Origin of the sequence: Micromonospora pallida (assembly GCF_900090325.1) — a bacterium.
Lineage (GTDB): Bacteria > Actinomycetota > Actinomycetes > Mycobacteriales > Micromonosporaceae > Micromonospora > Micromonospora pallida.
In genome coordinates this window covers 3,535,001-3,592,213 of record NZ_FMHW01000002.1, presented here as the reverse complement: position 1 = coordinate 3,592,213, position 57,213 = coordinate 3,535,001, and the positions used below count along the sequence as shown (strand labels likewise).

Sequence of the window (57,213 nt, the reverse complement as noted above, 5' to 3'; positions counted from 1 at the left end):
TGCCGAGGAACCCCGGCTCACCGAGGGCGCGCAGATGCACGAGGGCGAGGTCTCCACCCGGCTCGGGCTGACCGGCTGGCCGGCGGTCGCCGAGGAGGCGATCATCGCCCGCGACGTGCTGCTGACCGAGCACGTCGGCGGTCGCCTGCACGTCTGCCACGTCTCCACCGCCGGCAGCGTCGAGGTGCTGCGCCAGGCCAAGGCCCGGGGGGTACGGGTCACCGCCGAGGTCACCCCGCACCACCTGCTGCTCACCGACGCCAAGGCCGAGTCGTACGACCCGGTCTACAAGGTGAACCCGCCGCTGCGGACCGCCACCGACATCGCCGCGCTGCGCGCCGCCCTGGTCGAGGGCGTGATCGACATCATCGCCACCGACCACGCCCCGCACGCGGTGGAGGACAAGGAGTGCGAGTGGGCGTACGCCCGGCCCGGCATGCTGGGTCTGGAGACGGCGCTGTCGATCGCCCTCGACGTGCTCGGTCCGGAGTGGGACCTGATCGCCGAGCGGATGTCCCGCACCCCGGCCCGGATCGCCGGCCTGGACGGGCACGGCCTCGACCCGGCCCCCGGCGTCCCGGCGAACCTCACCCTGGTCGACCCGGCCGCCCGACGCGTGATCGAGCCGGCCGAACTGGCCAGTCGTAGTCGCAACACCCCGTACGCCCGCATGACGCTGCCGGGTCGCATCGTAGCGACCTTCCTGCGCGGCGAGCCGACGGTCCTGGACGGAAAGGCGCTCAAATAATGGCGAAGCGTAGGCCCGCGATCCTCGTTCTGGAGGACGGGCGCACGTTCCACGGCGAGGCGTACGGCAGCGTCGGCGAGACCTTCGGCGAGGCGGTCTTCAACACCGGCATGACCGGCTACCAGGAGACCCTGACCGACCCCTCGTACCACCGGCAGGTGGTGGTGCAGACCGCCCCGCACATTGGCAACACCGGGGTCAACGGCGAGGACGACGAGTCGTCCCGGATCTGGGTCGCCGGGTACGTGGTGCGCGACCCGGCCCGGATCGGCTCGAACTGGCGGGCCACCGGCGGGCTGGCGGAGCGGCTGGACGCCGAGGGCGTGGTCGGCATCAGCGGGGTGGACACCCGGGCGCTCACCCGGCACCTGCGCGAACGTGGCGCGATGCGGGTCGGCGTCTCCAGCGTCGAGGACGACCCACGTGCCCTGCTGGCCCGGGTCCGGCAGGCCCCGCCGATGGTCGGCGCGGACCTCTCCGCCGAGGTGACCACCGCCGAGCCGTACGTGGTGCGGGCGGAGGGCGAGCACCGGTTCACCGTCGCCGCGCTCGACCTGGGCATCAAGCGCAACGTGCCGCGCCGGCTCGCCGCGCGGGGCGTCACCACGCACGTGCTCCCCGCCGGCTCGACCATCGACGACGTGCTGGCCACCGGCGCGGACGCGGTCTTCTTCTCGCCCGGACCCGGTGACCCGGCGACCGCCGACGTTCCGGTCGCCCTGGCCCGCGAGGTGCTGCGCCGTCGGGTGCCGCTGTTCGGGATCTGCTTCGGCAGCCAGATCCTCGGCCGGGCCCTCGGTTTCGGCACCTACAAGCTCGGGTACGGCCACCGGGGCATCAACCAGCCGGTGCTGGACCGGGCCACCGGCAAGGTCGAGGTGACCAGCCACAACCACGGCTTCGCCGTCCAGTTCCCGGGCGCCGAGCCGGGGGCGCTGGTGCCCGACCGGATCATCGACACCGAGTTCGGCGGGGTCGAGGTCAGTCATGTCTGCCTGAACGACAACGTGGTCGAGGGCCTGCGGGCGAAGGACGTGCCCGCGTTCACCGTCCAGTACCACCCCGAGGCGGCGGCCGGCCCGCACGACGCGGACTACCTCTTCGACCGCTTCGCCGAGCTGATCGAGGGTCGCGGCCTCGACCGGAACCACAGTGAAGGCGGAAAGAATGCCTAAGCGGACCGATCTCAAGCACATCATGGTGATCGGCTCCGGGCCGATCGTCATCGGCCAGGCCTGCGAGTTCGACTACTCCGGCACCCAGGCGTGCCAGGTGCTGCGCGGCGAGGGGATCCGGGTCAGCCTGGTCAACTCCAACCCCGCGACGATCATGACCGACCCGGAGTTCGCCGACGCCACCTACGTCGAGCCGATCACGCCGGAGTTCGTGGAGCTGGTCATCGCCAAGGAGCGTCCGGACGCCCTGCTGCCCACCCTCGGTGGGCAGACCGCGCTGAACACCGCGGTCGCCCTGCACGAGGCGGGCGTGCTGGACAAGTACGGCGTCGAGCTGATCGGCGCGGACATCGAGGCGATCCGGCGCGGCGAGGACCGGCAGCTCTTCAAGGACATCGTCGCCAAGGCCGGGGTACGCCTCGGCTTCGACGACCCGGCCAGCCTGGTGCCCCGTTCCCGGGTCTGCCACTCGATGGACGAGGTCCACGACACCGTCGCTGAGCTGGGCCTGCCGGTGGTGATCCGGCCGTCGTTCACCATGGGCGGCCTCGGCTCCGGCATGGCGCACACCCCGGCGGACCTGGACCGCATCGCCGGGGCCGGGCTGGCCGCCAGCCCGGTGCACGAGGTGCTCATCGAGGAGAGCGTGCTCGGCTGGAAGGAGTACGAACTCGAGCTGATGCGGGACCGGCACGACAACGTCGTGGTGGTCTGCTCGATCGAGAACGTCGACCCGATGGGCGTGCACACCGGCGACAGCGTCACCGTCGCCCCGGCCATGACGCTGACCGACCGGGAGTACCAGCGCCTGCGTGACCTGGGCATCGCGGTGCTGCGCGAGGTCGGCGTGGACACCGGCGGCTGCAACATCCAGTTCGCGGTGAACCCGGCCGACGGTCGGATCGTGGTCATCGAGATGAACCCCCGGGTGTCCCGGTCGTCGGCGCTCGCGTCGAAGGCGACCGGCTTCCCGATCGCGAAGATCGCCGCGAAGCTGGCCATCGGCTACACGCTGGACGAGATCCCCAACGACATCACGCTGAAGACCCCGGCCGCGTTCGAGCCGACGCTCGACTACGTGGTGGTGAAGATCCCCCGGTTCGCGTTCGAGAAGTTCCCCGGCGCGGACCGGGAGCTGACCACCACGATGAAGTCGGTGGGCGAGGCGATGAGCCTGGGCCGGAACTTCACCGAGGCGCTGAACAAGGCGATGCGCTCGATGGAGACCGGGCACGGCGGCTTCTGGACCGCCCCGGACTCGGTCATCGCCGCCGCGACCGGCGCGGGGCCGGCCGACGTGACCCGGGAGAACACCCTCGAGGCGCTGCGGGTGCCGCACGACGGGCGGCTCTACACCGTCGAAAGGGCGTTGCGGCTCGGCGCGTCGGTCGCCGAGGTCGCCGCGGCCTCCGGCGGAATCGACCCCTGGTTCCTCGACCAGATCGCCGCCCTGGTCGAGCTGCGCGACGAGATCGTCGCCGCCCCGGTGCTCGACGTCGACCTGCTGCGTCGGGCCAAGCGGGCCGGGCTGTCCGACCGGCAGCTCGCCGCGCTCCGGCCCGAGCTGGCCGGCGAGGACGGCGTACGCACCCTGCGGCAGCGCCTCGACGTCCGGCCGGTCTACAAGACCGTGGACACCTGCGCGGCCGAGTTCGCCGCCACCACCCCGTACCACTACTCCTCGTACGACGCGGAGACCGAGGTGGTCGGCTCGGACCGGCCCAAGGTGATGATCCTGGGGTCCGGGCCGAACCGGATCGGGCAGGGCATCGAGTTCGACTACTCCTGCGTGCACGCGGTCATGGCGCTGCGCAGCGCGCCGACCGGTGGCCTCGCGGCGTCGGGTTCCGGCTACGAGACGGTCATGGTCAACTGCAACCCGGAGACCGTCTCCACCGACTACGACACCGCCGACCGGCTCTACTTCGAGCCGCTCACCTTCGAGGACGTGCTGGAGGTCTGGCACGCCGAGGACTCCTCCGGCCGGGCGGCCGGCGGGCCGGGTGTGGTCGGCGTGATCGTCCAGCTCGGCGGACAGACCCCGCTCGGGCTGGCGCAGCGGCTCAAGGACGCCGGGGTGCCGGTGGTCGGCACCTCCCCGGAGTCGATCCACCTGGCCGAGGAGCGGGGCGCGTTCGGCGCGCTGCTGGACCGGGCCGGCCTGCGGTCGCCCGCGCACGGCACCGCCACCTCGTACGACGAGGCGAAGGCGATCGCCGACGAGATCGGCTACCCGGTGCTGGTCCGCCCCTCGTACGTGCTGGGCGGGCGGGGCATGGAGATCGTCTACGACGACCCGACGCTGCGTGACTACATCGGCCGGGCCACCGACATCTCCCCGGACCACCCGGTCCTGGTCGACCGCTTCCTTGACGACGCGATCGAGATCGACGTGGACGCGCTCTGCGACGCCGACGGCGAGGTCTACCTCGGCGGCGTGATGGAACACATCGAGGAGGCCGGTATCCACTCCGGTGACTCGTCCTGCGCGCTGCCGCCGATCACCCTGGCCGGCTCGCACGTGGCGCAGGTGCGCCGGTACACCGAGGCGATCGCCCGGGGTATCGGGGTGCGGGGCCTGCTCAACGTCCAGTACGCGCTCCAGGGCGACATGCTCTACGTCCTGGAGGCGAATCCGCGTGCGTCGCGGACCGTGCCGTTCGTCTCGAAGGCCACGGCGGTGCCGTTGGCCAAGGCGGCGGCCCGGATCGCGCTCGGCGCGACCATCGCGGAGTTGCGCGCCGAGGGCCTGCTGCCGGCCACCGGGGACGGGGGCACGATGCCGCCGGACGCCCCGATCGCGGTGAAGGAGGCGGTGCTGCCGTTCAAGCGGTTCCGCACCCCCACCGGCAAGGGGGTGGACTCGCTGCTCGGTCCGGAGATGAAGTCGACCGGTGAGGTGATGGGCATCGACACCTCGTTCGGGCACGCGTTCGCCAAGAGCCAGTCCGCCGCGTACGGGTCGCTGCCCACCGCCGGTCGGATCTTCGTCTCGGTGGCGAACCGGGACAAGCGCGGCATGATCTTCCCGGTGAAGCGCCTGGCCGACCTGGGCTTCGAGATCCTGGCCACCACGGGCACGGCCGAGGTGCTGCGGCGGCACGGCATCGCCTGCGAGCAGATCCGCAAGCACTATGAGGCCGGTCAGGACGACGACGCGGTGTCGCTGATCCTCGGCGGCGAGGTCGCCCTGGTGATCAACACCCCGCAGGGCTCCGGGGCGAGTGCCCGTTCCGACGGGTACGAGATCCGCAGCGCGGCGGTGACGGCGGACATCCCCTGCATCACCACCGTCCCCGGCGCGGCGGCGGCGGTGATGGGCATCGAGGCCAGGATCCGGGGCGACATGCGTGTCCGTCCCCTCCAGGAGCTCCACGCCACCCTCCGCGCCGCCCAGGCCGCCCAGTGACCCCGCCCACCACGTTGATCGAGAAGTTCGCGTCCGGTCCGGGCCGGTTCCGCGACGCGAACCTCTTGATCGACCCCGGAACTCCGGGGCCGGGGGAGGTGGCGTGGTGATGTTCCAGCGGATTGTCAGGGCGGGCCTGTTCCGGATCGGGGGCGGGGACGCCGAGGCGGCGCACGAGTGGACGTTGCGGCGGCTCGCCGGGCTGTCCGGGCGGCCGGTCGCCCTGGCGGCACTGCGGGCGCGGTACGCGGCTTCCGCGCCGCGTACGGTCTTCGGCGTCACCTTTCCCAACCCGGTCGGGTTGGCCGCCGGGATGGACAAGAACGGCGTCGCGTTGCCGGCCTGGCCGGCGCTGGGCTTCGGGTTCGTCGAGGTCGGCACGGTGACCGCGCGCCCGCAGCCGGGCAACCCCCGGCCCCGGCTGTTCCGGCTGCCCGACAGCGAGGCCGTGGTCAACCGGATGGGCTTCAACAACGCCGGAGCCGAGGCGCTCGCCGCCCGGCTCGCCGCGCTGCCCCGCCCACTCGGCGTGCCGCTGGGCATCTCGCTCGGCAAGTCCAAGGTGACGCCCATCGAGGAGGCGGTGGAGGACTATCTCGCCTCCTACCGGGCCCTGCGCGGGCACGGCGACTACTTCGCGGTCAACGTCTCCTCGCCGAACACCCCGGGCCTGCGCGCCCTCCAGGACCGGGAACACCTCGACGCGCTGCTCGCCGCCCTGGTGGGGGAGAAGCCGGTGCTGGTGAAGATCGCCCCGGACCTGACCGAGCCGGCCATCGCCGAACTGCTGGAGGTCTGCCTGGCCCGGGGCGCGGCCGGCGTGATCGCCACCAACACCACCCTGGCCCGGGACGGACTCGCCCCGGGCGACCGCGCACGGGGCGCGGAGGCCGGCGGTCTCTCCGGTCGGCCGCTCGCCGTCCGGGCCCGGGAGACGGTGGCCTTCGTGCACCGGGAGACCGGCGGGCGACTGCCGGTGATCGGCGTCGGCGGGATCGTCGACCCGGACGACGCGGCCCGGATGGTCGACGCCGGGGCGAGCCTGGTGCAGCTCTACACCGGCTTCGTCTACCGCGGTCCCGCCCTGGTGCGTGCCGCCGCCCGGGCGATCGGCCGCGCCGGGAGCGCGACCACCGCCGGGTCGGCCGGCCGGTGACCCCTGAGGAGATCCTGGCAGGGGACCGGGAACACGTGTGGCACCCGTACGCGCCACTGCCCCCGGCCGTGTCGCCGTACGTGGTGGAGAGCGCGCGGGGCGTACGGCTGCGGCTGGCCGACGGGCGCGAGCTGGTGGACGGGATGTCGTCCTGGTGGGCGGCCATCCACGGCTACCGGCACCCGGTGCTCGACGCGGCGGTGGTCGACCAACTCGGCCGGATGAGCCACGTGATGTTCGGCGGGCTGACCCACGAGCCGGCGGTCCGGCTGGCCGACACCCTGGTCGAGCTGGCCCCGCCCGGCCTGGAGAAGGTCTTCCTCTGCGACTCCGGGTCGGTCGCCGTCGAGGTCGCGATCAAGATGTGCCTCCAGTACCAGCGCGCCACCGGCCGGCCGGGCCGGCACCGGCTGGGCACCTGGCGGGGCGGCTACCACGGCGACACCTTCCATCCGATGAGCGTCTGCGACCCGGAGGGGGGCATGCACCACCTCTGGACCGACGTGCTGCCCCGCCAGGTCTTCGCTCCCGCGCCGCCGGGCGACTTCGACACCCCGGTCGACCCGGCGTACGAGGCGGCGCTGGTCGACGCGGTCGAACGGCACGCGGACGAGCTGGCGGCGGTGATCGTCGAGCCGGTGGTGCAGGGGGCCGGCGGGATGCGTTTCCACAACCCGCACTACCTGCGGGTGCTGCGTGAGGTGACCCGCGCCCACGGGGTGCTGCTCGTCTTCGACGAGATCGCCACCGGCTTCGGCCGGACCGGGACGATGTTCGCCGCCGAGCACGCCGGGGTCAGCCCGGACGTGCTCTGCGTCGGCAAGGCGCTCACCGGCGGCTACCTGACCCTGGCCGCCACGCTCTGCACGGCGGAGATCGCCCGGGGCATCTCCGCCGACGGGGTGCTGGCGCACGGTCCGACGTTCATGGGCAACCCGCTCGCCTGTGCCGTCGCGAACGCCTCCATCGGGCTGCTGCGGGCCGGGGACTGGGCCGCCGAGGTGTCCAGGGTGGACCGAGCGTTACGGGCCGGCCTGGCGCCCTTGCGGGGCACCGCCGGGGTGCGGGACGTCCGGGTACTCGGCGCGATCGGCGTGGTGCAGCTCGACCACGACGTGGACCTGCCGGCGGCGACCGCCGCCGCGGTCGCCGAGGGGGTCTGGCTGCGTCCGTTCCGGGACCTGGTGTACACGATGCCGCCCTACCTGACCGACGACGCGGACCTGGCCCGGATCACCGCCGGGGTCGCCGCGGCCGTGGCGGCGGGCTGAGGGCCGGGACACGAGAGGAAGAGACCAGATGGAGAGCTTCGGAGCCCGGCTGCACCGGGCGATGCGGGAACGCGGGCCGCTCTGCGTGGGCATCGACCCGCATCCCGGACTGCTGGCCCGCTGGGGCCTGCCGGACGACGTGTCGGGCCTCGAGCGGTTCAGCCGGACCGTCGCGGAGGCCATCGGCGACCGGATTGCGGTGGTCAAGCCCCAGTCGGCCTTCTTCGAGCGGTACGGGTCCCGAGGGGTCGCCGTGCTTGAGTCAACTATCCGACAGTTGCGTGAAGCGGGTTCGCTCGTTCTCCTCGACGTCAAGCGCGGTGACATCGGATCGACCGTCGCCGCGTACGCCGACGCGTACCTCGATCCATCCAGTCCGCTGTATGTCGACGCGGTTACGGCGAGCCCCTACCTGGGAGTAGGTTCACTGGCTCCGATGTTCGACACGGCGGCCCGGCACGGTGGCGGCGTCTTCGTGCTGGCGCTGACCTCCAACCCCGAGGGCGGTGCGGTGCAACGCGCGCGCGGCGCGGACGGGCGGACCGTCGCCCAGACGGTCATCGACGAGATTTCGCAGCTCAACGCCGATGCGGAGCCGCTCGGGAGCATCGGTCTGGTGGTCGGCGCGACGGTCGGTGACACCGGTCACGACCTCTCCCGGGTCAACGGCCCGTTGCTCGCTCCGGGGCTCGGCGCGCAGGGCGGCACGGCGGCGGATCTCCGGACCGTCTTCGGTTCCGCCCTCGCCGCCGCCCTTCCGTCGTACTCCCGGCAGGTGCTCTCCGCCGGGCCCGATCCGGCCGCGCTGAGGGCGGCAGCCGAGCAGGCGTTGACCGACTGCCGACGGGTTCTGGGCCCGGAGAAACTGACTGACGGGTCGGTCACCACGCAGTGACGAGCGCGCGTCCACGTTGCCGAAAGTTCCGTTGACCGCTAGTTTTCCCGGCGCTGGGAACCACGGACCCCTTTGGTTCCCAGTGACATCACGTTTCACAGCGGCGGCGCGTCCCGCCCGCCGCGATAGGGATCTGAGGAGAACTGGTGCCGCTCCCGTCACTTACCCCTGAGCAGCGCGCGGCCGCGCTGGAGAAGGCCGCGGAGATCCGCAAGGCCCGTGCCGAGCTGAAGGAACAGCTCAAGCAGGGCAAGACCACCCTCGCCTCCGTTCTCGAGCGGGCCGAGGCCGACGACGTCGTGGGCAAGCTGAAGGTCTCGGCGGTCCTCCAGGCCATGCCGGGCATCGGCAAGATCAGGGCAACCCAGATCATGGAGAAGCTCAAGATCGCCGACAGTCGCCGGCTGCGTGGCCTCGGTGACCAGCAGCGCAAGGCACTGCTGGGAGAGTTCGCCGGGAACTGACCCGTAGCGGGTACGAACAAGCGGTGAGTACCGCTGACGAGACGCGCCCGGCGGCCCGGCTCGCTGGCCTCGCCAGCCCCTCCGGGGCTGGCCGGGCCAGTGTGGTCGGCGCGGTCCGGGCGCGTTTTGCGGCGATGTGGCCGCCGCCGGCGCGTGGCGTGTCCGTCAGACCCGGCCGGACGCCCGACTGGAGCTGCTCGCCCCGCCCGGCTTCCGTCCCGACACGCGGACCGGCGCCGCGTTCGACGTGACCCTCCGACATGACCTGCTCGAACGGGTCACGAACGAGCTGGTAGGATTGCTCGGTTCGTCCCTTCCGGCACCGGTCCAGCCGCGACCGCGCGGTTGACCGCCCGCCGAGCTGCGGCCGGTCCACTCGGCCGCGGTCGGCCACTCAGACGCAGAGGTTTAATTCGTGGGATCCATCGCCAACCCCGAAGGCATCACCAACCCGCCGATCGACGAGCTGCTGGAGAAGACCACCTCGAAGTACGCCCTGGTCATCTTCGCCGCCAAGCGCGCCCGCCAGGTCAACGCCTACTACAGCCAGCTCGGTGAGGGCCTGCTGGAGTACGTCGGCCCGCTCGTGGAGACCACCCCCCAGGAGAAGCCGCTCTCGATCGCGATGCGCGAGATCAACGCCGGTCTGCTCACCGCCGAGCCGACCGACCAGCCGTAGTCCGTTCCGTGCCGATGTCCGCCGGGATCGTCCTCGGGGTCGGTGGCGGCATCGCCGCCTACAAGGCATGTGAGCTGCTGAGGCTCTTCACCGAGTCGGGCCACCGGGTCCGGGTCGTGCCGACCGCGTCAGCGCTCCGCTTCGTCGGAGCGCCGACCTGGGCGGCGCTCTCCGGCCAACCGGTGGCCGACGACGTCTGGACGGACGTGCACGAGGTGCCCCACGTCCGGCTCGGTCAACAGGCCGACCTGGTCGTGGTCGCGCCGACCACCGCCGACCTGCTGGCCAAGGCGGCTCACGGGCTCGCCGACGACCTGCTCACCAACACCCTGCTGACCGCGCGCTGCCCGGTGGTGCTCGCCCCGGCGATGCACACCGAGATGTGGGAGCACCCGGCCACCGTGGCGAACGTCGCCACCCTGCGCGGCCGGGGCGTTCTGGTGATCGAGCCGGCGGTTGGCCGGTTGACCGGCGCCGACAGCGGCAAGGGCCGCCTCCCCGACCCGGCGGAGATCTTCGCCGTGGCGCGGCGCGCGCTGCGCCGGGGTGCCGGTGCCCCCGCCGATCTGGCCGGCCGCCGGGTGGTGGTCACCGCCGGCGGCACCCGTGAACCACTCGACCCGGTACGGTTCCTCGGCAACCGCTCCTCCGGCAAACAGGGGTACGCCTTCGCGCGCTCCGCGGTCGCCCGGGGCGCCCGGGTGACCCTGATCTCCGCCAATGTCTCGCTGCCCGATCCCGCCGGGGTGGACCTGGTTCGGGTCGGCACCACCGAGGAGCTGCGTACGGCCACCCTGGCGGCGGCCGACACGGCCGATGTGGTGGTGATGGCGGCCGCTCCGGCCGATTTCCGTCCGGCGACCTACGCGACTGGCAAAATCAAGAAAGCGGAGGACGGCCGCGCGCCCACCATCGAGCTGGTGACCAACCCGGACATCGCCGCCGAGTTGGGCGAGCGCCGTCGACCGGGACAGGTGCTGGTGGTGTTCGCCGCCGAGACCGGCGACGCGGAGGCCAACGGCCGGGCCAAGCTCGCCCGCAAGCGGGCGGACCTCATCGTGATCAACGAGGTCGGCGCGGACAAGGTCTTCGGCGCCGAGACGAACGCGGCGACCGTCATCGGCGCGGACGGTTCGATCCGGGCGATACCGGAACGAAACAAGGAAGATCTCGCCGACGACGTCTGGGACCTCGTGGTACCCCGGCTGACATCCCCGACGTAGAGCACCCCGCAACCGGGCGGCAATGACTACACTGCCGCGGAACGACCCTTCACAGCTTTAGGAGTGCCGTGACACGCCGCCTTTTCACGTCCGAGTCGGTCACGGAGGGCCACCCGGACAAGATCGCTGATCAGATCAGTGATGGGATTTTGGATGCTCTGTTGAGTGAGGATCCGCGTTCGCGGGTCGCGGTGGAGACCTTGATCACGACGGGTCAGGTGCATGTCGCGGGTGAGGTGACGACGAAGGCGTACGCGGATATTCCGGCGATCGTGCGGGAGACGATCCTGGGGATCGGCTATGACTCGTCGCGTAAGGGGTTCGACGGGGCGTCGTGTGGGGTGAGTGTGTCGATCGGGGCGCAGTCCCCGGACATCGCTCAGGGTGTGGACAACGCGTTCGAGTTGCGGACCGGGTCGTCGGAGTCGGCGTTGGATGCGCAGGGCGCCGGGGACCAGGGCATGATGTTCGGGTTCGCGTGTTCGGAAACCCCGGAGTTGATGCCTCTGCCGATCGCTTTGGCGCACCGGTTGGCGCGGCGGTTGTCGGCGGTGCGGAAGGACGGGACGATCCCGTACCTGCGTCCGGATGGTAAGACGCAGGTGACCATCGAGTACGACGGTTTGCGGCCGGTCCGTCTGAACACGGTGGTCGTGTCCTCCCAGCATGCGGCGGACATCAGTCTGGAGTCGTTGCTGACTCCGGACGTGCGGGACCATGTGATCACCCCGGAGGTGGATGGGCTGGGGTTGGACACGGACGGGTACCGGTTGTTGGTGAACCCGACGGGCCGGTTCGAGATCGGTGGCCCGATGGGTGACGCGGGTCTGACGGGTCGGAAGATCATCGTGGACACCTACGGTGGGTACGCCCGGCATGGTGGTGGGGCGTTCTCCGGTAAGGACCCGTCGAAGGTCGACCGGTCCGCCGCGTATGCGACGCGGTGGGTCGCGAAGAACGTCGTCGCCGCAGGGTTGGCGGAGCGGTGTGAGGTGCAGGTCGCGTACGCGATCGGTAAGGCACACCCGGTGAGTTTGTTCATCGAGACGTTCGGCACGGAGAACGTGCCGGTCGAGCGGATCGAGAAGGCCGTGGGTGAGGTGTTCGACCTGCGCCCCGCGGCGATCATCCGCGATTTGAACCTGCTCCGGCCGATCTACCGGCAGACCGCCGCCTACGGCCACTTCGGCCGCGAACTCCCCGAACTGACCTGGGAGAACACCGACCGAGCCGCCGACCTCAAGTCAGCCGCAGGAGCCTGACCAGCACCAGACACCACGACCGGCGGCCCGCTGACGGGTCGCCGGTCGCTCGTGTCTGCGTCGACGTACCACTGGCCCATCTCGACCGGCCCTTCGACTACCTCGTCCCCGCCGACCTGGCCGAGTCGGCGGTGCCCGGCACCCGGGTCAAGGTCCGTTTCGCCGGCCAACTCGTCAACGGCTGGCTGCTGGAACGCACCGAGCGGTCCGGGCACACCGGCCGGCTGGCGTACCTGGAGAAGGTCGTTTCGCCCGAACCGGTGCTCGCCCCGGAGATCGCCCGCCTGGCCCGGGCGGTCGCCGACCGGTACGCCGGCAGCCTCGCCGACGTGCTCCGCCTGGCGGTACCGCCCCGCCACGCCCGCGTGGAGAAGGAAACCCCCACCGACGAGACCTCAGCCGCCGACGAGGGTCCGGCCGACGAGGGGCCAGCTGGCGGGGACCCCGCCGAGCCCGCTCCGCCCGGGCAGAATCCGTCTGCGGCATCCGTCCCGCCGGTGGGTTCGGGCGGCTGGGAGGCGTACCCGGCCGGGCCGGGGTTCCTGCGGGCCCTCGCCGACGGCCGCGCTCCGCGCGCGGTCTGGTCCGCGCTGCCGGGGGAGGACTGGCCGACCCGCGTCGCCGAGGCCGCGGCGGCCACGGTACGCGGCGGACGGGGCGTGGTCGCCGTGGTCGCCGATGCCCGGGACCTGGATCGGCTCGACACCGCGCTGACCCGGGTGCTCGGTGCCGGGCGGCACGTCCGGCTCTCCGCCGCGCTCGGTCCGGCCCGGCGCTACCGGGCCTTCCTCGCCGCCCGCCGGGGTCGGGTGCCGGTGGTCATCGGCACCCGCGCGGCGATGTTCGCCCCGGTGGAACGGCTCGGTCTGGTGGCGATCTGGGACGACGGCGACGACCTGCACGCCGAGCCACGGGCACCGTACCCGCACGCCCGCGAGGTGCTGCTCACCCGCGCCCAGCTGGCCGGGGCCGCCGCCCTGGTGGGCGGGTACCCCCGTACCGCCGAGGCGCAACTGCTGGTGGAGACCGGCTGGGCGCGGGAGGTGGTCGCGGAGCGAGCGACGGTGCGGGCGCGTACCCCCGCCGTCGAGCCGACCGGCGACGACCCGCAACTGGCCCGCGACCCGGGCGCCGCCACCGCCCGGCTGCCCAGCCTGGCCTGGACCACCGCCCGGGACGCGTTGCGCGCCGACACGCCGGTGCTGGTCCAGGTGCCCCGCCGCGGCTACCTGCCCGCCATCTCCTGCGCCACCTGCCGGGCGCCGGCCCGCTGCCCGCACTGCGCGGGACCGCTCGCCCTGCCGTCCGCCCGGGGCACGCCCGTCTGCCGCTGGTGCGGCCGGGTCAGCGCCGCGTACGCCTGTCCCGAGTGCGGCGGACGCCGGCTGCGCGCCGCCGTGGTCGGGGCCCGACGGACCGCCGAGGAACTGGGCCGGGCCTTCCCCGGGGTGCCGGTGCGCACCTCCGGGCGGGAGGAGGTGCTCGCCCGGGTACCCGCCGGAGCGGGCCTGGTGGTGGCGACCCCGGGGGCCGAGCCGGTCGCCGACAACGGGTTCGGCGCGGTGCTGCTGCTGGACTCCTGGGCCCTGCTCACCCGGGCCGACCTGCGGGCCGGGGAGGAGGCGCTGCGTCGCTGGCTGACCGCGGCGGCGCTGGCCCGGCCGGCGGCGGCCGGCGGCCGGGTGGTGGTGGTCGCCGACGGCGGCCTCGCCCCGGTGCAGGCGCTGCTGCGCTGGGACCCGGCCTGGTTCGCCGCCCGGGAACTGGCCGAACGCCGGGAGCTGGGGTTTCCGCCGGCGGTGCGGATGGCCAGCGTGACCGGCCTGGCGCCGGCCGTGGCCGAGCTGCTCGCCGAGGCCCGGCTCCCCGAGCGGGCCGAGGTGCTCGGTCCGGTCCCGGCCGAGGACGACCGGGAACGGATGCTGGTCCGGGTGCCCCGGGCCCGGGCCGCCGCGCTCGCGGCGGCGTTGCACGCCGCCGCCGGGGTCCGGGCCGCCCGCAAGGCCGCCGACCCGGTCCGGGTGCAGGTGGACCCGTTGGAGCTGTTCTGAGTGGTCCGGTGCGGGGTGTTCGCCGGGAAAGTCCTGGCAGGCCCGTGGTAGCATCGCCCCTCACTGCCTGCGCCGGTGCGGCGCGACGAGGCCGGAGCGCGTCGACGCGTCGCCAGAACGACACGCGACGCCAGAACGACAACGCGTCGACGCGACGCCGAATCGATGATGTCAACCAGCCGGTGATCAGGGGTGGATCAGTCGTGACCGTTCGTCAATCGATCGTCTTCAACGGTGACCTCGGTAGCGGCAAGAGCACCGTCTCCGTCGAGATCGCCAAGCTGCTCGGCATGCGGCGGGTCAGCGTCGGCGACCTCTACCGGCAGATGGCCCAGGAGCGGCAGATGACCGCGCTCCAGCTCAACCTGCACGCCGAACTCGACCAGGCCGTCGACGGCTACGTCGACCAGCTCCAGCGGGACATCGCCGCCTCCGGCGAGGCGCTGGTGATGGACTCCCGCCTGGCCTGGCACTTCTTCACCGACGCGGTCAAGGTGCACATGATCACCGAGCCGGGGGAGGCGGCCCGGCGGGTGCTGCTGCGTCCCTCCGGCCCGGCGGAGAGCTACATCTCGCTGGAGGAGGCGAAGGCCAAGCTCAAGGAGCGCAGCGACAGCGAGCGGAACCGGTTCATCCTCCGGTACGGCGTGGACAAGGCCAAGCTGCGCAACTACGACCTGGTCTGCGACACCACCCGGGCCACCCCGGCCGAGGTGATCACGCACATCGTCGACGCGTACGAGGGGCGGCTCGCCGCCGACGTGCTCCGCGACGCCCCGCCGCTGCTGCTGCTCGACCCGGCCCGGGTCTACCCCACCGAGGACGTGCACAACCTGCGCGGGCTTTGGGAGAGCGACTTCGTCGGCACGGTCGGTGCCGCCGGTGACCGGGGGCTGGAGCCACTGAGCATCGGCTACTCCGGGGAGTACTTCTTCGTCGTGGACGGCCACCGGCGACTCAGCGCCGCTCTCCAGAACGGCTTCCCGCTGGTGCCCGGCCGCCTGGTCGCCGAGGTCGACGAGCCCGTCGCCGGCGGACTCAGCGCGGCCGAGTACTTCACCCACCACGTCCGGGCCGGCAACGTGCGCGACTGGGAGGCCGCGCACAAGATCCAGCTTCCGTTGCCGGAGCACGCCCTGCGGGCCCCCGACGCGGTGCTGGCCGGCGACCCGGCCGCGGGGCGCTGACCGCCCACGCCGACCAGCACCACGGCCGGCGGGTGACCAGGCCAACCGGGGAACGCGGTACGCCGCCCGGAGCCGGTCCGCGCGCTCCGTAGACTGGTACGGCACGAGTTCCGCCCCGTCGACGAAGGAGCCACCCCGCGTGACCGTCCAGCCCATCCGTCTGTTCGGGGATCCGGTGCTGCGCACGCCGGCCGATCCGGTGGTCGACTTCGACGTCGAGCTGCGCAAGCTCGTCGCCGACCTGACCGACACGATGCGGGAGCAGAACGGGGCCGGTCTGGCCGCCCCGCAGCTCGGTGTGGGCCTGCGGGTGTTCACCTTCGAGGTCGACGACGTGCTCGGGCACCTGGTCAACCCGGTGCTCGAGTTCCCGGACGAGGAGGAGCAGGACGGCCCGGAGGGCTGCCTGTCCATCCCCGGGCTCTACTTCGACACCAAGCGCCGGCAGAACGTGATCGCCAAGGGGTTCAACGCCTACGGCGACCCGATGCAGATCGTCGGCACCGGCCTGATGGCCCGCTGCGTGCAGCACGAGACCGACCACCTCGACGGGGTGCTCTTCATCGACCGGCTGGACACGGCCGGTCGCAAGGAGGCGATGAAGGCGATCCGCCAGGCCGAGTGGTACGACGTCGCCGCGCCGCCGGTGGTCAAGGTCAACCCGCACGGCGCCGGCAGCCCCTTCGGTCTGGGGCGGTGACCGTGCGTCTCGTCTTCGCCGGCACCCCGGCTGTCGCGGTCCCCGCCCTCGAGGCGGTCGCCGCCTCCCGGCACGAACTGGTCGCCGTGGTCACCCGCCCGGACGCGCCGGCCGGTCGCGGACGCGGACTGTCCCGCTCCCCGGTCGGCGCGTGGGCCGACGCGCACGGCGTCGAGGTGCTCACCCCGGCCCGGCCACGCGAGCCGGAGTTCCTCGACCGGCTCCGCGAACTGGCCCCGGACTGCGTCCCGGTGGTCGCGTACGGCGCGCTGGTGCCCCCGGTCGCGCTGGAGATCCCGGCGCACGGCTGGATCAACCTGCATTTCTCGCTGCTGCCCGCCTGGCGGGGCGCCGCCCCCGTGCAGCACGCCGTGCTGCACGGCGACGAACTGACCGGGGCGAGCGTCTTCCAGTTGGAGGAGGGGCTGGACACCGGCCCGGTCTACGGCACCCTGACCGACCGGATCGGGCCGCAGGACACCTCGGGTGACCTGCTCGACCGGCTCGCCGCCTCGGGCGCGGGCCTGCTGGTGGCGGTCCTCGACGCGATCGCCGACGGCACCGCCCGCGCCGTCGCGCAGCCGGCCGACGGGGTGTCCCTGGCGCCGAAGCTGACCGTCGAGGACGCCCAGGTCCGCTGGGCGGAGCCGGCGTTCGCGGTGGACCGGCGGATCCGGGCCTGCACCCCGGCCCCCGGCGCGTGGACGACCTTCCGGGGCGACCGGGTCAAGCTCGGCCCGGTGCGGCCGGTGGCCGACGGGCCCGAACTGAAGCCGGGCGAACTGCTCGTGGAGCGGAAGCGGGTGCTGGCCGGTACGGCCACCACACCGGTGACGTTGGGTGAGGTGCGTGCCGCCGGCAAGAAGCCGATGCCGGCCACCGACTGGGCGCGCGGCGTCCGGGTCGACACCGGCGAGGAGTTCGCGTGACCGCGCCGGGGGAGTGGGCCGGGCAGCCACGGCCGCGCCGGTCCGGACCGGGCGCGGAGCCCGGGCGCGGCGGCGACCGTCGGCGGGACGGCCGGGTCGGAGACCGCCCGGGTGGAGGCGACCGGCGGGGCGGCGGCCGCACGGCCCGTCCCGCCGTGGTGGATCGGCCACGCCATGCCGCGTATGAGGCGGTCGCGGCCGTGCACCGGGACGACGCCTACGCCAACCTGGTACTGCCGGCGATCCTGCGGGAGGCGGGACTGTACGGCCGGGACGCGGCCTTCGCCACCGAGCTGACCTACGGCACCCTGCGCGCGGTGGGCACCCTGGACGCCATCCTCACCCAGGCCGCCGGCCGGGACGTCGGGCGGATCGACCCGCCGGTGCGGGACGCGCTGCGGCTCGGCGCGTACCAACTCCTGCACACCCGGGTGCCGGCCCACGCGGCGGTCTCCGCCACGGTGGACCTGGTCCGGGCGGTCGGCTCGGGCGCGACCGGGTTCGCCAACGCGGTGCTGCGCGAGGTCGCCAGCCGGGACGTCGACGCCTGGATCGACCAGATCGCCCCGTCGATGGCGGACGACCCGATCGGGCACCTCGCCCTGGCGCACAGCCACCCGCAGTGGATCGTCCGGGCCTTCGCCGAGGCGCTCGGCGGTGACCTCGGCGAGACGACCCGACTGCTGATCGAGGACAACCAGCCCCCGTCGGTGCACCTCTGCGCCCGGCCGGGGCTGGCCGATGCGGTGGACCTGGCCGACGAGGTCGGCGGCGCGCCGGGGGCCTTCTCGCCGTACGCGGTCTACCTCTCCGGCGGCGCGCCCGGCGACCTGCCGGCGCTGGCGCAGGGGCGGGCGCACGTGCAGGACGAGGGCTCCCAACTCGTGGCGGCGGCGCTGACCGCCGCGTCGCTGGACGGACCGGACGGCCACTGGCTGGACCTGTGCGCCGGCCCTGGCGGCAAGACCGGCCTGCTCGGCGCGCTCGCCGCGCAGCGGGGGCCCGGGTCACCGCCGTCGAGGTCGCCGAACACCGGGCCCGCCTGGTCGAGCAGGCCACCCGGGGGCTGCCGGTGGAGGTGCTGCACACCGACGGCCGGACGGTCGGCGCCGACTCGAGCCTGCCGGTGGAGCACTTCGACCGGGTGCTGGTGGACGCGCCGTGCACCGGCCTCGGGTCGCTGCGTCGCCGGCCGGAGTCGCGCTGGCGTCGCCAGCCGTCGGACCTGCCGCCGCTGACCCGGCTCCAGCGGGAACTGCTCACCGCCGGCCTGCGCGCGACGCGTCCCGGTGGGCTGGTCGCCTACGTGACCTGCTCGCCGCACGTGGTGGAGACGCACGTGACGGTCACCGAGGCGGCCCGCCGCTGCGGGGCGCCGGTGGACTTCGTCGACGCGCGGACGCTGCTGCCGGCGGGGATGCCGGGCCTGGGGGCCGGACCGACGGTGCAGCTCTGGCCGCACCGGCACGGCACGGACGCGATGTTCCTCGCCGTGCTGCGCCGGGGGTAGCCACCGGGCGACGACATCGGCGGGTCGGCACGGCCCTGTCGCGGTCCGGGGCCGCGAGGTCAGCGGACCGGCAGGGCCCTCGGCCCACCGCCCTTGAGCGAGCGGGTCAGGTCGCGCGAGGGGAACCAGAGAAAGCACTGCACGGTGCGGGTGCCGTCCTGCCAGAGTTCCTCGGTCGGGTAGTAGGTGATGAACCCGCTCTGGACCGCGACGGTGGCATTGTTCGGCACCCCGATGTACTTCGCGATCAGGGGGCGGCACCGCCGTCGCGCCCGCTGGTTGTCGTCCAGGTCGGCGTGGTCCTTGACGGTCTCCCGGTAGAGGCCGACGAACTCGGCGTGGTGCCGGCTGTCGCAGGACACCGCCTCCATGGCCGTGATGTCGTCACCGGTCTTCTGCGGATTGAAGCACCGGTGGGCGAGCGGCGCGTCCCCGGCCAGCGCGCCCCGGATACTGCTGGTCCGAGGCTTGGCGTACGGGTTGTGGAGCGTCGCGATCTCGCCGACGTCGCAGCGGAACCAGCGGGCCCCGCCCCGCCAGCCGTACTCGGACGGGAACACCGCGTCCACGAACGTCCGCCCCGTGCGCCAGTCGCCGCCGAGTGCCCGGTTGGCGGCCTTCTCGCACTCGGCGTGTGCCGCCCGCCGGGCCGGGGAGCCGGCCGGCGGCGGGGTGGCCCGGTCGCGGTGCTCGGCGGGCAGCGTGCCCACGTGCACCGTCTCCGCCTCGTGCCACTGGTCGCAGGGCACCGGCCCGTACGAGGACAGGTAACCGACCTTGGCCTTCGCCCTGACCTGGTGGCAGACGCCGTTCTCGGGTTGGAAGATCACCGGTTCGGTGACAGCCGGCCAGTCGTCGGTGAGGTCACCATCGGTGCCCTCCGGCGCGCCACAGCCGGTCACGGCCAGGGCCGCCACCACTCCCAGGGCGCACGCCCGCAGCCACCGTCGCACCGACCCGTCCCCCCGACCATCGCCCCACCGTCCGGGCGGCCCTCGGCGCAGGAGCATACGGCACCGCCGCCCGGCGACGGCATTCTCCAGGACGGTGATCCGGGCCGGAACCGTCGCGGGACGGTGGTCTGGGCCAGAGCCGTCGCCGGATGGGCGGCGGGACGGGACCGGTCAGGCGTAGCGGATCGGCAGGGCCTTGGTGCCGCCGCCCTTGACGGAGCGGGTCAGGCTGCGGCTGCTGAGCCAGAGGAAGCACTGGACCCCGCGGTTGCCGTCCTGCCACTCGTCGGCCGACGGGTGGAAGTAGATCGTGCCGGTCCGGTACTTGAGGTTGCCGTCGTCGGGCACCTTCGCGTACTTGGCGACCATGGCCTGGCACCGGCGGTGGATCCGTGAGCTGCCCTTGACCAGTTCGTCGTGGTTTCCGACGGTGTCCCGGTAGACGCCGACGAACTCGGCGTCGTGCTTGGTCGTGCAGGACACCTCGGCCATGTCGTCGACCTTGTCGTTGGCCAGCTTGACGTTGAAGCAGCGGTGGGCGAGCGGCGCGTCGTCGGACAGCGCGCCCTTGAGGCTGCCCGTCCGGCCCTTCACGGTCGGGCCGTCGAGGCGGTTGACCTCGGCGACGTCACAGCGGAACCACCGGGCGCCACCCCGCCAGCCGGCATCGGACGGGAGGATGGTGTGCAGGGCGATCCGACCCGAGCGCCAGTCCGCGCCGAGCGTCCGGTTGGCGGCCTTCTCGCACTCGCCGTAGGCGGCCAGTCGGGCCGGGGAGCCGGCCGGCGGTGGCGTGGCCCGGTCGGAGTGCTCGGCGGGCAGCGTGCCCACGAGCACCGTCTCCGCCTCGTGCAACTTCTCGCAGGGGACCGGGTTGTACGAGGTGAGGTGACCGACCGACCCCGCCGTCGGGTGGCAGGTGTCGGCCGCCGGTTGGAAGATCGTCGGCGCGGCGAGGTCCGCCCACTCGTCGAACAGGTCGCCGTCCGTGCCATCCGGTACGCCACAGCCGGCCAGTGCCAGCGCCGCCACCCCGCTCAGGGCGCACGCCCTCAACCATCGTCGCATCGACCCGTCCTCCCGTGCCGGCCGTCGACCACCCTCCCGTGTGCGGGCGGACCACGGCGCAGGAGCATACGCCACCGGCACCAGCCACGCGGGCACCGACCGTCCGGGTGGGACGGTCGGCGACCTGGATTTCGGGACGTGGGACGAGCGGTCACCACGCGACGCGGCCGGGTGACGGGGGCGGCTCAGTCGAGGTCCCGGCGCGGGAGCCCACGGCACCGGTACCAGCCGGCCGCGCGTGCCGGCCGTCCCGGTTGGACGGTGGAGGCCGGCCGGTACCGGCGGTCCGGTGACGTGGACGGCGGGCAGGGTGGCCGTTCTGCCGGTGCCGGCGGTCCCGCGACGTGGGCGGTGGCGGCGCGGTGCCGGGGGGTGTCGGCCGCGTTCGTACACTGGCCGGGTGACCGTACCGCCGCCGATCGTCGCCCCCAGCATCCTCGCCGCCGACTTCGCCCGCCTCGCCGACGAGGTGCGTGCCGTGGAAGGCGCCGCGGACTGGCTGCACGTGGACGTGATGGACAACCACTTCGTGCCCAACCTGACCATCGGGCTGCCCGTGGTGCAGAGCCTGCGGGCCGTCACCGCGCTGCCCTTCGACGTGCACCTGATGATCGAGGATCCCCGTCGCTGGGCCCCCGGGTACGCCGACGCCGGCGCGTACAACGTGACCTTCCATGCCGAGGCCTGCGACAACCCGGTGGCGCTCGCCCGGGACCTGCGCTCGGCCGGGGCGAAGGCCGGACTGGCGATCGACCGGGACACCCCGATCGAGCCGTACCTGGAGATCCTGCCCAGCTTCGACACCCTGCTGATCATGACGATCAAGGCCGGCTTCGGCGGCCAGCGGTTCATCCCGCAGTTGCTGGACAAGGTCCGCACCGCGCGCCGGCACGTCGCCGCCGGCCACCTGGAGTTGCGCATCGAGGTGGACGGGGGGATCGCCGCCGACACCATCGCGCAGGCCGCCGAGGCCGGCGCGGACGCGTTCGTCGCCGGTACGGCGGTGTACGGCGCCGACGATCCGGCCGAGGCGGTGAACCGGCTGCGCGCCCTGGCCGAACGCGCGGCAGCCGGGGTCTGAGCCGTGGAGCCCACCGGCGAGCATCCCGACGTCATCCTCGTCGTCGACGACGACGAGGACATCGCCCGGTTCGTCGAGTTCAACCTCCGGCTGCACGGCTTCGACGTGATCCACGCGGCCGACGGGCAGGAGGCGCTCGAGGTGATCGAGCGACAGCGCCCGGACCTGGCCGTGGTCGACCTGATGATGCCCCGGATCGACGGTCTGGAGCTGACCCGCCGGCTGCGCGCCAACCCGTTGACCTCCGCCCTGCCGGTGATCATGCTGACCGCCAAGAGCATGACCGTCGACAAGGTGCACGGGCTCAGTGCCGGGGCCGACGACTACCTGGTCAAGCCCTTCGACACCGCCGAACTGGTGGCCCGGGTCAGCTCGACGCTGCGCCGCAACAAGGAGTTCCGGGAGGTCTCCCCGCTGACCGGGCTGCCCGGCAACAGCCGGATCCGCCGGGAGATCAGCGACCGGGTCCGCAGCGGCACCGACTACGCCGTCGGCTACATCGACATCGACCGCTTCAAGAGCGTCAACGACCGGTACGGCTTCGTCCGGGGCGACGACTTCATCTCCGCCCTGGCCCGCAGTCTGCACCGGGCGGTGGTGTCGATCGGACTACCGCCGGCCTTCCTCGGCCACGTCGGCGGCGACGACTTCGTGATCGTCTGCACCCCCGGGCAGGTGCGCCCGCTGACCTCCCGGGCGGTGGTCGACTTCGAGACCTCCGCCGACAAGCTCTACGACCCCGGCGACGCCGAACGCGGGTACGTCGAACTGAAGGACCGGCGCGGCAACATCCGCAAGGCCGCCCTGGTCACCCTCTCCATCGGGGTCTCCCTCTCCGACAGCCGGAAACGCTTCACCGACCCGCTGGAGGCGATCGCGGTCGCGTCCGAGATGAAGACGGTCGCCAAGAGCCAACCCGGCTCGTACGTGGCCGTGGACCGGCGTCGCGGGATCCCCTGACCCCGCCGGCCGTAAACCCCTCCGGATCTGTGAGGTAGCTCGCCGGGGTGGCGGATCCCCCCGGTCGGCGTGTAAGACTTCCCACGTACCCACCACGCGCTGGCGGGACTCGGTGTAATTCCGAACCGGCGGTGATCCACGGCCTCGACCGTGGTCAGCCCGCGACCCGGTCGGCCTCGGCCGCCCGGTGGACCTGGTGAAATTCCGGGGCCGACGGTTGGGGACGGGGCGACCCGTGCCCAGACAGTCCGGATGGGAGACAGCGCGCGGGACGGACAGGCCCGGTGCCGGCCATCGTTGTCGGCTGCCCTCCGGGCCCGCCGGGTCGGCTCCGCCGTTCCCGGCCTCCGCCGCCGCATGCCCACCTCCCGCCCCGCCCGCGCGTACACCGCGCGAGAGAGCAGGGGCAGGCGATGGCCGGCGTCTCCACCGACGAGGCGATGCGACGCGCGATCACGCTCGCCGCCCGGGGCCTGGGCACCACCAGCCCCAACCCGGTGGTCGGCTGCGTGCTGCTCGACCCGGACGGCGAGATCGTCGGGGAGGGCTTCCACGCCTACGCCGGCGGGCCGCACGCCGAGATCGTCGCGCTGGCGCAGGCCGGCAGCCGGGCGAAGGGCGGCACCGCCGTGGTCACCCTGGAACCCTGCGACCACACCGGCCGCACCGGCCCCTGCACCCACGCGCTGATCCAGGCCGGCATCGCCCGGGTGGTGGTCGCCGTACCGGACCCCAACCCGGTCGCCTCCGGTGGCGCGGGCACGTTGCGCGCCGCCGGCGTCGACGTCGAGCTGGGGGTACGCGCCGACGAGGCCGAGGCCGGCAACATCGCCTGGCTCACCTCGGTCCGCCGAGGGCGGCCGTACGTGATCTGGAAGTACGCCGCCACGCTCGACGGCCGGTCGGCGGCCGAGGACGGCACCAGCATGTGGATCACCTCCGAGGCGGCCCGGATGGACGTGCACGCGCTGCGCGGCACGGTGGACGCGATCGTCGTCGGGGTCGGCACCGTGCTGGCCGACGACCCCCGGCTGACCGTGCGCAACCTGCGCGACGGCAGCCTCGCCATCCGGCAGCCACTGCGGGTGGTGGTGGACGGCGCGGGGCGTACCCCCGGTGACGCCCGGGTCCGCGACGCCGCCGCCGACACCTGGATCGCCACCACCGCGGAGGTCGGCGCCGGCCCGGACGGCCGGGTCGACCTGTCGGCGCTGCTCACCGCGCTCTACCGGCGCGGCGTCCGGGCGGTCCTGCTGGAAGGTGGCCCCCGGCTGGCCGGTGGGTTCCTCGCCGCCGGTCTGGTCGACCGGGTCGTCGGCTACCTCGCCCCCCGGCTGCTCGGCGCGGGACCGACCGCCCTGCGTGACGCCGGCGTGCGCACCATCGGCGAGGCCATCGACCTGGAGGTCGTCGACGTCACGCAGGTCGGCCCCGACCTGCGCATCACCGCGCTGCCCCGAAAGAGGGAGGGCTGACATGTTCACCGGCATCGTCGAGGAGCTGGGCGAGGTCGTCCGGGTGACCGAGACGGGGGACGACTCGGCGCTGGTCGCCGTCCGTGGCCCGCTGGTCGTCTCCGACGCCCGGCACGGCGACTCCATCGCGGTCAACGGGGTCTGCCTGACCGTGGTCGAGGCCGACCGGGAGGTCTTCACCGCCGACGTGATGGGGGAGACCCTGCGCCGCACCGCGCTGGGCGCGCTGCGTCCCGGCGACCGGGTCAACCTGGAACGGGCCACCGCGCTCGGCGGCCGGCTCGGCGGGCACCTGGTGCAGGGGCACGTCGACGGGGTGGGCGAACTGCTCGACCGGACCCCGGCCGAGAAGTGGGAGACGGTCCGCTTCCGCCTCCCCGCCCACCTGTCCCGCTACGTGGTGGAGAAGGGCTCGATCACCGTGGACGGGGTGTCGCTGACCGTCGCCGCGGTCGGCGACGACTGGTTCGCCGTCGGGCTGATCCCGACCACCCTCGCGCTGACCACCCTCGGCGCCCGCCGCACCGGCGACCCGGTCAACCTGGAGGTCGACGTGCTCGCCAAGTACGTCGAGCGGCTGCTCGGCGACCGGCTGACCGGCGGAGCCCGCTGATGGGCCCGCTGGCGTGGCTGCTCACCGCCCAAGTCGAGGTCGCCGGCTCCCCGGTGCTGGTCCGGGAGATCGTCGGCAACGTGTTCGGCCTGGCCTCGGCCCTGCTCGGACTGCGTCGGCTGGTCTGGGCCTGGCCGGTCGGCATGGTGGGCAACGCCCTGCTGCTGACCGTCTTCCTCGGCGGGGTCTTCACCACCCCGCAGGCGCACGACCTGTACGGGCAGGCCGGTCGGCAGGTCTTCTTCTTCGTGGTGAGCTGCTACGGCTGGTGGCGCTGGTCGCGGACCCGCCGGCTCGGCAGCGCCCCCGACCGCGCGGCGGTCACCCCGCGCTGGGCCACCGGCCGGGAGCGGCTGGGGCTGCTCGCGGTCGCCGTGCTCGGTACCGCCGCGGCGTATCCGGTGCTCGCCGCGCTCGGCTCCTGGGGACCGCTGCCGGACGCCTGGATCCTGGTCGGCAGCCTGCTCGCCACGTACGGCATGGCGCGCGGCTGGGTCGACTTCTGGCTGCTCTGGATCGCGGTGGACGCGGTCGGTGTCCCGCTGCTGCTGCGCGGCGGCTTCTACCCCTCCGCCGCGATGTACCTGTTCTACGGACTCTTCTGCGCCTGGGGCTTCGCCAGCTGGTGGCGTACGTCGGCGCGGACCGCGCGGGCGGCTGGCAGTTCCGTCCCGCACAGCTACCTGGAGGCTGCGGCATGACCGCGTTCGGAACCATCGAGCAGGCGGTGGCGGACATCGCCGCCGGCCGACCGGTCGTCGTGGTCGACGACGCCGACCGGGAGAACGAGGGCGACCTGATCTTCGCGGCCGAGAAGGCCACCCCGGAACTGGTCGCGTTCACGGTCCGCCACACGTCCGGCTACATCTGTGTGCCGCTGACCGAGAGCGAGTGCGACCGGCTGGACCTGCCGCCGATGCACCACACCAACCAGGACCGACGCGGCACCGCGTACACGGTGACCGTGGACGCCCGGGAGGGGGTCAGCACCGGCATCTCCGCCGCCGACCGCGCGCACACCATCCGGCTGCTCGCCGACGCCGCGACCAGCCCGGCCGACCTGGCCCGCCCCGGGCACGTGGTACCGCTGCGCGCCCGGGAGGGCGGGGTGCTGCGCCGGCCCGGGCACACCGAGGCCGCCGTCGACCTGACCCGACTGGCCGGACTGCGCCAGGCCGGAGTGCTCTGCGAGTTGGTCAACGACGACGGCACCATGATGCGCCTGCCGGACCTGGAGCGGTTCTGCGCCGAGCACTCCCTCACGCTGATCACCATCGCCGACCTGATCGCCCACCGGCGCCGGACGGAGAAGCAGGTCGAGCGGGTCGCCGAGGCCCGGATGCCGACCGCGCACGGGGTGTTCCAGGCGATGGGCTACCGCAGCGAGCACGACGGAGCCGAGCACGTCGCCCTGGTCATGGGCGAACTCGGCGACGGTCGGGACGTGCTGGTGCGGGTGCACTCCGAGTGCCTGACCGGGGACGTCTTCGGCTCGCTGCGCTGCGACTGCGGACCGCAGCTCGACGCCGCCCTGGCCCGGGTCGCGCAGGAGGGGCGGGGCGTGGTGCTCTATGTCCGTGGGCACGAGGGACGCGGTATCGGCCTGCTGCACAAGCTCCAGGCGTACCAGCTCCAGGACCTGGGGCGGGACACCGTCGACGCCAACCTCGACCTGGGGCTGCCGGCGGACGCCCGCGACTACGGCACCGGCGCGCAGGTCCTCTACGACCTCGGGGTCCGCTCGATGCGGCTGCTCACCAACAACCCGGCCAAGCGGGCCGGCCTGGAGGGCTACGGCCTGACCATCTCCGGCCGGGAGGGACTGCCGGTCCGCCCGCACCCGGAGAACGTGCGCTACCTGCGGACCAAGCGGGACCGGATGGGGCACCTGCTCGACGAACTGGACGAGGTCACCGAGACGCCGCTGAGCCGGGTGGCCGCGGCCGACGAGATCGGAGCGTGACGAGATGGCGGGATTCGGCGAACCCGGAACGAGCGCGGTGGACGCGACCGGCCTGACCGTGGGCGTGGTCGCCGCCCGCTGGCACGGCGACCTCACCGACCACATGCTCGACCGGGCGGTCGCGGCGGCCGAGGCGTGCGGAGCCCGGGCGGTGGTCGCCCGGGTCGCCGGCTCGGTCGAGCTGCCCGTGGTGGCGCAGGCCCTGGCCCGTCGCTGTGACGTGGTGGTGGCCCTCGGCGTGGTGGTGCGCGGGGCCACCGCCCACTTCGACTACGTCTGCCGCTCGGTCACCGACGGGCTGACCCGGGTGGCCCTGGACGAGGGGAAGCCGGTCGCCCACGGCGTACTCACCGTCGACACCCTCGATCAGGCCCGCGACCGGGCCGGGCTGCCCGGCTCGGCGGAGGACAAGGGCTGGGCGGCCACCGTCGCCGCGCTCGACGCCGCCCTGGCCATCCGGGGCCTGACCGCCACCGCCCAGCGGGTCGGCTTCGGCGGCTGACCCCCTGGGCCGATGCGTCGGCGGCCGACCCCTTCGGGCCACCGCGACGGCGACCGGCCGGCCGCCGGCCCGGCAGGTCGACCGCCGGGTCAGGCCGACCGCGTGGGTCAGGTCGGTCGCCGGGTGGCGCCGCCCACCCGCACCCTGCTGGCCGTCGGGGTGGGGAAGCTGGGAGAATCGCCTTCCGTGAAGACGTTCGAGGAGCTGTTCGCCGAGCTGCAGGCCAAGGCCGCCGCCGGCACGCCGGGTTCGGGCACGGTCGCCGCGCTGGAACGGGGTGTCCACTTCATCGGCAAGAAGGTCGTCGAGGAGGCGGCCGAGTCGTGGATGGCCGCCGAGCACGAGGGAGCCGAGCGTACCGCCGAGGAGATCTCCCAGCTGCTCTACCAGGTCCAGGTGTTGATGCTGGCCACCGGTCTCGACCTCGAGGACGTCTACCGACATCTGTGAGTGCCTCCACCCGTCGGTCCGATCGAAGAAGGAGCACTCCTGCCATGCTGCGTGTCGCCGTTCCCAACAAGGGCACCCTCGCCGAGCCGGCCGCCCAGATGCTGCGCGAGGCGGGCTACCGCCAGCGCACCGACGCCAAGGACCTGGTCTGCCGGGACGAGGCCAACGACGTCGAGTTCTTCTACCTGCGCCCCAAGGACATCGCCACCTACGTCGGCTCCGGTGACCTCGACCTGGGCATCACCGGTCGGGACCTGCTGATCGACTCCGGCGCGCCGGCCGAGGAGGTGGTCGACCTGAACTTCGGCCGGGCCACCTTCCGGTTCGCCGCCCGTCCCGAGGACATCGACTCCGTCCAGGAGTTGGGCGGGCACCGGATCGCCACCGCGTACCCGGGTCTAGTCGAGCGGCACCTCGCTGACCTGGACGTCAAGGCCGAGGTGATCCGCCTGGACGGCGCGGTGGAGAACGCGGTCCGCCTCGGCGTGGCCGACGTGGTCGCCGACGTGGTCTCCACCGGGGCCACCCTGCGCCAGGCCGGGCTGACGGTCTTCGGTGAGCCGCTGCTGCGCTCGTCGGCGGTGCTGGTCCGTCGCACCGGTGCCCCCGGCTGCGCCCAGGCCGACCAGTTGCAGCACCGGTTGCACGGCGTCCTGGTCGCCCGCCGGTACGTGATGCTCGCCTACGACGTGCCGGCGAACCTGCTGGAACGGGCCAGCGCGCTGACCCCCGGCATCGAGTCGCCCACCATCTCCCCGCTGCACCGGGAGGGCTGGGTCGCCGTGCAGGCCATGGTGGCCCGCGACGACGTGCACCGGATCATGGACGAGCTCTACGAGGTGGGCGCCCGGGCCATCCTGGTCACCAACATCCACGCCTGCCGGCTGTGAGGCCGCTGCCGCCGACGGCCGCCCTCGCCCTGGTGGCCCTCGGCGGGGTGGCCTCGGCTGCCCAGGGCGTGATCAACGCCGAGTTCGGCGCGCAGGCCGGCGGCCCCGTTCTCGGCGCGGTGGTCAACAACCTGGGCGGGAGCATGCTCGTCCTGGTGGGCCTGCTCGCGTGGCCGTCGATGCGGGCCGGGCTGCGTGCTCTGCCGACCGCCCGGCTGCCCTGGTGGTCGTACCTGGGCGGGCTGGGCGGCGCGGCGATCGTGGTGATCGCCACCTACGCGGTCCCGGTGCTCGGGGCGGCGGCCTTCACCATCGCCCAGGTGGTCGGGGGCAGCCTGGGTGGGCTCGCGGTGGACCGGGTCGGGCTCGGCCCGGTGGGTCGACTGCCGCTGACCGTCTCCCGGATCGGCGGCGCGCTGCTCGGGCTGGCGGCGGTCACCCTGGCCCAGTTCGGCCGCCCGTTGGGGGAGCTGGCGCTCGGCCCGGTGCTGCTCGCCGTCGTCGGCGGGCTGGCGGTGGCCATGCAGGCCGCGCTCAACGGCCGGGTCTCCGCGGTCGTCGGCACCGGGGCCGGCACGGCGGTCAACTTCGCGGTGGGCACCCTGGGGGTGCTCGCCGTCGCGGTGGTGGTGGGTGCCCTGAGCCGGCTCCCGGCGAACTGGCCCGGCGACTGGTACCTCTGGATCGGCGGGCTGCTCGGGGTCACCATCGTGACCGCGCTGCTGGTCGGGGTCCGGTCGGTCGGGGTGCTGCGTACCGGGCTGGTCCTGGTCGGCGGGCAGCTCGTCGGCTCCCTGCTGCTCGACACGCTGCTGCCCGGTGGTGCGGGGCTGCGACTGCCGGTCCTGATCGGTGCCGTGCTCACCCTGCTCGCCGCCGTGGTGGCCGGCCGGGGCGACCGGCCGCGCGGACCGCTGCCGGCGGCGGTGCTGCCGGGGCCCCGTACCGGAGGCGTGACCTCCGGGCGGTCCCCCGGGGCGGGCCGGCGACACTGAGCCGTCCTGGCCTCCCGGGGTGGGCCGACGGCACTGAGCCGCCCGGTCGTCGTCCTACGACGCCGAGCGGCCAAGCGAGCGTGCCGACCCGGGCGGGCCCAGCGTGCCGACCGGAGTGGCCCAAGCGTGCCGACCCGAGCGGTCCCGGTGTCGGATGGCAGACTGGTGGGGTGAGCGATTCCGACCTGGTACGCCTGCGTCCCCGCCGGATCCGGGTGGTCTGCTGGTCCTCGGCTGCGGCGCTGGTGCTGGTCTTCAGCCTGGTGGCCACCTCTCTGCACGGCCCCACCGGGTACGGCTACGGCAGCTTCCAGCGGGGTGACCAACTGGCCATGATCGGCCTGGGGGTGCTCGGCGCGCTCGCCATCCTGCTCTTCACCCGGCCGCGGGTCGAGGCCGACGCCCACGGCGTTCGGGTGCGCAACATCATCGCCTCGTACGAGCTGCCGTGGGAGGTCGTCCGTAACGTCCGGTTCGACCGGGGAGCGCCCTGGGCGAGCCTGGAGCTGTACGACGACGACCTGCTGCCGATGGTGGCCCTCCAGGCGGCCGACAAGGAGCTGGCGGTGGACGGGGTGCGGGCGCTGCGCCGACTGCACCGGGCCCGCCAGGCCACCCAGGCCCAGGGCTGACCGTGCTCGCTCGGACCCCGGCCGCACCCTGGCCTGGCGGTGTCGAGCCGGCGGTAGCCGCCGTCGACCGGGCGGGGCGATTTGGGCGGTGCGCCGGTGGGGTGTAATGTGACTCTGTCGACCAGGCTGCCCAGGTGTGCAAGTTGCGGCAGCCCTGAAGTGGAGCGCCTGCTCCCACCCGAGTCGCCCCTGTTGGTGGCCGGGTCCGGTCACCGGTTTCGGGTGTGTCCCGATGCCGGATGCGCGATCATGTGATCGTGCCGACCGGTCGAGCGGGCCCTGGCATGCGCCGGGGCCTTCTGCTTTCCGGGTCGGTTCCCACCCGGGAACCGCGGGGTCGGCCACGCAGGAGAACCGACTCGAGGAGGCCCCATCAGCGTCGAACCACGCGTGAACGAGCAGATCCGGGCACGTGAGGTCCGACTGGTCGGCCCTGAGGGTGAGCAGGTGGGCATCGTCCCGCTGGAGCGCGCCCTTCAGCTGGCCGCGGACGTCGACCTGGACCTGGTCGAGGTTGCGCCCATGGCGCGCCCGCCGGTGTGCAAGCTCATGGACTTCGGCAAGTTCAAGTACGAGAGCGCACTGAAGGCGCGCGAAGCGCGGCGTAACCAGCAGCAGACCGTCATCAAGGAGATGAAGCTCCGGCCGAAGATCGACCCGCACGACTACGAGACCAAGAAGGGTCACGTGGTGCGGTTCCTCAAGGCCGGCGACAAGGTCAAGGTGACGATCATGTTCCGTGGTCGCGAGCAGAGCCGTCCGGAGCTGGGTTATCGGCTCCTGCGCCGGCTCGAGTCGGAGATCTCGGAACTGGGGTACGTCGAGGCCGCTCCGAAGCAGGACGGTCGAAACATGATCATGGTTCTCGCTCCGCACCGTGCCACCAAGGCTGCCGCCACGGCAGCCCGGACCGGCGCACCGCGGGAGCGGGAGGCCGGTGCCGCCGAGGCACCACCGGCCGAAGCGGCCGAGCCCGCCGGCACGACCGGCGAGTAACAGGGGAGAGACGTTTCACATGCCGAAGATGAAGAGCCACACGGGTATGGGCAAGCGGGTCAAGGTGACCGGCAAGGGCAAGATCGTTGCCCAGCAGGCCGGGCTGCGCCACAACCTGGAGAAGAAGCCCTCCACCCAGACCCGTCGGCTGACCGGCACGGTCGAGCTGGCCAAGGCTGACGTCAAGCGAATCAAGAAGCTGCTCGGCCGCTGACGCGCGCCACTTGACCACTAGTAAGGAGTAGTTGAATGGCACGCGTCAAGCGGGCTGTGAACGCCCAGAAGAAGCGTCGTACCCTGCTGGAGACCGCGAGCGGCTACCGCGGCCAGCGCTCCCGCCTGTACCGCAAGGCCAAGGAGCAGGTGCTGCACTCGATGCAGTACGCCTACCGGGACCGTCGCGACCGCAAGGGCGACTTCCGGCAGCTCTGGATCCAGCGGATCAACGCCGGTGCCCGCGCCAACGGGCTCACCTACAACCGGCTGATCCAGGGCCTCCGGCTGGCCGGTGTCGAGGTCGACCGCAAGATCCTGGCCGACCTGGCGGTCAACGACGCGACGGCGTTCGCCGCCATCGTCGAGGTCGCCCGCGCCGCCGTGGCGGCCGAGGGCACCGGTGGCGCGGCGGCTCAGGCCGCCTGATCCACCCGCATCCGGTCGTCGAGGCGTCTCCCATGCCATCACCAGCGCACGGGAGGCGCCTCGACGCCGTCCCGGGGCCCTTCACCCCGCGTACCCCCAGGGTCGCCGCAGCCCGCCGGCTGCACCGCCGCCGCGACCGGGACGCCACCGGGCGCTTCCTCGCCGAGGGGCCGCAGGCCGTCCGCGAGGCGCTGACCCGACCGGGCCTGGTGGTCGAGCTCTTCGGCACCCCGGCGGCCCTCGACCGGTACCGCGACCTCGCCGCCCGCGCCGCGACGGCCGACGTGCCGGTCTCCGAGGTCACCGACGAGGCGCTCGCCGCCCTCGCGGAAACCGTCACCCCGCAGGGACTGGTCGCGGTCTGCCGACACCTGGACGTCCCCCTCGACCGGGCGCTCGCCGCCGCTCCCCGGCTGGTCGCGGTGCTCGCCGGGATCCGCGACCCGGGCAACGCCGGCACCGTGCTGCGCACCGCCGACGCCGCCGGGGCCCGGGCGGTGGTCTTCGCCGGGGACACCGTCGACCCGTACAACGGCAAGTGCGTCCGGGCCTCCGCGGGCAGCCTCTTCCACGTCGACGTGGTCCGGGCCGCCGACTCCGGCGAGGTGGTCGCCGCGCTGCGGGCCGCCGGGCTCGCCGTCCTGGCCACCACCGGGTACGGCGACAGCGACCTCGACGACCTCGCCGACGCCGGACGCCTGGCTGCCCCCACCGCGTGGCTCTTCGGCGCCGAGGCGCACGGGCTGCCCGACGAGCTGACCGCCGCCGCCGACTCCCGGGTGCGGGTGCCCCTGCACGGGCAGGCGGAGAGCCTGAACCTCGCTGCGGCCGCCGCCGTCTGCCTGTACGCTTCAGCCAGAGCACAGCGATCCCCGGCGCGGGGATCCGCCACGAAGGAGAGCGTCCGCCCGTGAACGCGCCTCGGCGTTCCTTTAGCCAGCCCGCCGGTGTCGGCGGGCGGCGGGCCTGACCTGCTCCGCGCGTCCCTCCCACCGGCGGGCTGCGGCACAGCCGCGCGTCCGTAGACTCGCCTGGCCGTCCCGTGAGGGCGGCGCCGCCGTGAGGGAGTGCCCGTACGCCATGACCTATCGCAACGATCCGTACGACCCGAAGCAGGTCGCCCTGCTCGATCCGAGCGCCCTGGCCGCAGCCGTCGCCGACGCCGAGAAGGCGTTCGCCGACGCCGCTGACCCGGACGCGTTGACCGCGCTGCGTCCCGCGCACCTGGGCGACCGGTCCCCTGTCTCCCTCGCCCGCCGGGAGATCGGCGCGCTGCCGCCGGCCGCGAAGTCCGACGCCGGCAAGCGGGTCAACGAGGCCCGCCGCAGCATCGAGGCGGCCTACGCCGACCGGCTGGAGATCCTGGACCGGGAACGGGCCGCGCGGGTGCTGGTCGAGGAGCGGGTGGACGTCACTCTCCCGTACGACCGGCGGCCCCGGGGCGCCCGCCACCCGGTCAGCACGCTGATGGAGCAGATCGGCGATCTCTTCATCGGGATGGGCTACGAGGTGGCCGAGGGGCCCGAGGTCGAACTGGAGTGGACAAACTTCGACGCGCTCAACATCGGCCCCGACCACCCGGCCCGGGGACTGATGGACACCTTCCACGTGGCGTCCGCCGCCGGCGCGACGGGGTCCGGCCACGTGCTGCGGACGCACACCTCGCCGGTGCAGGCCCGGACCATGCTCACCCGCACGCCGCCGATCTACGTGGTGGTACCCGGTCGGGTGTACCGCACCGACGAACTCGACGCCACCCACTCCCCGGTCTTCCACCAGGTCGAGGGGCTCGTGGTGGACCGGGGCATCACCATGGCCCACCTTCGCGGCACCCTCGACCACTTCGCCCGGGCGATGTTCGGTGAGGGCGCGCGGACCCGCTTCCGGCCGCACTACTTCCCGTTCACCGAGCCGTCCGCCGAGTTCGACGTCTGGTTCCCGGAGCACCGGGACGGGCCGCGCTGGGTCGAGTGGGGCGGCTGCGGCATGGTCAACCCGAGGGTGCTGCGGGCCTGCGGCATCGACCCGGAGGTCTACTCCGGCTTCGCGTTCGGGATGGGCATCGACCGGACCGTCATGTTCCGGCACGGGGTCAGCGATCTGCGGGACATGGCCGAGGGCGACGTGCGGTTCAGCCGCGCGTTCGGCACCGGGGCGTAGCGGGAATGCGGGAACGAGACACGGAGACGGTGGTCTAGAGGCATGCGAGTTTCAGTCAGTTGGCTGCGGGAGTACGTCGACCTGCCCGCCGACCTCGACCCGGCCGACCTGGAGCAGGCCCTGGTCGACCTCGGGATCGAGGTCGAGTCCGTGGTGGACCTGCGGGCCACGGTCACCGGGCCGCTGGTCGTCGGTGAGGTCCGCGAGATCGAGGAGCTCACCGGCTTCAAGAAGCCGATCCGGTTCTGCCTGGTCGACGTCGGCGACGCCAACGGCACCGGCGAGTTGCAGGAGATCGTCTGCGGGGCGCGCAACTTCGCCCCCGGCGACCGGGTCGTGGTGATCCTCCCCGGCGGGGTGCTGCCCGGCAACTTCGCCATCGGCGCGCGCAAGACGTACGGGCGCAACTCGCGGGGCATGATCTGCTCGGCGAAGGAACTGGGCCTCGGCGACGACCACTCGGGCATCATCGTGCTGTCCGGGGACACCCCGGCCAAGCCCGGCGACGACGCCCGCCCGCTGGTCGGCCTCGACGACGTGGTGGTCGACCTGGAGGTCACCCCGGACCGGGGCTACCAGATGTCGGTACGGGGCGTCGCCCGCGAGCTGTCGCACGCCCTCGGCGTGCCGTTCCGCGACCCGGGACTGGTCCCCGCACCCGGCGGCACGACGCGTCCGGCCTACCCGGTGGAGGTGCGTGACCCGGTCGGCTGCGACCGGTTCGCCGCCCGGATGGTCCGGGGCGTCGACCCGACCGCGCGGACCCCGCAGTGGATGAGCCGCCGGCTCACCGTCGCCGGCATCCGCAGCATCTCGCTGCCGGTCGACATCACCAACTACGTGATGCTCGAACTGGGCCAGCCGATGCACGCCTTCGATGCCGACCGGCTCGCCGGCGGCCTGGTGGTGCGCCGGGCCGAGGCGGGGGAGAAGCTCACCACGCTCGACGGGGTCACCCGCAACCTGGTCGGGGAGGACATGGTCATCTGCGACGAGACCGGTCCGATCTCCCTCGCGGCGGTGATGGGCGGCGAGACCAGCGAGGTGGTCGCCGGCACCACCACCGTGCTGTTCGAGGCCGCGCACTGGGACCCGGTGATGGTCGGGCGCACCGCCCGCCGGCACAAGCTGTTCAGCGAGGCGGCGAAGCGCTGGGAACGCGGCGTCGACCCGGCACTGCCGTTGGTCGCCATCGAACGGGCGGTGCGGCTGCTCACCGAGCACGGCGGCGGCACCGCCGACCCGGAGATCCTCGACATCGACCACGTCCGGCCGGGCGCCCCGGTGACCCTCCCGGTCGACCTGCCGAGCCGGCGGATCGGCGTGGACTACCCGCCGGCCCGGGTGGTCGCGCTGCTCGAGCAGGTCGGCTGCACCGTGGCGCAGGGCGTCGACCGGCTCCCCGAGGACCCGGGCACGGTCGGCGTGGCCGCCGGTGACGGGGACGTGCTCAGCGTCGTCCCGCCGACCTGGCGGCCGGACCTAACCGACCCGGCGGACCTGGTCGAGGAGGTGGTCCGCCTCGACGGGTACGACCGCGTCCCGTCGGTGCTGCCGCCCGCCCCGCCCGGTCGGGGCCTCACCCCGGCCCAGCGGCGGCACCGGGCGGTCGCCCGGGCACTGGCCGAACAGGGGTACGTCGAGGTGCTCGCCCACCCGTTTGTCTCCCGCGACCTCGCCGACCAGCTCGGACTGCCCGCCGACGACCCGCGCCGACCGGCGGTGCGGCTGGCCAACCCGCTGTCGGAGGAGGAGCCGCTGCTGCGCACCACGCTGCTCGGCCCGCTGCTCGGCGTGCTCCGGCGCAACGTCGGCCGGGGGCACCGCGACCTGGCCCTCTACGAGACGGGCCTGGTCTTCCACCCGCGTCCGGACGCGGGCCCACCCCCGGCGATGGGCGTTGACCGGCGTCCCTCCAACGCCGAGTTCGCCGCCGCCGACGCGACGCTGCCGGCGCAACCCCGGCACGTGGCCGTGGTCCTGGCCGGGGACGTCGAACCGGCTGGCTGGTGGGGGGCTGGCCGCCCGGCGAGCTGGGCGGACGCCGTCGAAGCCGGCCGGACGGTGCTCGCCGCCGCCGGGATCGCCGCCGACCGGGTCGGGGTCCGGGCCGCCGAGTACGCGCCCTGGCACCCGGGACGCTGCGCGCAGCTCCTGGTCGACGACACCGTCGTCGGGTACGCCGGCGAACTGCACCCGTCGGTGCTGGCCACGCTGGAACTGCCGAAGCGGACCGCCGCGATGGAGCTGAACCTGGACGCGGTGCCAGCGGTCGGGGTCGTTCCCGCCCCGGCCGTCTCCGGGTTCCCGCCCGCGCTGATCGACGTGGCGCTGGTGGTGGACGCCGACGTCCCGGCCGCCGAGGTCCGGCAGGCCCTGGTCGAGGGAGCCGGCGAGCTGCTGGAGTCGGTCCGGCTGTTCGACGTGTACGCCTCCGCGCAGCTCGGCGAGGGGCGCAAGTCGCTGGCGTACAAGCTCACCTTCCGCGCCCCCGACCGCACCCTGACCGTCGAGGAGGCAGTCGCCGCCCGCGACGCGGCCGTCGCCCGCGCCGCCGACCGCTTCAACGCCACCCTCCGCGGCGCCTGAGGTGGTAGCAGGGGTCCCTTGTTACCGCTTTTTGCGGAGCAGGGGACCCCTGCACACACCCACACCCGAGCCGGCGTGCCGCTGCGGTGGCTCATCCGACGTCGGGTTCGAGCTTCCCCGTCTTCTGTAGGCCCGGGAGATCCCGGACGGTAATCCGTCGGTAGTCCGTCTCCACAAGACCCTCACTGCGGAGTTCGCGGAGCGCCTTGTGTACCGATGTCTCGGCGGCACCGCAGATGGTGGCTAACTCCGGCTGGGTGAGCCGGACGTCGATCACCACGCCGTCCCGTTGCTGCCGGCCGTGGGTGCGGCACATCTCCGCGATGACTCGGGCCACCCGTTCCCTCACCCCGTAGCCGGTGAAGTCGATCCGGCGTCGGTTCGACCAGCGCAGGCGGTCCGAAACCATCGCCGCCAGCTCCAAGGCGGCGTCTGGATGATTCCGCAGGAACAGTTTGAACCGGTCGGGCCGGATGACGCTGTACCGGGTCGGCCGGCAGGTGGTGACAGTCGCTGAGCGGGGCTCGCCGTTCAGTGCGGACATCTCGCCGACCAGGTCCCCGCCAACCCGTAGGGCGAGGAGGGCGGTACGCCCGTCGGGCAGATTCGCGGTCACCTTCGTGAGCCCCTCCTCCAACAGGACTAGGTGCGATTCTCGGTACCCCTCGTGGATGACGATCTGCCCGGCGTCAACTTGTCGGCGTACGCCGAGGTCGAACAGCGCGGTCCGGGCCGATGGAGTGAGGCGTTGCAGGAACGTCCCGTACGGCCAGTCGCCCCTGCTTCCGTGTCGCGGCATTGGCACGTGCGCCCTCCTCCAGTTCTTGACCGTGGCAAAGCGTGACCGCCCTGGCGCGCCACGTAACGAACGTACAAGGTGGAGTGACTCCGTGAGTGCCCCCAGGGCCGCCACGAGGATCAGGGCGATGGGGGAGATCCCGGCGTCGAGCAATGCCTCGATGAGGTGCGTGGTCATGAGTCGAGGACAGCCCGGATCGCTGCGGGAGAACCCCTAACGGAACGGGTTGACGGTGGTGCGACAACCCGTACTAGTACGGGGTTTCGCCGCCGCGCGGGCGGTCTCATGTCCAGGTGTCGCGTCATCCTGGCGCGTCACCCGATGGAGGACACAGAAGATGAACCATCCCGAACGACGGCTGTTGATCGCCGTCGACATGGAGCGGTACAGCCGGCGGGGAAACCGACACCAGCACGAGGCGCAGCACGCGTTCCAGCAGGTGCTGCACGAGGCGGCCAGCGCCGTCGGACTGGACCGCGTCCAGTGGAAGACCCAGCAGGCCGGCGACGGGGAACTGGCCATTTTGCCCTCGGACGTCCGTGAGCCACTGCTGATCGGCCGTTTTGTGCCAGAGCTGAACCGGATACTGCGGGCCTACAACAGTAGTCGGATCCCAGAGGCGCGTATTCGGCTACGCGTCTCCATTCACCAGGGACTGGTGCACCTCGACGGAGCGAACGGCTTTCCCGGCCACGCGGTGATCGAGGTGTGCCGGCTCTGCGAGGCGAAGCCCCTGAAGCAGGCGCTCGCGCAGTTCCCGGACGCCGGGGTCGGTCTGATCGTCTCCTCGGACATCTACCGGGACGTCGTCACGGAGTACCCGGAGGAGCTGCGGCCGGACCGGTTCCGGCGGGTCGAGGTACGCCACCCGGACAAGGAGTTTCGGGAGTCGGCGTGGATCTGCGTGGTGGACGAGGACCTGCGCCCACCCCGTACCGGCGGGGGCGAGGACGGCCCGGACAGTGGCCCTTCAGCCCGCCGGCGTGGACCGCGCGACCCGCGTAACCCTTCAGGTTCCGGCAGCGGTGCGATCCACACCGGGGATGTGCGGGTCGACGGAGCCAACGCCATCGGCCACGGCACCACCGCGATCGGGTCCGTCGGAGGCGACGCCTACCTCGGAGGGAGCCGGCCTTGAGCGAGGACGGTTATCCCGTCGAGGACGAGGAATGGGCGTTTGGCGCGGGGACCGGCCCGGAGGCGTCGACCGGATCACCGTGGCCCTCAGAGGGCGGCGCTTCGGTGGACCAGGTGCCGGAGTCCGAGGTCGACGACGCCCCGGACCCGACCGCGACGCGGACCGACGACGGGGCCCTGGACGAGGAGGAGGACGAGGCGCCCGACCCGCGCATCGTCATCTCCGGCATCGAGGACCTTTTCGGTCGGCTCGGCGCCGTTCGCACCGGGAACGTGCGGGTCCGGGGTGCGAATGCCACCGGACACGGCTCGGTCGCGATCAATACCCTCACCGTCCGGGCCGGTGCCGACGGCAGTGAGCGGGTGTGGTGCGAGGAACTAACCACCACCCAGGTACGCGAGATGGGGGACGGGTACACGCCGGCGGCCAGCGACGAACTGCTCGACCAGGCGGTGAAGCGGGACCCGCTGGTGCGGCTGGTCGGCGCCGACGGAACCGGGCGCTACACGACCGCGTGCCTGGCTCTGGCTCGACGGTACGGTCCGGACAGGGTCGCCGTTCTCACCGCGGCTGACCTGGCTGACCTGGCCGGGGTCGACGGACTGTTCACGAGTGGTGTCGGCTACGTCGTTCCCGACCCGGGGTCGGGTGTTGACGGCCTGGTCCTCGACGGTCTCGCCACACGAGCTGCGAACCGGCGCTGCACAGTCGTTCTGCTCACTGCGGGCGGGGCCGGGTACGGCTCGCCGGTGTCGACTGTCGTCCACGGGCCGCCAGCCCCAGTGGAGGTTTTCGCGGCGCAACTGCGTCGGCATTTGCGCGACGACTGCCTCGGCGGTTGCCGTGGGCAGTGCCAGGGCGACTGTGTGCAGTCCTACCTGGACGAGTGCGTCGCCCAACCCGCCCTGAAGGCCTACCTGGCCGGCACACCACGGCCTTGGGAGGTGGTGCAGGTCGTCGCAGCGATCGCGGAACGCACCCCGTCCGGCAGCGAGCTCGCCTGGGCGCTGGACCAACTGCTGCCGCAGCAGGTGCTCCGGCGGGCCCGGGAGATTTTGACCCCGTCGGCGGACACGCACCCCGACCGCGCAGACCACCTACGGGCGTTCCGACTCTCGTGCGCGGTACTCGCCGGACTGACCGTGACAGAGATCCACGACTCGGCGTGCCGGCTGCTTCGTCCGTACCTTGACGAGCCGGCAACCAATGCCAGCACCGAACTGCGGGGACCGGATCTGGATGCGTTGCTCGGCGGCGTGTTGGCTCAGGCGGTCGTGATCGAACGGGACGACGTGGCGTCGAGCCGCCGTCGGCTGCGTTTCCGACCCGCCGAGGAAGAACTTCGGCGGAACCTGCTCGACGTGGCCTGGTCAGAATGGGCGCCGGAGCGGTTGCTCCGCTGGTTTGGTGCCCTCGCCCGCTCCGCCGATCCGGCGGTCCGGCAGGCTGGGGCCGCCGCGATCGGCTGGGCCGCCGGCCGGGATATCGGCGCGGCGCTGGCGTTGGTCGACGACCTCGCCCGGGCGCCGCGTGCCGGGGTACGTCAGGCCGCCGGCATCGCCCTCGTCGCCATGGCCATGCAGCGTCCCTTGCGGTACCGGGTGCGGACCCAGTTGTCTCGCTGGGCAAACGGAAGGGCCTACCAGCGCGACACGGTGGCCCGGGCGTACGCGCTGGGACTCGCCCGGCTCTGGCCGGACGTGGCGTTGGCCCAGCTCCGACTGGCCGCACAGTTCCGGTCCCAGCGCTGGCACAACTCGGTGGGACGGGCCCTCGTCGACATTCACGAGAGTGGCCAGAGCGCCCTGATGCTGCACGAGTTGGCGCAGTGGGCGACCAGCGGCGAGCCGGCACTGTGTCTGCATGCGGCTCGCATGCTCCGGCTACTCGCCGAACGGTGGTCGCCGGCTCCCAACGGCCACTGGCCCGAACTGCTCCACCTGCTGCGCACGAACGCCGTCTCACTGGCCGACCTGGCGGTGCTCTGGCGGACCGCGTTGAGCCTACCGGCGACCGCGTACCGGTCCTGGCGGGTCGTCGGCTACTGGATCAACCAAGCCGACGGCCGTCCCGAGGTCGCGGAGGCATGCCTGGAGCTGTTGCGAGCGATCATCGTGACCCCCCAACTCCGGCGTCGCCTCCGCCACCAGGTGCGTCACGTGTGGCGCCCGATCATGCCCCGGAACCGTCTGCTCTCCGCTGTCGCCCAACTCGCCGTCGAGGACTGACATGACTGTGTTTTCGTCCGACCCGTCAGCCGGGTCGCTCTGCGACCGGTTCCGCCGCTGGTGGCGGGACGCGGCCCGACCCGTCGAGCCGGTGGTGGCCGTCCCTGTGCCGGTCCCACCTTCACCACCGAGGTTGCCCGACCTCGTGTTGGAGCGAGAGGCGCCGGAACCGGTGCTCGTGCCTGCTCAGGGGGACGCCTTCGACTTCCGAATCCAGCCCGTCTACACCTGGACGGCGAAGAACATGCCGCTGGACGAGTTTCGGCAGCGGGTCGAGAACCGGCTCGGCTGGGCCGGCCACCTCGTCCGCGACCAGTCGTCCGACCTCGCCCGGCAGCATGAACCGCACCGGGCGCTTCAGCTCGAACGGGAGCTCAATGGCCATTTCGCCGGCCGGGTCTGGTCGCGGTCGGGAGACGCGCCGACCCTCGGCGTCCGGGTTCGGGTCCTGCCCGACCAGCGGATCCGCGAGCGTCTGCGGCCGTACTGGGAGGAGCGGATCAGCATTGAGTGCGCACATGACCTGGCCACCCTGCGTACCCGGCAGGCTGAGGAGCTGACCAGTCGGTGGCGTGAGGTGCTCTGTAACCTGCACGACGATCCGGTGACCCGGCATGCGGCACGGCTGGCCGAGAAGCAGTTCGCCCAGGTGTTCGGCGAGTACGCGGACGAGCGCCGACGGGTACCCATGGAGCTGGCTGATCTGCTCCGGGACGCGCTGAAGGGGCACCATGACTTGGGGCTGGGCCCGTCGGAGTACACCGAGGCATGGGACGCGGCGATCCGCGCCCACCAGCTGCAGTACGGGCTGACCGAGCCGATCTGACCGCCGACGTGGGTGTGCGGTAGAGCCATATCGAAGCCGGTACGGCTCTATCGCACACCTCATCTCTTCATCTTCATGCAGTTGGGTGTATGAATTTGCATCGCCCGGGTGGGGTGGCTACGATCTCCGTATAGTCATGCGGAGGTGGGTATGGGTATCCGAATCGGGGTTGCGGGAGCGAGCGGCTACGCCGGCGGTGAGCTGCTGCGCCTGATCGCCGGGCACCCGGAGTTCGACCTCGTCGCCGCCACCGCGCACAGTCAGGCTGGCCAGCCGGTCAGTGCCGTACACCCGCAGCTCGCCGGGCTGGACCTGACGCTTGCCGCCACCGATCCGGCCGCCCTGGCCGACGCGGACCTGGTCTTCCTGGCCCTGCCGCACGGCCAGTCGGCAGCCCTCGCTGCCACCCTGCCGTCGACGGTCAAGGTGGTCGACCTTGGCGCCGACCACCGGCTGGCCGACGCCGCCGCCTGGCAGCGGTACTACGGCGGCACGCACGCCGGGACGTGGACCTACGGCCTGCCGGAGCTGCCCGGCCAGCGCGTGGCGATCGCCACGGCCGACCGGGTCGCCGCTACCGGCTGCTACGCGGTGGCCACCACCCTCGCGCTCGCGCCGCTGGTCGCCGCCGGAGCTGTCTCGCCCGCTGACGTGGTGGTGGTCGCCGCCTCCGGCACCTCGGGCGCCGGCCGGGCCGCGAAGGCCCACCTGCTGGGCAGTGAGGTGATGGGCGACCTCTCGCCCTACAAGGTCGGCGCGCACCAGCACGTGCCCGAGATCAAGCAGGCCACCGGCGCGACCGGCCTGAGCTTCACCCCGGTCCTCGCGCCGATGCCGCGCGGCATCCTGGCGACGGTCACCGCCGTGCCGGCCACCGTCGACGCCGACCCGCGCGCGGTGCTCGCCGAGGCGTACGCGGACGCGCCCTTCGTGCACGTGCTGCCCGAGGGGAGGTGGCCGCACACCGCCGCCACGCTCGGCTCGAACTCCTGCCACCTCCAGGTCACCCACGACGTCGACACCGGTCGGGTGATCGTGGTCAGCGCCATCGACAACCTCGGCAAGGGCGCCGCCGGCCAGGCGGTGCAGTGCGCCAACCTGATGCTCGGCCTGCCCGAGACCACCGGCCTGTCCCTCTGGGGGATCGCACCATGACAGTCACCACCCCTCGGGGCTTCCGGGCGTCCGGTGTCGCTGCCGGGCTCAAGAGCGGCGGCGCCGCCGATGTCGCCCTCGTCGTCAATGACGGCCCCGACGCCACCGTGGCCGGCGTCTTCACCGCCAACCGGGTCAAGGCCGCGCCCGTGCTCTGGACCCAGCAGGTCGTCAAGGGCGGCGTGGTCCGCGCGGTGGTGCTCAACTCGGGCGGCGCGAACGCCTGCACCGGCCCGGCAGGCTTCCAGGACACCCACGCCACCGCAGAGCACACCGCTGCCGCGCTCACCTCGGCCAGCCCCCGGCTGCGGCTCGCCGGGGGCGACGTGGCGGTCTGCTCCACCGGTCTGATCGGTGAGCGGCTGCCGATGCCGAAACTGCTCTCCGGGGTCCGTACGGCGATCCGGGGGCTCTCCCGCGACGGCGGGACCACCGCCGCCGAGGCGATCATGACGACCGACACCCGGCCGAAGACCACGGTCATCCAGGGGGCCGGCTGGACCGTCGGCGGGATGGCCAAGGGCGCGGGCATGCTCGCCCCGGCCATGGCGACCATGCTCTGCGTGCTCACCACCGACGCGGTCGCCGGTCCCGACACGCTCGACGCCGCGCTGCGCGCCGCCTGCCGGGTCACCTTCGACCGGATCGACTCCGACGGCTGTATGTCCACCAACGACACGGTGCTCCTGCTGGCCAGCGGAGCCTCCGGCATCGAACCGACCGAGGCGGAACTGACCGCCGCGGTCACCGCCGCCTGCCATGACCTGGCCCAGCAGTTGATCGCCGACGCCGAGGGCGCCACCAAGCAGATCGCCATCGAGGTGGTCGGCGCGGCCGGCGAGGACGACGCGGTCGAGGTGGGCCGCGCGGTGGCCCGCAACAACCTGGTCAAGACCGCGTTGTTCGGCAACGACCCGAACTGGGGGCGGATCCTCGCCGCCGTCGGCACCACCGGCGCCGCCTTCGAGCCGGACGGTATCGACGTCGCGGTCAACGGCGTCTGGGTGTGCCGGGGCGGGGCCGCCGCCGAGGACCGGTCCAAGGTCGACCTGTCCGGCCGTGACGTCACCATCCGGATCGACCTGCACGCCGGGTCCGCCGAGGCCACCGTCTGGACCAACGACCTGTCCCACGCGTACGTCCACGAGAACTCGGCCTACTCCACATGACTATCCTCACCGACCTCACCCGTGCCCAGGCCAAGGCCGCCACGCTGATCGAGGCGCTGCCCTGGCTCGCCGAGTTCTCCGGCGCGACCATCGTCGTCAAGTACGGCGGCAACGCGATGGTCGACGCGGAACTCCAGCGGGCCTTCGCCGCCGACATGGTCTTCCTCCGCCACGCCGGTCTGAAGCCGGTGGTCGTGCACGGCGGCGGACCGCAGATCTCCGCGATGCTCGGCCGGCTCGGCATCACCAGCGAGTTCCGGGGCGGCCTGCGGGTCACCACCCCCGAGGCGATGGACGTCGTCCGGATGGTCCTGGTCGGCCAGGTCGGCCGGGAACTCGTCGGCCTGATCAACGCGCACGGCCCGTTCGCCGTGGGCCTCTCCGGCGAGGACGCCGGGCTGTTCACCGCCGTGCGCCGCCCCGCGTACGTGGACGGGGAACCGGTCGACGTCGGCCTGGTGGGGGACGTGGACTCGGTCGACGTCTCCGTGGTGACCGACCTGATCGCGGCCGGCCGGATCCCGGTCGTCTCGACCGTCGCGCCGGACGCCGACGGGGTGCTGCACAACCTGAACGCCGACACCGCCGCCGCCGCGCTGGCCATCGCCCTCGAGGCCCGCAAGCTGGTCGTCCTCACCGACGTACCCGGCCTGTACGCGAACTGGCCGGACACCACCAGCCTGGTCTCCGAGATCACCACCGACGAGCTGGCGGAGCTGCTACCCCGGCTGGAGGCCGGCATGGTGCCGAAGATGGAGGCGTGCCTGCGGGCGGTGCGCGGCGGCGTCCCCGCCGCGCACGTGGTGGACGGCCGGGTCGCCCACTCCACGCTGCTGGAGGTGTTCACCTCGGAAGGATTCGGAACGATGGTCGTGAACGGGGAAGACGGACCCGCGGAGCAGGAAGGCACGGTCGGGTCATGAGCACCCTCGTCGAACGCTGGACCCACAGCATGATGGACAACTACGGCACCCCGCCGCTCGGGCTGGTCTCCGGCTCCGGCGCCGTCGTGGTCGACGAGGCCGGCCGGGAGTACGTCGACCTGGTCGGCGGGATCGCGGTCAACGCGCTCGGCCACGCCCACCCGGCGGTGGTGGCGGCGGTGTCGAAGCAGGTCGCCACCCTGGGCCACGTCTCCAACCTGTTCGTCGCCGAACCGCCGGTGGCCCTGGCGGAGCTGCTGCTCGCCCTCGCCGGCCGGCCCGGCCGGGTCTTCTTCGCCAACTCCGGCGCCGAGGCCAACGAGGCGGCGTTCAAGCTGTCCCGGCTCACCGGCCGCACCCACGTCGTCGCCACCGAGGGCGGCTTCCACGGGCGGACCATGGGCGCGCTGGCGCTCACCGGCCAACCGGCCAAGGCCGACCCGTTCCGCCCGCTGCCCGGCGACGTTACCCACGTCCCGTACGGCGATCCGGCGGCCCTCGCGGCGGCGGTCACCGACGCCACGGCCATGGTGATCATCGAACCGATCCAGGGCGAGAACGGCGTCGTCGTGCCCCCCGCCGGCTACCTCGTCGAGGCCCGGCGGATCACCGCCCGGCACGGCGCGCTGCTGGTGCTCGACGAGGTGCAGACCGGCATCGGCCGCACCGGCCACTGGTTCGCCCACCAGGCCGAGGGAGTCGAACCCGACCTGGTCACCCTGGCCAAGGGGCTCGGCGGTGGGCTACCGCTCGGTGCCTGCCTGGCCTTCGGTCGGGCCGCCGACCTGCTCGGTCCGGGCTCCCACGGCACCACCTTCGGCGGTAACCCGGTCAGTTGCGCCGCGGCGCTCGCGGTGGTCTCCACCATCGCCAGCGAGGGACTGCTCGACCACGTCAAGCGGGTCGGTGAGCGGCTGCGCCGGGGCGTCGAGGCGCTCGGCCACCCCCTGGTGACCGAGGTACGCGGCGCGGGCCTGCTGCTCGGCGTGGTGCTTGCCGCGCCGGTGTCGAAGCAGGTCACCGAGGCGTTGCGGGCCGCCGGTTTCCTGGCCAACCCGGTGCAGCCGAACGTGGTCCGGCTGGCCCCGCCGCTCATCCTCACCCCCGACCAGGCCGACGCCTTCCTCGCCGCCCTCCCCGCAGCCCTCGACGCGGCGGCGGTCCCGGCCGCCGCGTCGAGCCCCGCCACCGACCCGACCACGACCCCGGAGACGAGCGCATGACCCGGCACCTGTTGCGGGACGACGACCTGACCCCCGCCGAGCAGTCGGCCGTGCTGGACCTGGCGGCCCGGATGAAGGCGGACCGGTTCGGGTACCGGCCTCTCGCCGGACCGCGCTCGGTGGCGGTGCTCTTCGACAAGCAGAGCTTGCGCACCCGGTTCTCCTTCGACGTCGGCATCGCCGAGTTGGGCGGCCACCCGCTCGTGGTGGACACCCAGGTCACCCACTTCGGCCGGGGCGAGACCCTGGCCGACGCCGGGCGGGTGCTCTCCCGGTACGTGGCGGCGATCGTGCTGCGCACCCACGGCGACGACCGGATCGCCGAGGTCGCCGAGGCGGCCACCGTCCCGGTGGTCAACGCGCTCACCGACGGCTTCCACCCCTGCCAGCTCCTGGCCGACCTGCTCACCGTGCGCGAGCACTGCGGCGGCACCGCCGGCCGGACCCTGGCGTACGTCGGCGACGCGGCGAACAACCTCGCGCACTCGTACCTGCTGGCCGGGGCGACCGCCGGGATGCACGTCCGGGTCGCCGGGCCGGAGGGGTTCGCCCCGGACCCGGCGGTGCTGGCCCGGGCCGCCGAGATCGCCCAGAGCACCGGCGGGTCGGTACGGGCGCTGACCGACCCGGTCGCGGCGGTCCGGGACGCCGACGTGGTCGCCACCGACACCTGGACCTCGATGGGACAGGAGGCCGACGGGCTGGACCGGATCACCCCGTTCCTGCCGTACCAGGTCAACAAGGAGCTGCTCGGGCACGCCGCACCGGACGCGATCGTGCTGCACTGCCTGCCCGCGCACCGCGGCGAGGAGATCACCGACGAGGTGCTCGACGGCCCGCAGAGCGCGGTCTTCGACCAGGCGGAGAATCGCCTGCACGCCCAGAAGGCGCTGCTGACGTTTCTCCTGGAGGAGACCACCTCATGACCGCCCCGCTGACCCGTACCGCCCGCCACGCCCGCATCGTCGAGCTGATCCGGGACACGGCCGTCCACTCGCAGACCGAGCTGGCCGACCGGCTCGCCGCCGACGGCGTCCAGGTCACCCAGGCCACCCTGTCCCGGGACCTGAAGGAACTGGGCGCGGTGACGGTACGCGGCGGCGACGGCCGGGGCGTCTACCTGATCCCCGAGGACGGCCACCGGCCGCTGCGTGACGCCGAGAACGCGCCGGCCCGGCTGATCCGGCTGCTGCGCGAACTGCTCAACGGCGTGGACGCCAGCGGCAACATCGCCGTCCTGCGCACCCCACCGGGTGCGGCGCACTACCTGGCCAGCGCGCTCGACCGAGCGGGCCTGCCCGAGGTCGTCGGCACCATCGCCGGCGACGACACCATCCTCGTCGTGGCCCGCGAGGGCATCGGCGGGGCCGCGCTGGGCGAGAAGCTCAGCGCCTGGTCCCGTCGGGAAGAGAACGTTGAAGGGAGCACCACACCATGACCGAGCGGGTCGTCCTGGCGTACTCCGGAGGGCTGGACACCTCCGTCGCCATTCCCTACCTGGCCGAGCAGACCGGCGCCGAGGTGATCGCGGTAGCGGTCGACGTCGGGCAGGGCGGCGAGGACCTCGACGCCATCCGGCAGCGCGCCCTGGACTGCGGCGCGGTGGAGTCCGAGGTGGTCGACGCGCGCGACGAGTTCGCCGCCGAGTACTGCCTGCCGGCGATGCGGGCCAACGCCCTCTACATGGACCGTTACCCGCTGGTGTCCGCGCTGAGCCGGCCGCTGATCGTCAAGCACCTGGTCACGGCGGCCCGCAAGCACGGCGGCACGATCGTCTCGCACGGCTGCACCGGCAAGGGCAACGACCAGGTCCGCTTCGAGGTCGGCCTGGCCGCGCTCGCCCCGGACCTGAAGATCATCGCCCCGGCCCGGGACTTCGCCTGGACCCGGGACAAGGCGATCGCCTTCGCCGAGGAGAAGGGCCTGCCGATCGACGTGTCGGCGAAGTCGCCGTACTCGATCGACCAGAACCTGTGGGGACGGGCGGTGGAGACCGGCTTCCTGGAGGACATCTGGAACGGCCCGATCGAGGACCTCTACTCCTACACCGCCGACCCGACCGAGCCGCGCGACGCCGACGAGGTGGTCATCACCTTCGACGCCGGTGTGCCGGTCGCCGTCGACGGCGAGACGGTCACCCCGTACCAGGCGATCGCGGAGCTGAACCGGCGGGCCGGCGCGCAGGGCGTCGGCCGGCTGGACATGGTCGAGGACCGGCTCGTCGGCATCAAGAGCCGCGAGGTGTACGAGGCCCCCGGCGCGATCGCCCTGATCGCCGCCCACCAGGAGCTGGAGGCGGTCACCGTCGAGCGGGACCTGGCCCGGTTCAAGCGCGGCGTGGACCAGCGCTGGGGCGAGCTGGTCTACGACGGCCTCTGGTTCTCCCCGCTCAAGCGGGCGCTGGACGCCTTCATCGACGACGCCCAGCAGCAGGTCTCCGGCGAGGTGCGGCTCACCCTGCACGGCGGCCGGGCCACCGTTACCGGTCGGCGCTCCGAGGCCAGCCTCTACGACTTCGGCCTGGCCACCTACGACACCGGCGACACCTTCGACCAGTCCCTCGCCAAGGGCTTCGTGCAGCTCTGGGGTCTGCCCAGCAAGATGGCCGCGGCCCGGGACGCCCGGTTGGGCGGCTCCGGACAGTGAGCACCAGAATGGGCGGGGTGGACGACAAGAGTCTGACCGAGAACAGCGCCGCGACCAACCGGACGAGCCTCTGGGGCGGCCGGTTCGCCGGTGGCCCGTCGGAGGCCCTGGCCCGGCTGTCGGTGAGCGTGCAGTTCGACTGGCGCCTGGCCCCGTACGACATCGCCGGCTCCCGGGCGCACGCCCGGGTGCTGGCCGGCGCCGGCCTGCTCGACCCGGAGGAACTGGGTCGGATCCTCGCCGCCCTGGACGACCTGGAGGCCGCCTGCGCCTCCGGGGCGTTCCGCCCCACCGTCGACGACGAGGACGTGCACACCGCCCTGGAACGGGGCCTGCTGGAACGGCTGGGCACCCTGGGCGGCAAGCTGCGCGCCGGCCGGTCCCGCAACGACCAGGTCGCCACCGACCTGCGGCTCTACCTGCGTGACCACGCCCGGGGCGTGGCCGCCCGGCTGGTCGAGCTGGCCGAGGCCCTGGTCGAGCAGGCCGGCCGGCACGTCGACACCGCCGCGCCCGGCATGACCCACCTCCAGCACGCCCAGCCGGTCACCTTCGGGCACTGGCTGCTGGCCCACGTGCAGCCGCTCCTGCGTGACCTGGAACGGCTACGCGACTGGGACCACCGCACGGCGGTCAGCCCGCTCGGCGCGGGCGCGCTCGCCGGTTCCGGCCTGCCGCTGGACCCGGTGGCCGTCTCCCGGGAGCTGGGCTTCCGCACGTCGTTCGCCAACTCGATGGACGCGGTCGCCGACCGGGACTTCGTCGCCGAGTTCCTCTTCGTCACCGCGATGGTCGGGGTGCACCTGTCCCGCCTCGGCGAGGAGGTGGTGCTCTGGACGTCGCAGGAGTTCGGCTGGGTCGAGCTGGACGACGCCTTCGCCACCGGTTCGTCGATCATGCCGCAGAAGAAGAACGCGGACATCGCCGAGCTGGCCCGGGGCAAGTCCGGTCGCCTGGTCGGCGGGCTGATGAGCGTGCTGACCATGCTCAAGGGCCTGCCGATGACCTACGACCGGGACATGCAGGAGGACAAGGAGCCGGCCTTCGACGCGGTCGACACCCTGGAACTGCTGCTGCCGGCCCTCGCCGGGATGGTCTCCACGATGACGGTACGGGTGGACCGGCTGGTCGCCGCCGCGCCGGTCGGCTTCTCGCTGGCCACCGAGGTGGCCGACTGGCTGGTCCGGCGGAACGTGCCGTTCCGCGAGGCGCACGAGATCACCGGCCGCCTTGTGGCGCTCTGCGTGGCCCGGGACTGCGCCCTCGACGAGGTCTCCGACGCTGACCTGGCGACGGTCAGCGCGCACCTCGACCCGTCGGTGCGGGATGTGCTCTCCGTCCGGTCGGCCCTCGCGGCCCGGACCACGCCCGGCTCGACCGGCCCCGGCCCGGTCGCCGACCAGCTCGCCGCCGCGGCCGACCAGCTCGTCGGCTGGCGGGAGTGGGCCGCCGAGACGGTCGTCCCCCGCTGAGGCAGTCGTCGCGGCGCGTGGACTTCCCGTCCGCGCGCCGCGACCGTGCTGGTGACGCTGGTCGACGCGGCGGCCTGCAGGGTTTCCCGTGCGCGCTCCGCGACCGCTGCCCCGCCGGTCAGGCCGCCGTCCGTCGCGCCAAACGCGCCGCCCCACCGAACGCCCTGCCTCGCCCCGGCCGGGCTCAGGCCAGGACCGGACGCTCGCGCTTGGGCAACTTGGCCACCACCATGTCGTACGACGCGTCGACCGCCTCGGTCAGCTCGTCGTCGTCGATCGTGCCGCCGAGGGCGAGGGTGTTCCAGCCGGACCGGCCGATGTAGGCGGAAGCGCGGGCGTCGTCCGGGTACCGGTGCAGCCACTCGTCGGCGACGTCCCGGTTCGGGCCGCACTTCACCCCGACGGTCGTCCCCTCCTCGCTGCCGAGGAAGGCGAAGATCTTGCTGCCCACCTTCACCACGACGTCGTTCTCCCAGGGACGGTCCTCCCAGGCGCCCGGCTTCGCCAGGCAGTACGCCAGCATCTCGGCGCGGGTCATCGGTGGCTCCCTCCGTGGCCACCCCGTCCGGCGCTCTGTCGGCGGGGCGGTCCATGCCTACCACGCCGGGGCGACAGTTCGCCGACGAAAGGCGCCGGGTCGGCGGTCAGCTGTCGGCGCGGCCGGAGACCCGTTCGAAGCGCTGCCGGGCGGCCTGCGCGCTGCCGAGGCCGAGGCCGAAGGCGATCGCCTGCCAAGTGAGTCCCCGGGCCCGGGCCAGTTCGAGCAGACCGGCCTCCAGCGTGTCGACGTCGGCGCGGACCCGGGGGAGCAGGGTCAGCGCGGCCATCAGGTCGGCCTGGTCGACGCCCTCCTCGCCGGGGGTCGGCTCGGCCGCGCCGGCCGCCAGGGCGAGGACCAGGCTGGCCGCCTCGTACGGCTCGGGCAGGTACGGGTTGGTGTGCCGCCCACGGCGCTCGGCGGTGTCGGCGTGCCGCTCGGTGATCCGCTGGAGCGCGGCGAAGTCCCGTCGGGCACGGGCGGCGGCGGGGTGCGGGGGCGTGAAGGGGTCGGCGTCGCTCATGACACCTAACATATTTGTTTTCAACAGAATGTTCAACTCTATGAGAGTTGACTTATATAAGGGGCGTTTGAAAGTCTGGCGTCGACGCCGACCCGAGGAATGGGGAACACCGTGATCAGAGTGGCCGTGACCAGCGTCTTCGTCGACGACCAGGAGAAGGCGAAGAGTTTCTACACCGACGTGCTCGGCTTCGTCCTCCGGCACGACGTGCCGCTGGGCGGGGAAGACCGCTGGTTGACCGTGGTCGCCGCCGACCAGCCCGACGGGGTGGAACTGCTGCTGGAGCCGAACGGGAACCCGATCGCGAAGACCTACCAGCAGGGGCTGCGCGAGGCCGGCTTGCCCGTCATCATCATGCGTACCGACGACATCCAGCGGGAACACGACCGGCTCACCGCCCTCGGGGTGCACTTCACCATGCCGCCGACGCCGACCGGCCCGGTCCTCTCGGCGGTGTTCGACGACACCTGCGGCAACTTGATCAGCCTTCAGCAACCGGTCGGCTGACCCACCCGGTACCGTCGGGCGCGCGTACCCGAGGTGGAGGTGCTGTGCACGCGTTCGACGTCCTGGGGGACCCGGTCCGCCGGCGGATCCTGGAGCTGCTCGCCGACGGCGAACGCCCGGCGGGCGAGGTCGGCGCGGTCGTCCAGGCCGAGTTCGGCATCTCCCAGCCGGCGGTCTCCCAACACCTGCGGGTGTTACGGGAGAACGGGTTCGCCACCGTCCGCAACCAGGGCACCCGCCGGCTGTACGCGGTCGATCCAACCCCACTGGCCGAGGTCGACCGCTGGCTAGCCCGCTACCGGCGGTTCTGGGACCAGCGGCTGGACGCCCTCGGCACCGAGCTGGCCCGGGGCCGGCGGGACCGCAGGTCGGCCCCGCCCGCCCCGGCCGGCGGGACCGATGCTCCGGGGGGCGGGGCCGACGGTCCGGCGGGCGCCGACGACCGGCCCTGACCGCGACACCGCCCCCGGGCGCCTGCTCACCAACCCACGTCGAGCGGGTCGACCGGGTCGTCGCCGACCACCCGGCCACGGCGGTACGCGGACACCGTCGGATCACCGGTCAGCCAGTACCGCCAACGCCACTCACTCGCCCGACTGACACCCACCCTCGGACCCGACGAGACAGCCGCCGGCGGGCGGGTCGGCGGCGCCAGGACGAGCGACCCGCCGTCGAGCAGGTCCGCGCCGTTGTGCTGGCGCGTCAGCGCCAACGCCTGGCCAAGGTTGCCGGGTCCCCGGGCCAGCGAGCGCAGCGCCACCCGCTCGCCTCGGCGACGCTGCGCCAGATCGACCCCACCGACCACACGACCGGCCCTGAGCAGCACCGCCGACGCCGCCCCCTCAGGACCGGTCACCACGTTGGCGCAGTAGTGCAACCCGTGCGACAGGTAGACGTAGAGCCGACCAGCCGGACCGAACATCACCGCGTTGCGCGCCGTCGGACCACGCCAGGCGTGCGAGGCGGGATCGGCCTGGCCCGCGTACGCCTCGGTCTCCGTCAGCTCGACGGTCACCGACCCGTCGGGTGAGTGATGGGTCAGTGTCCAGCCGATCAGTGCGGGAGCGACCAGGGGAGCGGGTCGCGCCAGGACGGCGAGCAGGTCAGCGGACAACGGGCGACTCCCTCCGGCTCACGGCGACTTCCTCCGGCCCACTCAGCCGACGTGGCCGTGCGGATGGGCCACCAACACCGGGCAACCCGCGTGCTGCACCACCGCCTGGCTGACCGAGCCGAGCAGCAGCCCGGCGAGGCCACCCCGACCCCGGCTGCCGACCACCAGCAACGCCGCGTCCGCGCCCGCCTCGACCAGTGCCGGCGCGGGCTCGTCCGCCCGGAGGAGCCGCGCGGTGACGGTCAGCCCCGGATGCCGGCGCCGAACCGTCTCGGCCGCTCCGGCGAGCAGCCGATCAACCTCCGCCCCGGCCCCGGCCGCCTCCTCGGGCCCCGGCGGCCCGCCGTCGGGGGCGGCGACGTGGGCCAGCACCAGGGGGACGCGTCGACGGGCAGCCTCCTCGGCGGCGTGTCCGACGGCCAGCTCGGACAGCTCCGAGCCGTCCACCCCGACCACCACCGGCCCGGTAGCCGGCACCCGCCGGTCGGCGGGACGCACCACCAGCACCGGGCAGTGCGCCTGCCCGGCGACCTGGGCGCTGACCGAGCCGAGCAGCAGCCCGGCGAACCCGCCCATGCCCCGGCTGCCGACCACCACCAGCTCGGCGCGCCGGGACTCCTCGACCAGCGTGGCACCCGGCCCGCCCGCGACCTGGCGGACCTCGACGGCCAGGTCCGGCCAGCGTCCGCGCAGGTCGGCAGCGGTCTGGTCGAGCATCTTCCGGGCTTCCCCGCTGGGTTCCGGCATGCCCACGTCGTACGGGTTGACCGGCACGCCGTAGCCGAGCGGGTGCAGGTAGCCGTGCACCAGGTGCAGCGGACGGGACCGTAGCGCGGCGGCCCACGCGGCGTGCTCGGCGGCGACCAGGCTCGGCGGCGATCCGTCAACGCCCACCACCACGGGTCGGTCCATCAGTTCCCCCTTTTCCGGCACCTCGTCCAGGTCGTACCCTGCCCCACCCACCGTCCGAACCACCGGCGCGCCACGCGAAGGCCAACCGTGACCAGACCGGGATCGAACGGGCGATCCCGGCCGGACGGGCCGCCGTGGCGATGCCGGAATCGTCCGACCGGCGGGGCCGGAACGGTACGCCCGGCGGAACCGCCCGGCCGGGCAACGGGCGACAGCGGCACGCGGCGCGACTACCCTCGCGGCGTGAACTGGCTGGACATGATCGGCTGGACCGGATCCGCGCTGCTGGTCTGGTCCCTACTCCAGGCGCGCATCCTGCGGCTGCGCGCGCTCAACCTCGTCGGCTGCCTGGTCCTGATCTGGTACAACGCCGCGCTGTCGGTCTGGCCCATGGTCGGGCTCAACGTCGTGCTCGCCGTGATCAACCTCTGGTACCTGCGGAAACTGCTCACCACCCGGCACGACGCGCAGACGTACGAGGTGGTGCAGGTCGGCGTCCGGGACGAGTTCCTCGCCCACACGCTGCGGGTGCACGCCCGGGACATCGCCCGGTTCAACCCGGACTTCCACTGGGACGGCCGCACCGGCCGGGGCGAGGCGTTCCTGGTGCTCCGCGCCGACGAGGTGGTCGGGGTGGTGCTCTCCCACGCCGAGGCGAACGACGTCGCCCAGATCGACCTGGACTACGTCACCCAGCGCTTCCGCGACCTGACCCCGGGGGAGTTCGTCTTCCGGCGCAGCACCCTGTTCACCGACCGGGGGTATCACCGGGTGGTGAGCCCGCCGGGCATGGTCGCCCCGTACTACCACCGCCTGGGGTTCCGCCCCGAGGGAGACTCGTACGTGCTCGATCTGCCCACCGGGAACGACACCGGGCGATGATTCGCCGGTCCGGCGACGGGGCAAGGAGACCCGTACGCCGGCCGGGACCACCGGCCTGCGGCGCCGCTACGTCGGCGCGGGCTGTGTGAGGAGATTCCCGGCGTGCAGAGCTACTGGAGCCAACTGGCCCTGGTCGGTGTCCTGGTCGTGCTGAACGCGGTCTTCTCCGGCAGCGAGATGGCCCTGGTCTCGCTGCGGGAGAGTCAGGTGCAGCGTCTGGAGCGGAGCAGCCGCTCCGGCCGGGTGCTGGCCAAGCTCGCCCGGGATCCGAACCGCTTCCTGGCCACCATCCAGATCGGCATCACCCTGGCCGGGTTCCTCGCCTCCGCGGCGGCGGCCGTCTCGTTGGCCCAGCCGGTGGTGCCGCTGCTCGGGTTCCTCGGCGGCGCCGCCGAGACGGCGGCGATCGTGCTGGTCACCCTGGCACTGACCTTCGTCACCCTGGTCTTCGGCGAGCTGGCCCCGAAGCGGGTGGCGATGCAACGGGCGGAACGCTGGGCGCTGCTGGTCGCCCGCCCGCTGGACCTCGTCGCCAGCTTCTCCCGTCCGGCCGTCTGGGCGCTCGGTGCCACCAGCGACCTGGTCGTCCGCCTGTTCGGCGTCGACCCGGAACCGCAGCGCGACGAGATCAGTCCGGACGAGCTGCGCGACATCGTCGCCGGCCACCACGGCTTCACCAAGGAGCAGCAGACCATCATCGCCGGCGCGGTGGAGATCGCCGACCGCCGGCTGCGCGCGGTGCTCGTCCCCCGGTTGCAGGTCTTCTGCCTGGACAGCGGCACCACCGCGGAGGCCGCCCGGCTGGTGCTGGCCGCCTCCGGGCACTCCCGGGCACCGGTGGTCCGGCACGGCGGCCTGGACGACGCGATCGGCGTGATCCACCTGCGTGACCTGGTGGGCGTCCCCGACGACCGGCCGGTCGACGAGTGTGTCCGCCCGCCGATGCTGCTGCCGGACTCGCTGCCCGTGGTGGACGCGCTGCGCCAGTTCAAGGCCGAACGGCAGCACATCGCGCTGGTCGTGAACGAGCGGGGCGCGATCGAGGGGATCGTCACCCTGGAGGACATCCTGGAGGAGATCGTCGGCGAGATCTACGACGAGACCGACCGGGACGTGCGCGCCGTACGCCCCGAACCGGACGGCAGCGTGCTGCTGCCCGGCACCTTCCCGGTGCACGACCTGGTGGACGTTGGGGTCGAGCTGCCCGGCCGGCCCGACGGGGACTACACCACGGTCGCCGGGCTGATGTTGGCCTGCCTCGGCCGCATTCCGACCGAGACCGGGGAACAGGTGGAGGTCGACGGCTGGCGGCTGGAGGTGGCCGACATCGACCACCACGCCATCACCCGGGTACGGCTGCGCCCCGGCGAGCGACCGGACCGGCCCGCCGACGCCGACCAGACCCTGGACCCCGTCGAGCACTGAGCCGGGCGGTCTCAGGCTCCGGTGAGGTTCTGCAACCGGACCTGCCCCCGCGCCACCAGCCGTCCGGCGTCGTCGGTGATCTCCACCTGCCAGAGCTGCTGACTGCGACCCCGGTGCAGCGGGGTACCCACCGCGGTCAGCTCGCCGTCCCGTACGGCGCGCAGGAAGTCGGTCTGGTTGGACACCCCGACCACCTTCCCCCGGTCGCCCAGCCACAGCGAACCCCCGACGCTCGCCGCCGTCTCCACCACCGCGCAGTACACCCCGCCGTGCTGGATGCCGTGCGGCTGGTGCAGCTCCGGTCGGACCCGCCAGCGGATCACCACCCGGTCACCGCTCGTCTCGTCGAACTTCAGCCCGAGCAGGCCGACGAACCCGGCGCTCATGTCCAACTGCTCCACGGTGACTCCTCCTCGATCAGCGCGACGGCCAGCGTAGCCGTGCCGGTCGTGCCGCAAACCCGGTACCGGCCGTCACCGGCGATGGGGGACAATCGGTGACCGTGACCGATAGCAGCCTCCCGTCGCCCAGCCGGGACTCACTGACCGACGACCTGCGGTGGCGGGGCATCATCCAGGACTCCACCGACCCCGACGAGCTGCGTGCTCTGCTCGACGGCGGGGCCGCCACGTACTACGTCGGCTTTGACCCGACCGCGCCGAGCCTGCACGTCGGCCACCTGATGCAGGTCGTCACCGCCCGTCGACTACAGCTCGCCGGCCACCGACCGCTGCTGCTGGTCGGTGGCGCCACCGGGCAGATCGGCGACCCGAAGGAGAGCGCCGAGCGGACGCTCAACCCGCCCGAGGTGGTGTCCGGCTGGGTGCGCCGCATCCACGACCAGCTCGCGCCGTTCGTCTCGTACACCGGGGAGAACGCGGCCCGCCTGGTCAACAACCTGGACTGGACCGGCGAGATGTCGGTGGTCGAGTTCCTCCGCGACGTCGGCAAGCACTTCCCGGTCAACCGGATGCTGGCCCGGGAGGTGGTCAAGGCCCGGCTGGAGACCGGCATCAGCTTCACCGAGTTCAGCTACCAGCTCCTCCAGGCCAACGACTTCTTCGAGCTGCACCGCCGGCACGGCTGCCAGTTGCAGTTCGGCGGC

General features: G+C 73.0%; 53 protein-coding genes, 3 pseudogenes and 1 riboswitch (2 of these 57 only partly in view). Of the genes and pseudogenes, 48 read left to right on the top strand and 8 right to left on the bottom strand.

Annotated elements, in window-relative coordinates; all coding sequences use genetic code 11:
- The 15 genes and pseudogenes from GA0074692_RS14385 to GA0074692_RS14310 form a co-directional block, all read left to right on the top strand.
- On the top strand, positions 1-748 hold the 3' portion of the coding sequence (locus GA0074692_RS14385; protein ID WP_091644785.1) for a dihydroorotase. It extends 530 nt beyond the left edge of the window; 748 of the gene's 1,278 nt are visible here — the last part of the coding sequence; its start codon lies off the left edge, out of view; it ends in the stop codon at positions 746-748.
- Positions 748-1,923, top strand: coding sequence for a glutamine-hydrolyzing carbamoyl-phosphate synthase small subunit (carA, locus tag GA0074692_RS14380; protein WP_091644783.1), 1,176 nt, complete (start codon positions 748-750; stop codon positions 1,921-1,923). Before GA0074692_RS14385 ends, carA begins: the two co-directional genes overlap by 1 nt.
- The gene (gene carB / locus GA0074692_RS14375) at positions 1,916-5,332 is read left to right on the top strand and encodes a carbamoyl-phosphate synthase large subunit (RefSeq protein ID WP_091644781.1); all 3,417 of its coding nucleotides are present in this window, start codon (positions 1,916-1,918) and stop codon (positions 5,330-5,332) included. Before carA ends, carB begins: the two co-directional genes overlap by 8 nt.
- Before the next feature lie 106 nt (positions 5,333-5,438).
- Positions 5,439-6,488 carry a quinone-dependent dihydroorotate dehydrogenase gene (locus GA0074692_RS14370; protein WP_091653451.1) on the top strand — a complete coding sequence of 350 codons (1,050 nt, stop codon included), beginning with the start codon at positions 5,439-5,441 and terminating at the stop codon, positions 6,486-6,488.
- Positions 6,485-7,759 (top strand): adenosylmethionine--8-amino-7-oxononanoate transaminase, encoded by a 1,275-nt coding sequence (locus tag GA0074692_RS14365; protein ID WP_091644779.1) that lies wholly within the window; start codon positions 6,485-6,487, stop codon positions 7,757-7,759. The genes GA0074692_RS14370 and GA0074692_RS14365 overlap by 4 nt, the downstream gene beginning before the upstream one ends.
- A gap of 28 nt (positions 7,760-7,787) precedes the next feature.
- On the top strand, positions 7,788-8,654 hold the full coding sequence (pyrF, locus tag GA0074692_RS14360; protein ID WP_091644777.1) for an orotidine-5'-phosphate decarboxylase: 867 nt from the start codon (positions 7,788-7,790) through the stop codon (positions 8,652-8,654).
- Positions 8,655-8,800: 146 nt separating this feature from the next.
- Positions 8,801-9,118 (top strand): integration host factor, actinobacterial type, encoded by a 318-nt coding sequence (mihF, locus tag GA0074692_RS14355; protein WP_088984943.1) that lies wholly within the window; start codon positions 8,801-8,803, stop codon positions 9,116-9,118.
- 415 nt (positions 9,119-9,533) lie between these two features.
- On the top strand, positions 9,534-9,797 hold the full coding sequence (gene rpoZ / locus GA0074692_RS14345; protein WP_007075826.1) for a DNA-directed RNA polymerase subunit omega: 264 nt from the start codon (positions 9,534-9,536) through the stop codon (positions 9,795-9,797).
- Between the two features lie 14 nt (positions 9,798-9,811).
- A complete protein-coding gene (gene coaBC, locus GA0074692_RS14340) occupies positions 9,812-11,020 on the top strand; it encodes a bifunctional phosphopantothenoylcysteine decarboxylase/phosphopantothenate--cysteine ligase CoaBC (protein ID WP_091644775.1) in 1,209 nt (402 codons plus the stop codon).
- Positions 11,021-11,088: 68 nt separating this feature from the next.
- Positions 11,089-12,282 carry a methionine adenosyltransferase gene (gene metK / locus GA0074692_RS14335; RefSeq protein ID WP_091644772.1) on the top strand — a complete coding sequence of 398 codons (1,194 nt, stop codon included), beginning with the start codon at positions 11,089-11,091 and terminating at the stop codon, positions 12,280-12,282.
- Positions 12,279-14,333 (top strand): primosomal protein N', encoded by a 2,055-nt coding sequence (locus GA0074692_RS14330; protein ID WP_091644769.1) that lies wholly within the window; start codon positions 12,279-12,281, stop codon positions 14,331-14,333. The genes metK and GA0074692_RS14330 overlap by 4 nt, the downstream gene beginning before the upstream one ends.
- A gap of 203 nt (positions 14,334-14,536) precedes the next feature.
- Entirely contained in the window at positions 14,537-15,520 is a 984-nt protein-coding gene (locus GA0074692_RS14325) for an AAA family ATPase (RefSeq protein ID WP_091644767.1), read from the top strand.
- A 139-nt stretch (positions 15,521-15,659) separates the two neighbouring features.
- Complete coding sequence (def, locus tag GA0074692_RS14320; RefSeq protein WP_091644764.1) at positions 15,660-16,220, top strand: peptide deformylase; 561 nt, start codon at positions 15,660-15,662, stop codon at positions 16,218-16,220.
- A 2-nt stretch (positions 16,221-16,222) separates the two neighbouring features.
- Complete coding sequence (fmt, locus tag GA0074692_RS14315; protein ID WP_091644762.1) at positions 16,223-17,149, top strand: methionyl-tRNA formyltransferase; 927 nt, start codon at positions 16,223-16,225, stop codon at positions 17,147-17,149.
- Positions 17,104-18,659, top strand: a pseudogene (locus GA0074692_RS14310) (RsmB/NOP family class I SAM-dependent RNA methyltransferase). Before fmt ends, GA0074692_RS14310 begins: the two are co-directional and overlap by 46 nt.
- Positions 18,660-18,718: 59 nt before the next feature.
- Here GA0074692_RS14310 and GA0074692_RS14305 read toward each other — a convergent pair.
- Both GA0074692_RS14305 and GA0074692_RS14300 read right to left on the bottom strand, forming a co-directional pair.
- On the bottom strand, positions 18,719-19,612 hold the full coding sequence (locus tag GA0074692_RS14305) for a septum formation family protein (protein WP_091644759.1): 894 nt from the start codon (positions 19,610-19,612) through the stop codon (positions 18,719-18,721).
- A gap of 171 nt (positions 19,613-19,783) precedes the next feature.
- A complete protein-coding gene (locus GA0074692_RS14300) occupies positions 19,784-20,680 on the bottom strand; it encodes a septum formation family protein (RefSeq protein ID WP_091644756.1) in 897 nt (298 codons plus the stop codon).
- Positions 20,681-21,080: 400 nt separating this feature from the next.
- On the opposite strand from GA0074692_RS14300, the gene rpe reads away from it, so the two are divergent.
- The 17 genes and pseudogenes from rpe (at position 21,081) to pheT (ending at position 36,628) form a co-directional block, all read left to right on the top strand.
- Positions 21,081-21,761, top strand: coding sequence for a ribulose-phosphate 3-epimerase (rpe, locus tag GA0074692_RS14295; RefSeq protein ID WP_091644753.1), 681 nt, complete (start codon positions 21,081-21,083; stop codon positions 21,759-21,761).
- Positions 21,721-22,721: pseudogene (locus GA0074692_RS14290) on the top strand (response regulator); the annotation flags it as partial. The gene rpe and the pseudogene GA0074692_RS14290, both read left to right, overlap by 41 nt.
- Before the next feature lie 94 nt (positions 22,722-22,815).
- Positions 22,816-22,989: riboswitch (FMN riboswitch) on the top strand.
- A 145-nt stretch (positions 22,990-23,134) separates the two neighbouring features.
- The gene (ribD, locus tag GA0074692_RS14285; RefSeq protein WP_091644748.1) at positions 23,135-24,196 is read left to right on the top strand and encodes a bifunctional diaminohydroxyphosphoribosylaminopyrimidine deaminase/5-amino-6-(5-phosphoribosylamino)uracil reductase RibD; all 1,062 of its coding nucleotides are present in this window, start codon (positions 23,135-23,137) and stop codon (positions 24,194-24,196) included.
- Between the two features lies 1 nt (position 24,197).
- A pseudogene (locus GA0074692_RS14280) lies at positions 24,198-24,819 on the top strand (riboflavin synthase); the annotation flags it as partial.
- Positions 24,809-25,510, top strand: a complete 702-nt coding sequence (pnuC, locus tag GA0074692_RS14275; protein ID WP_091644744.1) for a nicotinamide riboside transporter PnuC — start codon at positions 24,809-24,811, stop codon at positions 25,508-25,510. The pseudogene GA0074692_RS14280 and the gene pnuC, both read left to right, overlap by 11 nt.
- Positions 25,507-26,772: a bifunctional 3,4-dihydroxy-2-butanone-4-phosphate synthase/GTP cyclohydrolase II gene (locus tag GA0074692_RS14270; protein ID WP_091644742.1), complete on the top strand. Its 1,266-nt coding sequence runs from the start codon at positions 25,507-25,509 to the stop codon at positions 26,770-26,772. The genes pnuC and GA0074692_RS14270 overlap by 4 nt, the downstream gene beginning before the upstream one ends.
- Before the next feature lie 4 nt (positions 26,773-26,776).
- Positions 26,777-27,274 carry a 6,7-dimethyl-8-ribityllumazine synthase gene (gene ribH, locus GA0074692_RS14265; RefSeq protein WP_091644740.1) on the top strand — a complete coding sequence of 166 codons (498 nt, stop codon included), beginning with the start codon at positions 26,777-26,779 and terminating at the stop codon, positions 27,272-27,274.
- Between the two features lie 186 nt (positions 27,275-27,460).
- Positions 27,461-27,724, top strand: coding sequence for a phosphoribosyl-ATP diphosphatase (locus GA0074692_RS14260; RefSeq protein ID WP_091653449.1), 264 nt, complete (start codon positions 27,461-27,463; stop codon positions 27,722-27,724).
- A gap of 44 nt (positions 27,725-27,768) precedes the next feature.
- The gene (gene hisG, locus GA0074692_RS14255) at positions 27,769-28,614 is read left to right on the top strand and encodes an ATP phosphoribosyltransferase (RefSeq protein WP_091644739.1); all 846 of its coding nucleotides are present in this window, start codon (positions 27,769-27,771) and stop codon (positions 28,612-28,614) included.
- Complete coding sequence (locus tag GA0074692_RS14250; protein ID WP_091644737.1) at positions 28,611-29,609, top strand: DMT family transporter; 999 nt, start codon at positions 28,611-28,613, stop codon at positions 29,607-29,609. The genes hisG and GA0074692_RS14250 overlap by 4 nt, the downstream gene beginning before the upstream one ends.
- A 170-nt stretch (positions 29,610-29,779) precedes the next feature.
- Positions 29,780-30,241: a PH domain-containing protein gene (locus tag GA0074692_RS14245; protein ID WP_091644736.1), complete on the top strand. Its 462-nt coding sequence runs from the start codon at positions 29,780-29,782 to the stop codon at positions 30,239-30,241.
- A gap of 390 nt (positions 30,242-30,631) precedes the next feature.
- Positions 30,632-31,237: a translation initiation factor IF-3 gene (gene infC, locus GA0074692_RS14240; protein WP_091462720.1), complete on the top strand. Its 606-nt coding sequence runs from the start codon at positions 30,632-30,634 to the stop codon at positions 31,235-31,237.
- A gap of 19 nt (positions 31,238-31,256) precedes the next feature.
- Positions 31,257-31,451 carry a 50S ribosomal protein L35 gene (gene rpmI, locus GA0074692_RS14235; RefSeq protein WP_026267805.1) on the top strand — a complete coding sequence of 65 codons (195 nt, stop codon included), beginning with the start codon at positions 31,257-31,259 and terminating at the stop codon, positions 31,449-31,451.
- A 35-nt stretch (positions 31,452-31,486) separates the two neighbouring features.
- Positions 31,487-31,879, top strand: a complete 393-nt coding sequence (gene rplT, locus GA0074692_RS14230) for a 50S ribosomal protein L20 (RefSeq protein WP_091644734.1) — start codon at positions 31,487-31,489, stop codon at positions 31,877-31,879.
- A gap of 32 nt (positions 31,880-31,911) precedes the next feature.
- Positions 31,912-32,793 (top strand): TrmH family RNA methyltransferase, encoded by an 882-nt coding sequence (locus GA0074692_RS14225; protein ID WP_091644733.1) that lies wholly within the window; start codon positions 31,912-31,914, stop codon positions 32,791-32,793.
- A 166-nt stretch (positions 32,794-32,959) separates the two neighbouring features.
- Positions 32,960-34,039: a phenylalanine--tRNA ligase subunit alpha gene (gene pheS, locus GA0074692_RS14220; protein WP_091644732.1), complete on the top strand. Its 1,080-nt coding sequence runs from the start codon at positions 32,960-32,962 to the stop codon at positions 34,037-34,039.
- 42 nt (positions 34,040-34,081) lie between these two features.
- Positions 34,082-36,628, top strand: a complete 2,547-nt coding sequence (gene pheT / locus GA0074692_RS14215) for a phenylalanine--tRNA ligase subunit beta (RefSeq protein WP_091644730.1) — start codon at positions 34,082-34,084, stop codon at positions 36,626-36,628.
- A gap of 91 nt (positions 36,629-36,719) precedes the next feature.
- Here pheT and GA0074692_RS14210 read toward each other — a convergent pair whose 3' ends face one another.
- Positions 36,720-37,604, bottom strand: a complete 885-nt coding sequence (locus GA0074692_RS14210) for a Crp/Fnr family transcriptional regulator (protein WP_091644729.1) — start codon at positions 37,602-37,604, stop codon at positions 36,720-36,722.
- Between the two features lie 160 nt (positions 37,605-37,764).
- Here GA0074692_RS14210 and GA0074692_RS14205 point away from each other — a divergent pair, with 160 nt between their 5' ends.
- The 11 genes from GA0074692_RS14205 to argH all read left to right on the top strand — a co-directional run bounded on the left by GA0074692_RS14205 (position 37,765) and on the right by argH (position 50,207).
- Positions 37,765-38,565 (top strand): hypothetical protein, encoded by an 801-nt coding sequence (locus GA0074692_RS14205; RefSeq protein ID WP_091644727.1) that lies wholly within the window; start codon positions 37,765-37,767, stop codon positions 38,563-38,565.
- Positions 38,562-40,793: a hypothetical protein gene (locus GA0074692_RS14200; protein ID WP_141725286.1), complete on the top strand. Its 2,232-nt coding sequence runs from the start codon at positions 38,562-38,564 to the stop codon at positions 40,791-40,793. The genes GA0074692_RS14205 and GA0074692_RS14200 overlap by 4 nt, the downstream gene beginning before the upstream one ends.
- Before the next feature lies 1 nt (position 40,794).
- Positions 40,795-41,619, top strand: a complete 825-nt coding sequence (locus GA0074692_RS14195) for a hypothetical protein (RefSeq protein ID WP_091644725.1) — start codon at positions 40,795-40,797, stop codon at positions 41,617-41,619.
- Between the two features lie 150 nt (positions 41,620-41,769).
- A complete protein-coding gene (gene argC, locus GA0074692_RS14190) occupies positions 41,770-42,774 on the top strand; it encodes an N-acetyl-gamma-glutamyl-phosphate reductase (RefSeq protein WP_091644723.1) in 1,005 nt (334 codons plus the stop codon).
- Complete coding sequence (gene argJ, locus GA0074692_RS14185) at positions 42,771-43,943, top strand: bifunctional glutamate N-acetyltransferase/amino-acid acetyltransferase ArgJ (RefSeq protein WP_091644722.1); 1,173 nt, start codon at positions 42,771-42,773, stop codon at positions 43,941-43,943. The genes argC and argJ overlap by 4 nt, the downstream gene beginning before the upstream one ends.
- Positions 43,940-44,866: an acetylglutamate kinase gene (gene argB / locus GA0074692_RS14180; protein ID WP_091644720.1), complete on the top strand. Its 927-nt coding sequence runs from the start codon at positions 43,940-43,942 to the stop codon at positions 44,864-44,866. The genes argJ and argB overlap by 4 nt, the downstream gene beginning before the upstream one ends.
- Positions 44,863-46,089, top strand: a complete 1,227-nt coding sequence (locus GA0074692_RS14175; protein ID WP_091644718.1) for an acetylornithine transaminase — start codon at positions 44,863-44,865, stop codon at positions 46,087-46,089. Before argB ends, GA0074692_RS14175 begins: the two co-directional genes overlap by 4 nt.
- Complete coding sequence (gene argF, locus GA0074692_RS14170) at positions 46,086-47,015, top strand: ornithine carbamoyltransferase (RefSeq protein WP_091644717.1); 930 nt, start codon at positions 46,086-46,088, stop codon at positions 47,013-47,015. Before GA0074692_RS14175 ends, argF begins: the two co-directional genes overlap by 4 nt.
- Positions 47,012-47,527 (top strand): arginine repressor, encoded by a 516-nt coding sequence (locus GA0074692_RS14165; RefSeq protein WP_091644716.1) that lies wholly within the window; start codon positions 47,012-47,014, stop codon positions 47,525-47,527. Before argF ends, GA0074692_RS14165 begins: the two co-directional genes overlap by 4 nt.
- Positions 47,524-48,735: an argininosuccinate synthase gene (locus tag GA0074692_RS14160; RefSeq protein WP_091644714.1), complete on the top strand. Its 1,212-nt coding sequence runs from the start codon at positions 47,524-47,526 to the stop codon at positions 48,733-48,735. Before GA0074692_RS14165 ends, GA0074692_RS14160 begins: the two co-directional genes overlap by 4 nt.
- Positions 48,736-48,743: 8 nt before the next feature.
- Positions 48,744-50,207 carry an argininosuccinate lyase gene (gene argH / locus GA0074692_RS14155; RefSeq protein WP_091644713.1) on the top strand — a complete coding sequence of 488 codons (1,464 nt, stop codon included), beginning with the start codon at positions 48,744-48,746 and terminating at the stop codon, positions 50,205-50,207.
- A 184-nt stretch (positions 50,208-50,391) separates the two neighbouring features.
- Here the strand turns inward: argH and GA0074692_RS14150 are convergent, their stop codons facing one another.
- Entirely contained in the window at positions 50,392-50,745 is a 354-nt protein-coding gene (locus tag GA0074692_RS14150) for an MmcQ/YjbR family DNA-binding protein (RefSeq protein WP_091644711.1), read from the bottom strand.
- Positions 50,746-50,851: 106 nt separating this feature from the next.
- On the bottom strand, positions 50,852-51,268 hold the full coding sequence (locus GA0074692_RS14145) for a DNA-binding protein (protein ID WP_091644708.1): 417 nt from the start codon (positions 51,266-51,268) through the stop codon (positions 50,852-50,854).
- Between the two features lie 111 nt (positions 51,269-51,379).
- Between GA0074692_RS14145 and GA0074692_RS14140 the strand changes: the two genes are divergently transcribed.
- Complete coding sequence (locus tag GA0074692_RS14140) at positions 51,380-51,775, top strand: VOC family protein (protein WP_425413332.1); 396 nt, start codon at positions 51,380-51,382, stop codon at positions 51,773-51,775.
- Positions 51,776-51,819: 44 nt separating this feature from the next.
- Positions 51,820-52,227: an ArsR/SmtB family transcription factor gene (locus GA0074692_RS14135; RefSeq protein ID WP_091644705.1), complete on the top strand. Its 408-nt coding sequence runs from the start codon at positions 51,820-51,822 to the stop codon at positions 52,225-52,227.
- A 26-nt stretch (positions 52,228-52,253) separates the two neighbouring features.
- On the opposite strand, the gene GA0074692_RS14130 is transcribed toward GA0074692_RS14135, so the two are convergent.
- A complete protein-coding gene (locus GA0074692_RS14130; RefSeq protein WP_245730307.1) occupies positions 52,254-52,889 on the bottom strand; it encodes a DNA-3-methyladenine glycosylase in 636 nt (211 codons plus the stop codon).
- Between the two features lie 42 nt (positions 52,890-52,931).
- Entirely contained in the window at positions 52,932-53,801 is an 870-nt protein-coding gene (locus GA0074692_RS14125) for a universal stress protein (RefSeq protein WP_091653442.1), read from the bottom strand.
- 243 nt (positions 53,802-54,044) lie between these two features.
- On the opposite strand from GA0074692_RS14125, the gene GA0074692_RS14120 reads away from it, so the two are divergent.
- Both GA0074692_RS14120 and GA0074692_RS14115 read left to right on the top strand, forming a co-directional pair.
- Positions 54,045-54,683 (top strand): hypothetical protein, encoded by a 639-nt coding sequence (locus GA0074692_RS14120; RefSeq protein ID WP_091644702.1) that lies wholly within the window; start codon positions 54,045-54,047, stop codon positions 54,681-54,683.
- Positions 54,684-54,785: 102 nt separating this feature from the next.
- A complete protein-coding gene (locus tag GA0074692_RS14115; RefSeq protein ID WP_091644699.1) occupies positions 54,786-56,108 on the top strand; it encodes a hemolysin family protein in 1,323 nt (440 codons plus the stop codon).
- Positions 56,109-56,119: 11 nt separating this feature from the next.
- On the opposite strand, the gene GA0074692_RS14110 is transcribed toward GA0074692_RS14115, so the two are convergent.
- Positions 56,120-56,494, bottom strand: a complete 375-nt coding sequence (locus GA0074692_RS14110; protein WP_176738694.1) for a PaaI family thioesterase — start codon at positions 56,492-56,494, stop codon at positions 56,120-56,122.
- Between the two features lie 116 nt (positions 56,495-56,610).
- On the opposite strand from GA0074692_RS14110, the gene tyrS reads away from it, so the two are divergent.
- On the top strand, positions 56,611-57,213 hold the start of the coding sequence (gene tyrS / locus GA0074692_RS14105) for a tyrosine--tRNA ligase (RefSeq protein ID WP_091653439.1). 684 nt of this gene lie beyond the right edge of the window; the window shows 603 of its 1,287 coding nt (coding positions 1-603); the start codon lies at positions 56,611-56,613; the stop codon falls past the right edge of the window.

Excerpts from the sequence above, each read along its gene's own strand:
- coaBC (WP_091644775.1), top strand. The coding sequence starts at position 9,812 with ATGTCCGCCGGGATCGTCCTCGGGGTCGGTGGCGGCATCGCCGCCTAC.
- GA0074692_RS14225 (WP_091644733.1), top strand. The coding sequence starts at position 31,912 with ATGCCATCACCAGCGCACGGGAGGCGCCTCGACGCCGTCCCGGGGCCC.
- carB (WP_091644781.1), top strand. The coding sequence starts at position 1,916 with ATGCCTAAGCGGACCGATCTCAAGCACATCATGGTGATCGGCTCCGGG.
- GA0074692_RS14125 (WP_091653442.1), bottom strand. The coding sequence starts at position 53,801 with ATGGACCGACCCGTGGTGGTGGGCGTTGACGGATCGCCGCCGAGCCTG.
- pnuC (WP_091644744.1), top strand. The coding sequence starts at position 24,809 with ATGGGCCCGCTGGCGTGGCTGCTCACCGCCCAAGTCGAGGTCGCCGGC.
- GA0074692_RS14210 (WP_091644729.1), bottom strand. The coding sequence starts at position 37,604 with ATGACCACGCACCTCATCGAGGCATTGCTCGACGCCGGGATCTCCCCC.
- ribH (WP_091644740.1), top strand. The coding sequence starts at position 26,777 with ATGGCGGGATTCGGCGAACCCGGAACGAGCGCGGTGGACGCGACCGGC.
- GA0074692_RS14145 (WP_091644708.1), bottom strand. The coding sequence starts at position 51,268 with ATGAGCGACGCCGACCCCTTCACGCCCCCGCACCCCGCCGCCGCCCGT.
- GA0074692_RS14110 (WP_176738694.1), bottom strand. The coding sequence starts at position 56,494 with ATGAGCGCCGGGTTCGTCGGCCTGCTCGGGCTGAAGTTCGACGAGACG.
- ribD (WP_091644748.1), top strand. The coding sequence starts at position 23,135 with ATGGCCGGCGTCTCCACCGACGAGGCGATGCGACGCGCGATCACGCTC.
- rplT (WP_091644734.1), top strand. The coding sequence starts at position 31,487 with ATGGCACGCGTCAAGCGGGCTGTGAACGCCCAGAAGAAGCGTCGTACC.
- GA0074692_RS14195 (WP_091644725.1), top strand. The coding sequence starts at position 40,795 with ATGACTGTGTTTTCGTCCGACCCGTCAGCCGGGTCGCTCTGCGACCGG.
- pyrF (WP_091644777.1), top strand. The coding sequence starts at position 7,788 with ATGGAGAGCTTCGGAGCCCGGCTGCACCGGGCGATGCGGGAACGCGGG.
- GA0074692_RS14175 (WP_091644718.1), top strand. The coding sequence starts at position 44,863 with ATGAGCACCCTCGTCGAACGCTGGACCCACAGCATGATGGACAACTAC.
- pheT (WP_091644730.1), top strand. The coding sequence starts at position 34,082 with ATGCGAGTTTCAGTCAGTTGGCTGCGGGAGTACGTCGACCTGCCCGCC.
- GA0074692_RS14150 (WP_091644711.1), bottom strand. The coding sequence starts at position 50,745 with ATGACCCGCGCCGAGATGCTGGCGTACTGCCTGGCGAAGCCGGGCGCC.
- argB (WP_091644720.1), top strand. The coding sequence starts at position 43,940 with ATGACTATCCTCACCGACCTCACCCGTGCCCAGGCCAAGGCCGCCACG.
- argH (WP_091644713.1), top strand. The coding sequence starts at position 48,744 with ATGGGCGGGGTGGACGACAAGAGTCTGACCGAGAACAGCGCCGCGACC.
- GA0074692_RS14160 (WP_091644714.1), top strand. The coding sequence starts at position 47,524 with ATGACCGAGCGGGTCGTCCTGGCGTACTCCGGAGGGCTGGACACCTCC.
- hisG (WP_091644739.1), top strand. The coding sequence starts at position 27,769 with ATGCTGCGTGTCGCCGTTCCCAACAAGGGCACCCTCGCCGAGCCGGCC.
- carA (WP_091644783.1), top strand. The coding sequence starts at position 748 with ATGGCGAAGCGTAGGCCCGCGATCCTCGTTCTGGAGGACGGGCGCACG.
- argC (WP_091644723.1), top strand. The coding sequence starts at position 41,770 with ATGGGTATCCGAATCGGGGTTGCGGGAGCGAGCGGCTACGCCGGCGGT.
- argJ (WP_091644722.1), top strand. The coding sequence starts at position 42,771 with ATGACAGTCACCACCCCTCGGGGCTTCCGGGCGTCCGGTGTCGCTGCC.
- argF (WP_091644717.1), top strand. The coding sequence starts at position 46,086 with ATGACCCGGCACCTGTTGCGGGACGACGACCTGACCCCCGCCGAGCAG.
- GA0074692_RS14300 (WP_091644756.1), bottom strand. The coding sequence starts at position 20,680 with ATGCGACGATGGTTGAGGGCGTGCGCCCTGAGCGGGGTGGCGGCGCTG.
- GA0074692_RS14165 (WP_091644716.1), top strand. The coding sequence starts at position 47,012 with ATGACCGCCCCGCTGACCCGTACCGCCCGCCACGCCCGCATCGTCGAG.
- rpmI (WP_026267805.1), top strand. The coding sequence starts at position 31,257 with ATGCCGAAGATGAAGAGCCACACGGGTATGGGCAAGCGGGTCAAGGTG.
- GA0074692_RS14205 (WP_091644727.1), top strand. The coding sequence starts at position 37,765 with ATGAACCATCCCGAACGACGGCTGTTGATCGCCGTCGACATGGAGCGG.
- GA0074692_RS14270 (WP_091644742.1), top strand. The coding sequence starts at position 25,507 with ATGACCGCGTTCGGAACCATCGAGCAGGCGGTGGCGGACATCGCCGCC.
- pheS (WP_091644732.1), top strand. The coding sequence starts at position 32,960 with ATGACCTATCGCAACGATCCGTACGACCCGAAGCAGGTCGCCCTGCTC.